This is a genomic window from Acidimicrobiia bacterium (genome assembly GCA_035651955.1).
Lineage (GTDB): Bacteria > Actinomycetota > Acidimicrobiia > IMCC26256 > JAMXLJ01 > JAMXLJ01.
This window is the reverse complement of the sequence record DASRES010000024.1, coordinates 55549-113219: the sequence shown is the minus strand read 5'-3', so window position 1 is coordinate 113219 and position 57671 is coordinate 55549. Positions and strand designations below refer to the sequence as shown.

The following is a 57671-nucleotide window of genomic DNA, read 5'->3' as shown; positions in this document are numbered from 1 at the left end:
CGGCGCGCCACGGCGGCCGCGTCGTTGGCGTCGCGACCGGCTGGACGGGTCTCGGCGTCGGATACCTGTCGGAGCTCGTCGTCGCGGACGACGCCCGCGGGCACGGCATCGGGTCGCACCTGCTCGCGTCGTTCGAGTCGCTCGCGGCGCGCCGCGGCTGTACCCGGCTCGCGCTGCGGACGGACGCCGGATCGCGGGCGGTCGGGTTCTACGAGCAGCGCGGCTGGCGGGTCGAGGCGACGTTCACCGAGTGGCTCGCAGGCGCCGAGTTCGTCCAGATGCGCCGCGACCTCCGCTGAGCGAACGGAGGCGCGGGCGACGCGAGAATTTGGAACGGCGCGGGCGGCCGGTGCATCTGGACGGGTGTGACCGCGCCGCCCGAGCCCGGTGGGCCGTCCGCGTTCTCGGGTGACCCCTTCCCATCGCCCGCGCTCGCGTCCGGAGGCGCGCCGTGGCCGGTCGCCGTGCCGGCCCGGGACGACGTCGACCTCGACGGCCTTGCCGAGTGCGTTCCCGACAGCGCCTCGCGCGCACGCGACGCCGGATCGTTCGCGCAGGTCTTCGACGAGCACTACGTCGGACTCGTCCGGCTCGCGCTCGCTCATTGTGGCGACCGCGCGCTGGCCGAGGACGCCGTCGCAGAGGCGTACGCACGCGTCTGGCCCAGGTTCTCGCGCGGCACGGTCGCCGACGTCGATGCGTACCTGCGCCGGGCGGTCCTGAACGAGATCCGAGGCCGGTTCCGCCGCCGGGTCGTCGAGGCGCGCGAGGAGCAACGACGGCGTGTCGACTGGCGCGCTGGCATCTCGGACGAACGCAATGTGGACGATCGCGCGCAGCTCCTTGCCGCCATACGCGCGCTGCCGGCGAAGCAACGCGACGTCATCGTCCTGCGGTTCTACGAGGACCTCAGCGAGGAGGAGACCGCGCGGACGCTCGGCATACGGATCGGGACCGTGAAGTCACGTTGCTCGCGCGCACTCGAGCGACTGCGCCACGAGGTGGGTTCCGAGCGATGAGGACGACGACCGACCGCACGCTGGAGGCCCGCATCCGGGGGGCGTTGCACTCGGCCGTCGACGACTACGTTCCGTCGCCCGGCCTCGCGTCCCGTGCTGGTGAGCGAGCCCGAGTACGGGCGCGTCAGCGGACGGTCGGACGCGTGATCTCTGTCGCCGCGGCCGTGGTGTGCGCGACCTTCACGGTGCTCGTGTTGCGTGCGGATGTGCCGTCGCCCGCCCGTCTCACAACGGTGCCCTCCTCTCCGCGCCCGCTGACGCAGCCATCGCTCGTCCCGTCGATCCCACCCTCATCGCTCGGCACGACGCCGACCACGTGGCCCGGCGGTCCTTCGCCCACCACCGCGCCCGTGCCGCAGCCGCCGCCGTTGCCGGCACCAGGACGGCAGCCCGTCGACCCGGCGGGAGCACGCGCGGCCGTCGGTGCCGCATTCGCAACGACGTTCCAACCGAACAGCCCGCCCGCAGTGCGCGCGACGGCCGTCGAGCGCGGCGCGGTGCTGATCCCCCTCTTCCAGCAGGCGTTGCAGAAGCAGGGCGACATCGTGAGCGGTACGAGCGCGATCGTCGACGCGATCGTCTTCACGGACCCGGCCCATGCCGCCGTCCGCTACGAGCTCGTCGTCCCGTCGATCGGATCGTTTCCCTACGACGGGTCGGCCGTGCACGTCGACGGTGGCTGGAAGGTGTCGCACGCGACCGCGTGCGACGCGCTGGGACTCGCGCTCGGCGCCGTGACGTGCCCGCCGTGATCGGCTGACCGGTCGATCAGTGGATCGGGCAGCCCGGCGTGCGGACGTGGGCGTCGAAGAGGATCGTGGAGCACGTGCGGCGGCTCGTCTCCATCGTCGAGCGGTAGTGCACGGCGCCCACCATGACCCCGACCATCAGCGCGAGCACGGCGAGCTTCGCCGCCGCGCCCCGCGCCTTCGCCACCCCGAGCACGGCACCGGCCGCGCCGAGGCCCACCACCACCGCTGTGATCCAACGCAGCGTCGAGAAGTCGAGCCACGCCGGCAACGTCGTCCCGAGCATCGTGCCGTCCCAGTCCCACCACGAACCAGGTCGAGGACTATGCCCGATTTGTCCGATTGACGCAAGCGGTGGGCGCGAAATCAGTCGAACTTCAACGCGCTGTACCGCATGAGCTTCTGCCAGCGGTGGGTCGCGTCGATCCGGCGGATCGTGCCGGACTTCGAGCGCATCACGAGGGTCTGCGTCCGGGCGCCGTGCCCGAAGTAGCGGACGCCGCGCAGGAGCTCGCCGTCGGTGATGCCGGTCGCGGAGAAGAACACGTCCTCACCCGCGACCAGGTCGTCCGTGGTCAGGACGCGGTCGAGGTCGTACCCCCGGTCGATCGCTTCCTGGCGCTCGGCGTCGTTGCGGGGCCAGAGCTTGCCCTGGATCGCGCCGCCGAGGCACTTGAGCGCGCACGCGGCGATGACGCCCTCCGGCGTGCCGCCGATGCCGAACAGCACGTTCGCGCCGCTGTCCGCCCACGCCGTCGAGATCGCGCCGGCGACGTCGCCGTCCGGGATGAGGCGGATGCGCGCGCCCGCCTCACGGCACTCCTTGATGATGTCCTCGTGACGCGGCCGGTCGAGGATGACGGCCGTGACGTCGTCGACGTCCAGCCCGAGAGCCTTGGCCACCGCGTTGAGGTTGTCGGTGACCGACGCCTCGACGTTGATCACGTCGGCGGCCTCGGGCCCCGCCGCGACCTTCTCCATGTACACGCACGGACCGGGGTCGAACATCGTCCCGCGCTCGGCGAGCGCGATCACGGCGATCGCGTTCGGGCGGCCGAGCGACGTCAACGTCGTGCCGTCGATCGGGTCGACCGCGATGTCGCAGGCGGGCCCGCCGCTGCCGATCTGCTCGCCGTTGAACAGCATGGGCGCCTCGTCCTTCTCGCCCTCGCCGATCACGACGACCCCGTCCATCGACACGCTGTTGAGCACGAGACGCATCGCGTCGACGGCCGCGCCGTCGGCCGAGTTCTTGTCGCCCCTGCCCATCCACCGCCCGGCCGCCAGCGCCGCCGCCTCCGTGACGCGGGCGAGCTCGAGGGCGAGGTTGCGATCTGGGGTCGGGCGCTCGTCCATGCCGGTCGCTCCTGACGTGGCGGGAGGGGGGGTCCCGCAGCCTACCGACACCGGACGACCGGGTCAGCGGGGCGTCGGTGCCGTCCAGGCCGCGCGATCATGCGGGCGAAGCACGCCCGTCATGGCGCGGCCGAGGGAGCTATGGAGACCAACCGGGGACGCGAGGCGTGGGACCATGCGTTCGCGGCGTCGACGCGCCGCGACGCCGACTTCACCACGCACTCGGGCATCCCGGTCGAACCCGTCTACGGGCCGGAGGACGGCCTGTTCCCGGGGCAGTGGCCGTACACGCGCGGGCCGTACGCCTCGATGTATCGCTCGAAGCTGTGGACGATGCGGATGTTCGCGGGGTTCGGGACCGCCCCGGACACGAACCGCCGGTTCCGCGAGCTGCTCGAGGCGGGCGGTGACGGGCTCTCGACGGCCTTCGACCTGCCGACGCTGATGGGCCGCGACTCGGACGACGTGCTCTCGCTCGGCGAGGTCGGCAAGTGCGGCGTGGCGGTCGACACGCTGGCGGACGTCGAGGACCTGTTCCGAGGGATCGACCTCGGCGCGGTGACGACGTCGATGACGATCAACTCCCCGGCCGCGGTGCTGCTGGCGATGTACGTCGCGACCGCCGAGGCGGCGGGCACGCCGCGCGCCGACCTCGGCGGGACGCTGCAGAACGACATCCTGAAGGAGTACCAGGCCCAGAAGGAGTACGTGTTCCCGCCCCGTCCGTCGATGCGGCTCGTCGCGGACACGATCGCGTTCTGCGCGGCGGAGATGCCGCGGTGGCACGCAGTATCGGTGTCGGGGTACCACATCCGCGAGGCCGGCTCGACCGCGGTGCAGGAGCTCGCGTTCACGCTCGCGAACGGGTTCGCGTACGTGGAGTCGGGGCTCGCGCGGGGGCTCGACGTCGACGAGTTCGTGCCCCGGTTGAGCTTCTTCTTCAACGCGCACGTCGACTTCTTCGAGGAGATCGCGAAGTACCGCGCCGCGCGTCGCATCTGGGCGCGGTGGTTGCGCGACCGGTACGGCGCGCGTGCGGAGCGGTCGATGCAGCTCCGGTTCCACACGCAGACCGCGGGGGTGTCGCTGACCGCGCAGCAGCCGGAGGTCAACCTCGTGCGGACGGCCATCGAGGCCCTGGCCGGGGTGCTCGGTGGGACGCAGAGCCTGCACACGAACTCGATGGACGAGGTGCTGGCGCTGCCGACCGAGAAGGCCGCGCGCCTCGCGTTGCGCACCCAGCAGGTGATCGCCCACGAGACGCGCGTCGCCAACGTCGCGGACCCCTTGGGCGGATCGTGGTTCGTCGAGGAGCTCACCGACGACGTCGAGCGCCGTGCCGAGGAGGTGTTCGCCCACCTCGACGACCTCGGTGACGGCTCGATCCTCGAAGGCGTCCTGCGCGGGATCGAGCAGGGCTGGTTCCAGCACGAGATCGCGGATGCCGCGTACGAGCTCGAACGCAAGCTGAACGATGGCCGTCATGTCGTCGTCGGCGTCAACGCGTTCACGGAGGGCAACGACGACGCGCCGCCCGAGATCCTCCACATCGGGCCCGAGGCCGAGGAGCTCCAGCTCAAGCGGCTCGACGCGGTGAAGCAGTCGCGCGACTCCGACGGCGTCGCACGCGCGCTCGAGGCGGTGACCGACGCCGCCGCCGAGCCGACGACGAACGTCGTGCCGAGCCTGCTCGACGCCGTGCGGGCCTACGCGACCGTCGGCGAGGTCATGGACGCGCTCGCGCAAGTGTTCGGCCGTCACCGCGAGCACCCGGTCATCTGACGGTGCCGCGCACGATCGACGACGGACTGCTCGACGTCGCGCGCGCCGCGAAGGGCTTCATGCCCGACGGCGAGGGCCTCGCGCTGCACGAGGCGGGGATCGCGGCGGCGCGCGTCGGCCCGCTGCTCGAGATCGGGACGTATTGCGGCAAGTCCGCCGTCTACCTCGGCGCGGCCGCGCGCGCGGGTGGGACGGTGCTGTTCACCGTCGACCACCACCGGGGCTCGGAGGAGAACCAGGCCGGGTGGGAGCACCACGATCGCGACGTCGTCGATCCCGCCACCGGGAGGATGGACACGTTGCCGTTCTTCCGGCGGACGATCGAGCGGGCCGGCCTCGAGGACGTCGTGATCGCGGTGGTCGGGGAGTCGGCGACGGTGGCGCGTCACTGGTCGACGCCGGTCGGGCTGCTGTTCGTCGACGGTGGTCACGCCGAGGACGTCGCGATGCGCGACTACGCGAGCTGGGCGCGACACGTCGCGCGTGGTGGACTCCTCGCGATCCACGACGTGTTCGAGGACCCGGCGGACGGCGGACAGGCGCCGTTCCACGTGTGGCAGCGCGCGGTGGCCGACGGCTTCGAACCCGTCACGACGACGGGCAGCCTGCGCGTCCTGCGACGGGAGTGACGACGATGGCGCAGTACCTCGCACCCGACTGGTTCACGAAGACGGTCGCCAACCCGATCGTCCGTGCGCTCGGTCTCGCGACCACGTTGACGGTGCGCGGCCGGACCACAGGTGCGCCGCACTCCGTACCGGTGAACGTGTTGACGTACGAGGGCTCGCGGTACCTCGTCGCACCACGCGGGGACACGCAGTGGGTGCGCAACCTGCGCGCCGCGGGCGACGGCGAGCTGTCGCGGCGGGGCAAGCGGGAGCGGGTCCGTGCGACGGAGGTCGACGACGGCGCGAAGCCGCCGATCATCGACGCCTACCTGCAACGTTGGGGCCGGCAGGTCCGTTCGCAGTTCGCGCAGCTGCCCGATCCGCACGACCACCCCGTGTTCCGGCTCGAGCCGGCCTCCTGACGGCGAGGGAGTGTCGATGGGACAGCTCGGGGTCGTGGAGTTCGTGACCCTCGACGGCGTCGTGCAGGGGTTCGCCTCGCCCGGCGACGACCGCGACCGTGGGTTCGAGCGCGGCGGCTGGGGCGCGCCGTACCGTCATCCCGTCGAGTCCGAGTCGGCCGTCGCCGGCTTCGTCGAGCGCTCCGCGTACCTCTTCGGCCGGCGGACCTACGAGGGCATGATCCGGTTCTGGCCCGACCAGCCCGACGAGAACCGGATGGCCGCGCACCTCAACCGCGCGCCGAAGTACGTCGCGACGCGGACATTGACCGAGCTGAGCTGGAACAACGCGCACGTCCTGGAGGGCGACCTCGCGGACGCCGTCGCGCGCCTGAAGGCGATGTACGACTCGGTCGTCGTGCTCGGCAGCGGCGTGCTCGTCGAGCAGCTCGTCGCGCAGGATCTCGTCGACACGTACCGCCTCTTCCTGCACCCGTTGCTGCTCGGCACGGGTCAGCGGTTGTTCGGCGCGTTCTCCTCGCCGCAGCCGTTGCGACTGCTCGACGCGACGCCCACTCCGACGGGCGTGGTGATGCTGAGCTACGAGCGGGACCGCTGACGTGTCACTCGACCATGCCGCGCCGGCGGCGGGAGACGACCTCGAGCTCGGCGAGGAGCGCTTCCCGGTCGAGGCCGGCCGGCAGGCCTTCGCCGCGGAAGAAGCCTGCGGTCAACCCCGATCCGCCGAGCGCGTGCGCGGCGAGCACGACGACGCCCGAGTTCCACGTCGGCTGCTCGACGGGGTACAGCTGGCCGTCGACGTGGAAGCGGCCGCCGTCGAAGTTCGCGCCCGTCCAGTAGCCGCCGCCGTCGGCGCGGAGGAACTGCACCGCGGCGAACAGCTCGAGCGCGCGTTCACGCTCGCCGATCGCGTCGAGTGCGAGAACGAGCTCGCACGTCTCCGCGGCGGTGATCCACGGCCGGTCGGACACGCAGCGGACGCCACGACCGTCGACGACGAACGTGTCCCAGCCCTGCGCGATGCGCTCCTGCGCCGCGTCGCCGCGCAGCACGCCGCCGAGAACCGGGTAGTACCAGTCCATCGCCCAACGCGACTTGTCCAGGAACGCGTCCTCGCGGTGCTCGACCGCGTGCGCGAGCGATCCGAGCGACAGCTCCCAGTCGGGACGCTCGCGACCGAGGTGCTCCGCGAGCACGACCGCGCAACGGAGGCTCGCGTGGATGCTGGACGACCCGGTGAGCAGCGCACCGTCGCCGGGATCGTCACCGCGCCACGCGATCTCGCCCGTCTCGCGCTGGTGCGACAGCGCGAAGTCGATGGCGCGCTCGACCACGGGCCAGAAGCGCGCGAGGAAGAGGTCGTCGCCGGTCGACAGGTAGTGGTGCAGCACGCCGTTCGCGACGTAGCACGTGACGTTCGTGTCGAGGGCGACGTCCTTCACGCCGTTGCCCTGGTAGTACGCGTGCCACGCGCCGTCGGCGCGTTGCATGCCGCGGAGCCACTCGTACGCGGCCTCGGCCTGCACGTGACGCCCGCCGACGTCGAGTGCCATCGCAGCCTCGACGAGGTTCCACGGGTCGGTGTGGCCGCCCGCGAACCACGGGATGTTGCCGTCCGCGAGCTGCACCGACGCGATCGCGTCGACCGTCTCCGCGATCTCGGCCGGCGTGATCACGCCGTCGACCGCGGGGAGGGTCACGACGCCGCCCCGGCAGGAACGCGACTGGCCGAGTGCGTGTGGTCGTCGCGCTCCGCCGGCGCGGGAGCGCCCTTCTTGCCGTACACGACGACGCTCTTGCCGAGCACCGGGTTCAGGGTGCGGTCGAGCGCCTGCGTCCAGCGCGGCCGGTGGGTCAGCTCCCACACGAGGAAGCGGTGGTAGCGGCGGGCCAGGAACCGGTCGGGACGGTCCACGCCGCCCGCGCACCGGATCCACCAGTACGGCGAGTGCAGCGCGTGCGCGCGATGGGAGCCGTTGACGGCGACGCCGGCGCGCTCGAGCTTGGCGACGAGGTCGGGCTGCCGGTAGATCCGGATGTGGCCGCCCGGCGTGTCGTGGTAGTCACGGTCGAGCGCCCAGCAGATGCGCTCGGGTCCGCGGGCCGGGACGGTCACCGCGATCGTCCCGCCGGGACGCAGGACGCGGACGAGCTCGCGCATCGCGGGTTCGTCCTCCCAGATGTGCTCGAGCACCTCGGACGCGATGACCCGGTCGAACGAGCCGTCCGGGAACGGCAGCGCGAGCGCGTCGCCCTGGACCGCGCCGCCCGGCGCGCCACCGGGCAGCTCCCCGGCGTCGAGCATCCCGCCGACGACGGCGCGCACGTCACGCAGCTCGGGCGCGCTCGCGTCGAGCGCGACGACGATCGCGCCGGCGCGCCACGCGGCGAACGCGTGCCGGCCGCCGCCGCAGCCCATGTCGAGCACGCGCATGCCGGGGCGGAGGTCGAGGCGGTCGAAGTCGACGGTCAGCATCAGCGCGCCCCCGCGTCCGCGGGCGGCAGGAGACCGGCGCGGGCGCGTTCCTCGAGCAGCGCGCGCCAGTTGTCGACGGTCCCCTGCGCGGTGGCGCGCCACGTGAACCGGTCGAGGACACGCCGGCGGCCGGCGTCGCCGATGCGTGCACGGAGATCCGCGTCGCCGAGCAGCACGAGGATGCGTGACGCGAGGGCGGACGGGTCGCCGGGGGGAACGGTCAGCGCGGTCTCGCCGTCGGTGCCGACGACCTCGGGCAGCGCGCCGCCGGTCGTTGCCACGAGCGGCACCCCGCACGCCATGGCCTCGATCGCGGGCAGCGAGAAGCCTTCGTAGAGCGACGGCACGACGGCGAGCTCGGCCTCGGCGTACAGCTCGACGATCCGCTCCTGCGGGACCTTCGACACGAACGTGACCGCGCGTTCGACACCGAGCTGCTCGATGAGCGCGGGGATGCGGCTGCGCTCCTTCGGGCGCCCGATGACGACGAGATGGGCGTCGTCCCGCTCGACGCGGACCTTCGCGAGCGCCTCGAGCAACGGCGTCAGGCCCTTCATCGGCACGTCCGCGCTCGCGGTCGTCATGATGCGGCCCTTCACGCGCGCGACACCCGGCATCGGACGGAAGATCGCCGGGTCCACACCGACCGGCACGATGTGCAACCGGTCCTCGGGGACGCCCATCTGCTGGACGATGTCGCGCTTCGAGGACGCCGACACGGTGACGAGGCGCGGGATCTGCCGCGCGACGCGCATCTGCATCTCGAGGAAGCCGTACCAACGCCGCATCGTGAGCCGGCGCCACGGGTTCGTGGTGTGTGCGAGGTCGAGATCGCGGTCGACCGTGATCGGGTGGTGGAGCGTGGCCGCGAGCGGCCAGCCGTCGCGCATGGCGCCCAGGAGCCCCGACCCCAGGCACTGGTTGTCGTGGACGAGGTCGAAGTCGTGCCGGCGCTCGCGCAGCATGCGGCGGACGCGCAGGCTGAAGGTGTACGGCTCGGGGAAGCCCGCGCCGCACATGATCGCGACCTCGCGCAGGTCGACGGTCGTGCGCAGCTCGTGCGGCCACGGCACCCGGAACGGGTTGTCGGCCCGGTACAGGTCGAGGCTGGGAACCGGGACGAGCTGCGACGGGTCGTCGAGGTCGGGGTAGGGCGGGCCCGAGAAGACCTCGACGTGATGGCCGAGCTCGGTCAGCTCACGCGCGAGATAGCGCGTGTAGACGCCCTGGCCACCGCAGTGGGGGTTTCCCCGGTAGACGAGCCACGCGACGCGAAGGGGACGCTCCGGGGACATGACCGACAAGCCTGCCGAGGATCCGGGTCCTCGGGCAAATGTTGCCAACCGGTCAGGACGCTGCGTGACCGGCTCTCGCCCGGCGCGGCGGGAGCGGCCGCACCTAGCCTGCGCGGCCGTGATCGACGCCGTGTCGGCCGCGATGGTCGCCCGCTCCCGGGTCGTGACGGAGCCCCGGTGGTCGCCCGACGGCCGGCTGCTCGCGTGGGTCGAGTCGTTCGCGGCCCGGACGGACCTCGTCGTCGCGCCGTTCGACCGGTCGTGGCCGCCGGTCGTCGTCACCGCGGACGTGCCCGCCGCGCCGGTTGGCGCGTACGGCGGGGGCGTGTTCTGCTGGGCGGGGAGCGGTCACCTCGTCTACGCCGCGCACGACGGGCGGCTGCTGCGCATCCCGTCGTCGGGCGGTTCACCGGTCGTGCTGCACGAGGGCGCTCGCGTCGCGGCGCCGAGCGCGTCGGCCGACGGCACGCAGATCGCGTTCGTCGCCGAGCGTGAGGACTCCTGCGACGTCGCGGTGGTGCCCGGCGACGCGTCGCAGTGGGCCCGTCGGGTGTCGACGGGCGCGGACTACTGCTTCGACCCGTCGTGGTCGCCCGACGGCTGCCGTCTCGCGTGGCACGAGTGGGACCTGCCGAACATGCCGTGGGACGGATCGCGCATCGCGGTGTGCGACCTCGACACGTCGGACGTGTCGGTCGTCGCGGGTGGCGACGGCGTCGCGACCGGGCAGCCACGCTTCTCACCCGACGGCACGCACCTCGCGTACACGTCGGACGCGACCGGGTGGACGAACGTGTGGCTGGCGCGCGCCGACGGATCGGACGCGCGTCCCGTGCTCGACGAGCAGGCGGAGCACGCGGAGCCGACGTGGGGCCCGGGGCAACACTCGTACGCGTGGTCGCCCGACTCACGTGCGATCGCGTCGTGCCGCAACGAGCGAGGCTTCGGCCGGCTCGTCGTCGCGGACGTGAGTGGGCGCGCGGCGGCGCGCGACGTCGCGAAGGGTTGGCACCACTCGCTCGACTGGTCGGGCGCGGGGCTCGTGTGCGTGCGATCGGGCGCACGGACGCCGCCGGAGGTCACGGTCGTCGATCCCGACGGCGCCGGGGCGCGCGTCCCGCTGGCGCGGGGCGCGGTGGGCGGGTTCCCGCTCGACGCGATGCCCGAGCCGCAACCGGTCACGTGGCGCCACGATGATGCCGGTGTCGACGTGCACGGCCTGCTGTGGCGCCCGTGGGGCGGCGCCCGTTCGTCGGGCGCGCCCGACGTACGGCCGCCCCTCCTCGTCATGGTGCACGGCGGACCACACGGTCAATCGGTCGCGGGCTGGGCGCCGCGTGCGTTCTTCTACCTGTCGCGCGGCTGGGCGGTGCTGATGCCCAACGCGCGCGGCTCGACCGGATACGGGCGTGCGTACGCGCAGGCGTTGACCGGCGAGTGGGGCGAGAGCGACCTCGCTGACGTCGCGGCCGGCATCCGTCACGCGAAGCACGCCGGCTGGTGCGATCCCGAGCGTGTCGCGGTGATCGGCGGCAGCGCGGGCGGGTTCACGGTGCTCCAGCTGTGCACGCGCCATCCCGAGCTCGTGCGTGCGGGGGTGAGCCTGTACGGCGTGACTGATCTGTTCGACCTCGCGTCGACGACGCACCGCTTCGAGTCGCGCTATCTCGACCGCATCGTCGGCGAGCTCCCGGAACACGCGTCGCGCTATCGCGAGCGTTCGCCGGTGACGTACGCGCGCGAGACGTCGGTACCCGTGCTCGTCCTGCAGGGCGACGCCGATCGCGTCGTCCCGAAGGCGCAGGCCGATCTCATGGTCGACGCGATGCGCGCCGGCGGCGCGACCGTCGAGTACCACGTGTACGAGGGCGAAGGGCACGGATGGGCGCGCCCGGAGACGGTCGAGGACGAGCTGACGCGCACCGAGCGCTTCCTGACCAACTGGGTGCTGCGGCGGTGACGCGGTGACGCAGTTGCAGTTCGAGTTGCAGGGTCGCGTGCGGGGCGCCGACCGTGCCGTCCTGCTCGCGCACGGCGCCGGTGCGGACATGCACGCGGCGGCGCTCGTCGCGGTCGCGGACGCGCTGGCGGACGCGCGCATCCCGTCGTTGCGCTTCGACTTCCCGTACCGCAGCGCAGGACGGCGCGCGCCCGACCGTCCGGCCGTCCTCGAGGCCGCGGTCCGTGAGGCGGCCGCCGAGCTGGCCCGGCGCACGAGGCTGCCGACCGCGCGGCTCGTCGTCGGCGGACGGTCGATGGGCGGACGGTACGGGTCGATGGTCGCCGCGGATGCCGACGAACCGCTCGCCGTCCTCGGCCTGCTGCTGCTCGGCTACCCGTTGCACCCGGCCGGCAAGCCGCAGCAGCTGCGCGTCGACCACTTCCCGCGCGTGCGGGTGCCGTGCCTGTTCGTCAGCGGGACGCGCGACAACCTTGCAGGTCGCGACGAGCTGACCGCGGCGACGCGCGCGATCCGTGGCAGGGTGACGTGTCACTGGCTGGAGTCCGCCGACCACGGGTTCCGGCCGCTCAAGGCGAGTGGGCGGTCGAGCGCGGAGATCCTCGACGAGGTCGCGCGCGTGACCGTCGAGTGGGTCGCGTCGCTTCCAGACTGAAAGTGTTCGCGGGGCGCGTGCCGCACCGGGCAGACTTGTCGCGTGCGCGTGCACCGGACGTTCGCCTTCGTCGACTTGAGCGGCTTCACCGCGTTCACCGAGGCGCAGGGTGACGACGAGGCGAGCCGCCTGCTGGCGGGCTTCCGGGCGTGTGTCCGCGACGTCGCCTCGACGCACGGTGTGCGGGTCGCGAAGTGGCTCGGCGACGGCGCGATGCTCGTCGGTGTCGATGGCCGCGGTCTCGTCTGCGGTGTCGTCGACCTCGCGAGCCGCGTCGACTCGAGCGATCTCCCGTTGCCGGTCCGCGCCGGCGTGTCGGGCGGCGCGGTGATCATCTTCGAGGGCGACGACTACATCGGTGGTGCCGTCAACCTCGCCGCGCGGCTGTGCTCCGTCGCGCAGCCGGGCGAGGTGCTCGCGACGACGGATGTCGCGAAGCTCGCGCCCGACGACTGCGAGGCGGCGCGCGTCGGTGCGCGGGCGATCCCCGGTCTGGCGACGCCGGTGCCGCTCGTGCGGCTGATCCCGCTCGTCGGCGAGGCAACGCTCGCATCCGAGCAGCAGTAGCGTCTCCGGTTCGTGGAGACACTGCGCCTGGACCGCGACGGGCCCGTCGGCTGGCTGCGACTCGCCCGGCCCGACAAGCTCAACTCGTTCACGATCGAGATGTGGCGCGAGCTCGGCGAGCTCGGTCAGGAGCTGCGGGAGGATCCCGAGCTGCGCGCGCTCGTGGTGATCGGCGAGGGCCGGGCGTTCTCGAGCGGCATCGACACGTCGGTGTTCACGACGGGCCAGACGGACAGCGCGCTCCGCGACGGGGCGTCGCCACGGCACGAGGATCCCGTCGCGGCCGCGGTCCTGCGCACGCAGGACTCGTACACGTGGCTCGAGGAGGCGCCGTTCGCGACGATCGCCGCGGTGCGCGGGTACGCGCTCGGGGCCGGACTGCAGCTCGCGCTGGCGTGCGACATCCGGGTCTTCGCGGAGGGCACGACGGTCGGGTTGCTCGAGCTGAAGTACGGGATCATCCCCGACCTCGGCGGCACGCAACGGCTGCCGCGGCTCGTCGGTCCCGGGAAGGCGAAGGAGCTCATCCTCACCGGGGCGAAGATCGACGCCGCCGAGGCGCATCGCATCGGCATCGCGGAGCGTGTCGTCGCCGACGCCGACCTGGAGCGCGAGGCCGGCGACCTGGCGGCGCTGATCGCGGCCCAGCCGCCACTCGCCGTGCGCGGCGCCAAGCGTGCCGTCGACGCGTCGTCGTCCACGACGGTGCGTGACGGTCTCGTCGTTGAGGCGGAGTCCCAGGCCGTCTGCCTGAAGTCCGACGACATGAAGGAAGCGATCACCGCCTTCGTGGAGCAGCGCCCACCGCGTTACGCGGCGCGGTAGATCGCGCCGCGTACCATTCCCGCCGTGGGGACCGAGCGAGCCGACGACACCGGCATGGGCGCGCCCGGCGCTCGGGGCGACGCGCTCGTCGTGCATCCGGGCAGGCCGCTCTCGGGTGTCGTGCGCGTGTCCGGCGCGACGAAGAACTCGGGCTGCAAGCAGCTCGCGGCGTCGTTGCTCGCGCCGGGCATCACCGTGCTGCGCAACATGCCGCCCGTCGCGGACCTCGACGTGATGGTCGCGGTGATGCGCGCGCTCGGGGCGAAGGTCGAGACGACCGGAGATGGCGAGCTGACCGTCGACGCGTCCGGTCCGCTCGACGGCGAGGCGCCGTACGAGCTCGTGACCCGCATGCGCGCGTCGGTGAACGTGCTCGGTCCGCTGCTCGCGCGTTGTGGCAGCGCGAAGGTCGCGATGCCGGGCGGCGACAACATCGGGAACCGCAAGCTCGACATGCACTTCCGCGGCTTCGAGGCGATGGGCGCGGAGCTGTCGGTCGTGCACGGCTTCATCGAGGCGCACTGCAGCCGCCTGTGCGGGGCGCGCATCGTCCTCGACTTCCCGAGCGTGGGCGCGACCGAGAACCTGTTGACGGCCGCCGTGCTCGCGAAGGGCTCGACCGTCATCGAGAACGCGGCGCGCGAGCCGGAGATCACCGACCTCACGGCGTTCCTGAACCGCATGGGCGCGCAGGTCATCGGCGCGGGTACGTCGACGATCGAGATCGAGGGTGTCGAGGAGCTGCTCCCCGTCGACACCGAGATCATGGGCGATCGCATCGAAGCGGGGACGCTGTTGATGGCGTGCGGGATCGCGGGCGGCGAGATCGAGCTGCACGGCGTACGCCTCGAGCACCTCGAGATGGTGGTGATGAAGCTCGGCGAGATGGGCATGCGCGTCTCGCCGACGCCCGACGGCATCTGGGCCCGCGCGACGGAGCGCCTGCGCGCGATCGACATCGCGACGTTGCCCTATCCCGGGTTCGCGACCGACTTCATGCCGATGGCCGTCGCGCTCTTGTCGGTCGCGGAGGGCACGGGCATCGTCACGGAGAACGTGTTCGACGCGCGCTTCGGCTTCGTGGACGAGCTCAACCGGATGGGTGCCGACATCCGCACCGAGGGGCGTCATGCGGTCGTGCGGGGCGTGCCGCGCCTGTCGGGCGCGCCGGTGCGCGCGGCCGACGTCCGGGCGGGTGCCGCGCTCGTGCTCGCGGGACTCGCGGCCGACGGCGAGACCGTCGTGCTCGACCGCCGTCACGTCGACCGTGGCTACGCGGACCTGGCCGGGAAGCTGCGCGCCTTGGGCGCCGACGTGCGCTGACGACGGGCGGTCGTCGTGATCACCGCGATCGTGCTCATGGAGGTCGAGCCTCCGTTCATCCTCGACACCGCGCAGAGCCTCGCCGACCTGCAGCACGTCAGCGAGGTGTACTCGGTGACGGGAGAGTTCGACCTCGTCGCGATCGTGCGCGTGCGCCAGCACGACGAGCTCGCGGACGTCGTCACCGGCGAGATCGCGAAGGTCGACGGGATCGTGCGGACGGAGACGCTCGTCGCGTTCCGCGCGTACTCGCGTCACGACCTCGACGCGATGTTCTCCCTGGGCGGCTGAGCCGCCGCGAACATGCGGCACTCACGAACGCTTTGCGTACGTCAGTGCCGCATCTTGTCCGCGGTCGCGCGCGGCGTACGACGTGTCGTGCCCGGCGGGCGGCGGATCCGGGCGTCGCCCGTCGACCTCTGGGATGCGAGCGGTTCCCTGTACCACTGGACTCCCAGAGTTGCGGTGGGCGGTCCCGCGGGACCGCCCATGCGGAGGCCGCGCGGGTGCTGATGCGATACTCGGAGCCGTCGGTTCCGTCTCCCGGAGGATCGCACGCATGCCCACGAGCGTCGTCGAAGCCGGCGTGGCCGCCGCGATCGACGCGATCCGCCCGGCGCTGCACGCCGACGGTGGTGACATCGTCCTCAACCGCGTCGCCGACGGTGGCGTGGTGCACGTGAGTCTCGTCGGTGCGTGCGGCACCTGCCCGGTGTCGACGATGACGTTGAAGGCCGGTGTCGAGCGGATCCTCAAGGACCGCGTGCCGGCCGTGACGGAAGTCGTCGCCGACGACTGACCGGCGGTCGACGATGGCGAACGATCCCTCCGAGCTCGTCGAGCGCGCGCTGCGCGCCGACCGCGGCGCGGTGGCGAAGCTCATCTCGCTCGTGGAAAGTGGCGGCGCGGCGGCGGACGGCGCGGTCGCGAAGCTCTATCCGCACACCGGGCGCGCGTACACGATCGGCATCACGGGCGCGCCGGGTTCGGGGAAGTCGACGCTCACCGACAAGCTGATCGGCCGCATCCGGCGCGACGGCGACGAGGTCGGGGTGCTGGCGATCGACCCGACGAGCCCGTTCAGCGGCGGCGCGATCCTCGGCGACCGGGTCCGCATGCAGGACCACGCGACCGATCCCGGCGTCTACATCCGCTCGATGGCGACGCGCGGTCACCTCGGCGGCCTCGCGCTCGCGACGCCGCAGGCGGTCCGCGTGCTCGACGCCGCGGGCAAGCCGTGGGTGCTGCTCGAGACGGTCGGGGTCGGCCAGGTCGAGGTCGAGATCGCGGGCGCGGCGGACACGACGGTCGTCGTCGTCAACCCCGGCTGGGGTGACGCCGTGCAGGCGAACAAGGCCGGGCTGATGGAGATCGCCGACGTGTTCGTCGTCAACAAGGCGGACCGCGACGGAGCGAAGGAGACGGTGCGCGACCTCAAGGCCATGCTCGACATGTCGGCCGAGCAGGAGTGGCGGCCGCCGGTCCTCGAGACCGTCGCGACCGACGGATCCGGCATCGAGGAGCTCTGGGACGCGATCGGGGAGCACCGGGCGTTCCTCGACGGCGAACGGTTGCAGGCGCGGCGCGACGCGCGGCTGCGCGACGAGCTGCGCGGCATCGTGCGGGCGCGCCTCGAGCAACAGGTCGCCGACCACGCGACCGGTGACCAGTTCGAGAAGCTCCTCGCACGCGTCAGCGCTCGCGAGCTCGACCCGTACGCGGCGGCCGACGAGCTCCTCGCCGGCTGACGTCCCGTTCCACTGATCCATGAACGGCATGGGCGGTGCTCGGATAGCCTCCGGCGATGGCCGAGTTCGTCTCCTCGAGCGTTCGCGACGACGGGGTCGCGCTCCTTCGCATCGAGCGTCCACCGATGAACGCGCTGTCGCTCGCGCTCCTCGGTGAGCTCACCGACGCGGGTCGCGCGCTCGCGACCGACCCGGACGTCAAAGCAGTCGTCGTCGCGGGAGGCGAGCGCGCGTTCGCAGCCGGGTTCGAGATCGGCGAGTTCGGCGACGCCGAACGCGCACGGCTCATCACCGACACGTTCCGAGTCGCGTTCGACGCGCTCGTCGCGATCCCGCGCCCCGTCATCGCCGCCGTCAGCGGGTTCGCGCTCGGAGGTGGGCTGGAGCTCGCGATGGCCTGCGACCTCCGCATCGCTGCCGACAACGCACAGGTCGGTCAACCGGAGATCCAGCTCGGCCTCATCCCGGGCGCGGGCGGGACGCAACGGCTCCCGCGCCTCGTCGGGTCGGCGCGTGCGAAGGAGCTCGTGTGGAGCGGCCGCCGTGTTCGGGCGGACGAGGCGGAACGGATCGGGCTCGTCGACCGCGTCGTCCCCGCCGACGAGCTCCTCGACCGCGCCCTCGAGTGGGCGGCGAGCTTCGCGACGGGCGCGGTCGTCGCCATGGGCCTGGCCAAGCGCGCGATCGATCGCGGCCTCGACCTGCCGCTCGACGAGGCGCTCGACGTCGAGGGCGACGCCTTCGTCGAGGTCTTCTCGACGGAGGACGCCGGGATCGGCGTGCGGAGCTTCCTCGAGCAGGGGCCCGGGAAGGCGCGGTTCGTGGGCCGCTGATCGGCCGTCGAGCCGACTCCCGCGCGGGCGCGCGTCAGGCCTCGCGCAGCTCCGCGGCCGCCTGCTCCGGCGGAACCGTCGCCACGAGCACGCCCGTCCCGAGCTCGAACCCGGCCTGCAGCGACAGTCGGGGTGACACCTCGACCCACCAGTGGAACACCGTGTCTCCGGCGTCGCGGCCGGGTGCCGAATGGACCACGACGTTGTACGCAGGGTCGCCCGCGACGCGTGCCACGCGCGCGAGGACCGTCTGCAACGTGCGCGTCACGACGCGCAGCTCGTCGTCCGATGCGTCGGCGAAGCTCGCGCTCGCGTCCCGATGCGCGAGCGCGGTCTCGTACGGCGCGGACGGCGCGTAGGGGCACCATGCGTCGACGTCGCCGCTGCCGTCGAGCACGACGCGCCCGCCCTCGCGCGCGCTCGACGCGGCGTCGGCGACGAGGTCGCTGCCCGCGTCCCGGTACCGCGCCAGCGAGGCGACGACCGCGGGCGGCACGAAGTCGAGCGCGACCACCTGCGCGTGCGGGTGCTCGATCGACGCACCGGCGGCGCGGCCATGGTTGACGAACGCCTGGACGTACGCGTGCCCGTCGTCCGTGTGGACCCGGACGCGGTCGCGTACGACCCGCATGACGTCGAGCGCCTGATCCGCGTCGAGCTGCGCGAACGTCCTGCGGTGGTCGGGTGACAGGACGACGACCTCGTGCGCGCCCGTCGCGCCCGGACGCGCGTCCTCGCCTCCCACGATCGGGTAGAGGTTCGGCACGACGCGGACGTGCCATCCCGGCGTCTCCGGCGCGCCCGGGCCCGAGCGGCACACCTCCGGGGGCGTCATGTGCTCGTGGCCCGGGCAGAACGGGCACTCGTCGGGCGCGCGTCCCCGCTCGCTCGCGCGTGCCCCGCTGAAGACCTTGGGGCGCGCGGCACGGGTCGTCGCCACGATCACCGTGCGGTCGGTGAGGCGCTCGTAGCGCAGCTCGGGCACCGGCAGAAGGTACCGGGCAGGTGAACGGGGACGGTGGTTCCGTGCCCTAGCCTGGAACCCGTGCCCGTCCGTGTCGTCATCGTGGGTGGAGGCCCTGCCGGCAACACCGCTGCCACCGTCGCCGCCACGCTCGGTGCCGAGGTGACGCTGGTCGAGCGCGACGTCGTCGGCGGTGCCGCGCACCTGCGCGACTGCATCCCGTCGAAGGCGATGATCGCCACCGGCGGCGCGCTCGCCGAGCTCACGCGCGCCGAGGCGATGGGGCTGTCGGCCGAGGGCCGCCTGGATCTCGACGCCCTGCGCGACCGGGTCTCGTCGATCGAGTCGCGACTCCAGGCGTCGGTGTGCCGGCTGCTCGAGTCGCAGGGCGTACGCATGGTGCACGGATCCGGGCGCCTGAAGGGTCCGCACACCGTCGCCGCCGAGACGAACGACGGCATCGAGGAGCTCGACGCCGACTTCGTCGTCCTCGCCACGGGATCACGCCCCCGCATCCCGGAGTTCGTCCACGTCGACGGGGAACGCGTCCTCACGACGCGCCAGGCGTACCCGCCGCCCGAGATCCCCGAGCACCTCGTCGTCGTCGGGTCCGGTGTGACGGGCGTGGAGTTCACCCACATGTTCAGCGCGCTCGGCTCGAAGGTGACGCTGATCGTGTCGCGCCAGCAGGTCCTGCCCTACAAGGACCCGGAGGTCGCGGCCGTGCTCGAGGACGCGTTCCTCCAGCGTGGGGTGAAGCTGTTGAAGGGCGCGCGCGCGTCCGCGATCGAGCGCACGGATGACGCCGTGCGCGTCGAGTGCGACGACGGGCGCGTCGTGAACGGATCGCACGTGGTGCTCGCGGTCGGCTCGATCCCGAACAGCGAGTCGCTCGGTCTCGACGACGCCGGTGTCGAGCTCGACCAGCACGGCTACGTCCCGGTCAACCACCACTGCCAGTCGAACGTGCGGCACATCTACGCGGCCGGTGACCTCTCGGGTCGGCTCCCGTTGTCGTCCGTGGCCGCGATGCAGGGGCGCAAGATCGCCGAGCACCTCATGGGTCTGCACACGCGCGAGCACCGCCATCTCGACTACGACAAGGCCGCGTCCGCGATCTTCACCGACCCGGAGATCGCCGACGTCGGGCTGGCCGAGGCGGAGGCGTTCTCCGTGGGCCGGAAGATCCGCGTCACGAAGGTGCCGTTCTCGTCCAACGCGAAGGCGTTGATCGAGGGCGACCCGCGCGGGTTCGTGAAGATCCTGTCCGACCCCGCAACCGGGGTCGTCCTCGGCGGCTCCATCGTCGGGCGCAACGCGGCCGAGCTCATCAGCGTGCTCGCGGTCGCGGTGACGAACGGCCTCAAGGTCGTCGACATCGTCGACTCGCTGCTCGTCCACCCGGCGCTGTCCGAATCCCTCGCCGAAGCCGCCTCCTGAACGTTTCCGCGCCTGGTCGGCGGGATACATGGACGTCGTGAGCACGATCACGGTGACTGGTGCGCGCGTCTCGAACGTCGGCGACGCCTTGAACGAGGTGGACGCCGTCGTCGAGGCGCTGAAGGAACGGGCGGACGTCGTGCTGCGGATGCTCGGGCACGAGGCCGGCCTGGGCGGCAGCGGCGAGACGCCGTCCGGTGGCGACGACGGTGGGCTCTCGGCCGTCGCGAAGGGAGCGGGCGTGATGTTGGCCGGCAAGGCGACGAAGGCCGCGGCCGGGACGGCCGCGGAGCACCTGGCGAACAAGGCGAAGCGCCGTACGAGGCGCGCCGCGCGGCGCTCGAAGGCGACACCGGTCGCGCTCGGTGAGGTCGTGAAGGGCAAGGCCGCGGAGCTCGCCGGCACGACGACCGGTGCGGTGAAGGAGCTCGCGGGCTCCACGAGCGGCACCGTGGACGCCATGAAGGGTCTCGCGGCCGAGATCGGGGGCACGACGGCCGGCAAGGCCGCCGAGCTCAGCGGCGTCGCGAAGGGGAAGGCGGCCGAGCTCGTCGGCGCGGCGAAGGGCACGTCGAAGCGCGCGCCGAAGCGGCGCGTCTGGCCGTGGGCTCTCGGGCTCGGCGCGGTCGTCGCGCTCGCGGTCGTCTGGTGGCGCATGCGCGGTCGTGTGCAGGAGCTCGCCGCGGTCGACGACACCGCACCCGACGAGTTCGGCGCGGTCGTCGAGCGGGCCGAGCTCGCAGGCTCGCTGCCACCCCAGCGCTAGCCGGAGCCGACCTCTACAACAGCTCGCCGCGCAGCACGGTCACCGCGCTCCCGGAGAGCTCGACGCGCGTGCCGTCGACGCGCACGCGGACGACGCCGCCGCGTGCGGACACCTGGTGGCCGACGAGCTCGATCTTGCCGAGCCGCTCCGCCCACCACGGTCCGAGCATGCAGTGCGCGGCACCGGTGACGGGGTCCTCCGGGATGCCGACGCGCGGCGCGAAGTAGCGCGACACGAAGTCGAAGCGGTCGTCGTCCGCACGCGCGGTGACGATGACGCCGTTCGCGTCGAGCTTCGCGAGCACGTCGAGGTTCGGTCGCAACCCGCGCACGGTCGCTTCGTCGTCCAGCTCGACGAGGTAGTGGTTCGTCCCGCGCACGACGTCACGGGCGGTGCCGCGCAGCGCGTCGTCGAGGCGGACGGGCGTCACCGTCGCGACCTCGGGAACTGGCGTCTCCGCCGGGAAGTCCATCGCGATCCGCTCGTCGTCGCGACGGCAGCGCAACGCGCCGCTCAACGTGCTGAACGTCGCGTCCTCGTCGGCCGCGATCCGGTCCGTCTCCCACAGCACGTGCGCGGTCGCGAGCGTCGCATGCCCGCAGAGCGGGACCTCCGTGGTCGGTGTGAACCAGCGGAGCGTGAGCACATCGTCGAGCGGGAGGACGAACGCGGTCTCGGCCAGGTTCATCTCCGCGGCGACCGACTGCATCCACGCCGCGGTGACGGGGCGGTCGAGGAGGCACACCGCCGCGGGGTTGCCGCGGAACCGCTCGTCGGTGAACGCGTCGACCTGGAACAGCGGGAACGACACGCGGACCGGTTACTGGATCACGACGAGGACGTCACCGGTGCCGACGGTGTCGCCGGCCGCGACGCGCACCTCGGCCACCTTGCCGTTGCGCTCCGCGTTGATGTGGTTCTCCATCTTCATCGCCTCGAGGACGAGCACGGCCTGCCCGGCGGTGACGTCGTCACCCTCCGCCACGAGCACCTTGACGATCGTGCCCTGCATCGGTGCCGCGATCGTGCCGTCGCCGGCCCCGCTCCCGGCCGACGTCGCGCCACGCGGCTTCGCCGAGCGGGCCCGGCCCCCGGCCCCGCCGCCACCGGCGGCGGCAACCGTCGGCGCGGGCGGCAGCCACACCCGGACGTCGAAGCGCTTCCCGTTCACCTCGACCGGAACCGCGCGCTCGACGAGCTCCTCGACCTCGCCGTTGGTCGACGCGGCGGTGGCCGTGGCGGGCGCCGGCTCGGTGGCGGGCGCCGTGAAGATCGACTGGTCGACCTCGTTCTCGAGCCACACCGTCGAGTGCCGCCCCGCGGCGAAGTCCGGGTGCGCGAGCAACGCCTGGTGCGCGGGGATCGTCGTGCGGATGCCGCCGATCTCGAACTCTTCGAGCGCGCGCAGCATCCGCGTGCGTGCCCGTTCCCGGTCGGGTGCCCACACGATCAGCTTGCCGACCAGGTTGTCGTAGTACTGCGAGACGGTGTCGCCTTCCTGGTACCCGCCGTCCCACCGCACGCCCGGTCCGCTCGGCGCGCGCATGCGCGTGATCGTCCCCGGCGACGGGAGGAATCCCTTCGCGGGGTCCTCGGCGTTGATGCGGCACTCGATCGCGTGCCCGTGCGGGTGGATCGAGTCCTGGGTGAAGCTGAGCGGCTCGCCGGACGCGACGCGGATCTGCTCCTGGACGAGGTCGAGCTGGGTGACCATCTCGGTCACGCAGTGCTCGACCTGGAGCCGCGTGTTCATCTCGAGGAAGTAGAAGTCGCCGTCCTGGTACAGGCACTCGACGGTGCCCGCGTTCACGTACCCGCACGCGAGCGCGACGCGCACGGCGGCGTCGCCCATCGCGGCGCGGATCTCGGGCTCCAGCCCCGCCGCGGGCGTCTCCTCGATGAGCTTCTGGTGACGGCGCTGCGTGGAGCAGTCACGCTCGCCGAGCCACACGCCGTTGCCGTGCGTGTCGCAGAAGACCTGGATCTCGATGTGGCGCGGACGAGTGAGGTACCGCTCGAGGTACGCCTCGGGACGGCCGAAGTACGCCTGCGCCTCGCGTGCGGCCGACTCGAGCTGGCGCGCCGCTTCGTCGGGCCCGCTCACGACCTTCAGCCCCTTGCCGCCGCCGCCATACGCGGCCTTGATCGCGACGGGCCAGCCGTGCTGCTCGCCGAACGCGACGACCTCGGCCGCGTCGCGGATCGGCTCGAGCGTGCCCGGGACGGCCTCGACGCCTGCGCGCGCCGCAGCCTTCCGGGACGAGATCTTGTCGCCCATCACCTCGATCGCGTCGGGAGGCGGGCCGATCCACGCGACGCCGTCGAGCCCGATCACGGCCCGGGCGAAGTCGGCGTTCTCCGAGAAGAACCCGTAGCCGGGGTGCACGCCGTCGGCCCCGCTGCGGCGGATGACGTCGAGGATGGCGTCGGTGTTGAGGTAGCTCTCGGCTGCGGTCTGTCCGCCCAGCGCGTACGCCTCGTCGGCGTAGCGGGTGTGCATCGCGTCGCGATCCAGGTCGGAGTACACCGCGACCGTCGCGATGCCGAGCTCCCGGCACGTCCGCATGACCCGTACCGCGATCTCCCCGCGGTTGGCGACCAGAATCTTGGACAGCACGTTCGACGGCTCCGTTCGGGTGGGCGCGAGGGCGGGTCCTCCGCGGCCCGTATCCTACGGGTGATGACCTCGGACGCCGCCACATGGGCGACCGTCCGCGCGCGCCTGTCGGGTACCCGCTTCACCGCGTTGCGCGTCCTCGACGAGGTCGACTCCACCAACCGTGTCGTGCTCGACGACGCGCGTGCAGGCATACCCGAAGGCCTCGTCGTCCTCGCCGAGCACCAGACCGCCGGACGCGGGAGGCTCGGCCGCGCGTGGGTCGCACCGCGGGGCGCCTCGCTGCTCGTGTCGGTGCTGCTCCGCCCGGCGCTGGGCATCGAGCGGGTCCATCTCGTGACGATGGCGGCCGGCGTCGCGCTCGTCGACGCCGTGCGCGAGATCGCACGCATCGATGCCACGCTCAAGTGGCCGAACGACGCGCTCGTCGGTGATCGCAAGCTGGCGGGGATGCTCACCGAGGCGGACCTCGGCGCGGACGGGTCGGTGCGGGCCGTGGTGCTCGGTGTCGGGGTCAACGTGAACTGGGGTGCGGTGCCCGACGAGCTGGCCGGCATCGCGACTGCGTGCGACGTCGAAGCGGGTCACTCGGTCGAGCGTGCCGCGTTGCTCGGCGCGTTCCTCGCCGGTCTGGACGGCCAGCTACGCGCGCTCGACCGGGTGCCGCTCGAGTACCGGCGGCGACTCGCGACGATCGGTCGCCGCGTGCGTGTGGACCTGAGCGACGGTCCGTTGCTCGGCCGCGCGGTCGACGTGGATCAGTCGGGCAGGCTGCTCGTCGAGGTGGACACCGGCTGCATCGTGGAGGTCGCGGCCGGCGACGTCGTGCACCTGCGCGACGCGTGACTCACGGATCGAGATCGGACGCCACCAGCTTCGTGAACGCGTCGGCGAGCGTCCGCGTCAGCTCACCGGGCGCGCTCGCGAGCGGTGCGCCGTCGACCGCGCTGATCGCCTGCACCTCGCGCGTCGTCGACGTGAGGAACGCCTCGCGTGCCGCGCGAAGTGCGTCGACCGTGACGTCACGCTCCGCGCACCGGATCCCGAGGCGCGCACAGAGCTCGATCGTCAGCGCGCGCGTGACCCCGAGGAGACAGCCGGCCTCGGCTGGCGGCGTGACGAGCACGTCGTCGTCGTCGAGGAAGAAGACGTTCGATCCGGTTGCCTCGCACAGGTTGCCCCGCGTGTTCGCGAAGACGGCCTCGTCGGCGCCGCGTGAACGCGCGTGTGCGAGCGCGCGCACGTTCTCCGCGTACGAGATCGTCTTCAACCCGGTGGTCGCGCCGCGCTCGTTGCGCGCCCACGGGACGATCACGACGGAGACCGCTTCGGGCGGCGGACCGCACGCGGTCGCCGCGACGATGACCGTCGGCGCCGTCTCACCGCGCTCGGAGCCGAGCGGCGCGGGCCCACCGGTCACCGTGATGCGCAGGCGCGCCTCGTCGACGCCGTTCGCGGCGAGCACCTCGTCGGCCGCGTGCCGGAGGTCGTCACGGTCGGGGAGCGGCAGACCGAGCCCGCTCGCCGAGCGCGCCAGCCGGTCGAGGTGCCGCGTCCACGCGAACGGCACGCCGCCGTAGACGCGCAGCGTCTCGAACACGCCGTCGCCGACGAGCAGCCCGTGGTCGAACGGCGACAGGCGCGCCTCGCCGGGAGCGACGAGCGCGCCGTTCACCCAGACCCTCGGCCCGTCGCTCGCCGGCCCGTCGCTCGTCGGCCCGTCGCGCATGCGGCGACGGTACCCGCCGCGGGCGAAACCGCAGGTCACACGGCGTTCGGTAGAGTGGCGCCTCCGTGGCTGCTTCCCCGTCGTCCCCGCTGCGCGCCTGGTGGCACCGCTACGTGATGGCGTTCGGGCTCGTCACGGTCCTCATCGCGACCGGGATCGTCGGCGCCAACGTCGTCACGGACCAGAAGATCGCCGCGATCCACCGGGTGAAGAACCTCCGTCTGTCGGACCAGAGCCATCCGGCGCGCGCCGGCAACTACCTGATCATCGGGTCGGACTCGCGCGCGTTCGTGGACAACGCCCAGCAGGCGCAGGAGTTCGGCACGCCCCAGCAGGAGGGCGGTCAGCGCTCCGACACGATGATGATCGTCCACGTCGAGCCGAAGTCGAAGCAGAGCCTGCTCGTCTCGATCCCGCGCGATCTCTGGGTGCAGATCCCCGGGCACGGCTACTCGAAGATCAACGCGGCCTTCAACTACGGCTCGACGCCCGAGCAGCACGTGCAGAGCGTGATCGACACGATCAAGCTGAACTTCGACGTCGGCATCGACCACTACCTCCAGGTCGACTTCGCGACGTTCCAGGGGATCGTCGACGCGATCGGACACGTCGCCGTGTACTTCCCGTCACGCGCGCGCGACACGTTCACCGGCCTCAATGTGCCGAATCCAGGGTGCTACTCGATGGGCGGCGCGCAGGCGCTCGCGTACGTGCGGTCGCGGCACCTGCAGTACTTCGTCGACGGGCGGTGGCAGGACGCCGACGGGATGGGCGACATCGGCCGCATCAACCGTCAGCAGAACTTCATCCGCCACCTCGCCGACGTCGCCGTGCGCGCCGGGCTGCGGAACCCGCTCACCGCGAACCAGATCGCCGACAAGGTGGTGTCGAAGCTCACGATCGACGACCAGATGAGCAAGGGTGACATCTTCGGGTTGATGAACGCGTTCCGGAAGGTCGACCCGAACAACCCGAACACGCTGCAGATGGTCACGCTCCCGTGGAAGAACGGGCCGGACCAGCAAGGGCAGAGCGTGCTGTACCTGAAGCAGCCCGACGCCGACCAGGTCCTCGCCCAGCTCCGCAGCTTCGGGTCCGCCGGCTCCGCGGGATCCAGCACCGTCAAGCCGGCCGAGGTCAAGGTCCGGGTGCTCAACGGCACCGGGATCAACGGGCAGGCGGCGGCCGCGAGCAGCGCGCTCGTCAACGCGGGCTTCGTCCCCGCGGGCACCGGCAACGGGCAGCACACGTCGACGACGACGGTCCGCTACCTCCCGAGCGAGCAGGAGAAGGCCGCGTTGGTGCAGCAGTACCTCGGCGGCGTCGGGCGGCTCGTCGCCGACAGCTCGATCGTCGACGCGGACGTCGTCGTCGTGCTGGGGCGCGACTTCCAGCACGTCGTCGCGCCCGGTTCCGGGACGACGGCGTCGACCGCGGCCGCGCCGGCCACGCGCGGTCACACCACCACGACGACGGCGGCCAAGTCCGCCGCGCCGGCCTGCTGAGGCCCGCGCGACGGGGAGGACGGCGTGCGTCTGCTCGTCACCGGTGCGGCCGGGTTCATCGGGTCGAACTTCGCCCGCTACTGGGTGCGTGAGCACCCGGACGACCGCGTCGTCGCACTCGACCTCCTGACGTACGCGGGGAACGCGGACAACCTCGCCGACGTCGCCGAGCGCGTGCCGCTCGTCGTCGGCGACATCGGCGACCGCGCGCTCGTCGAGCGTCTCCTGCGCGACGAGTCGATCGACGTCGTGGTCAACTTCGCGGCCGAGTCCCACAACAGCCTCGCGGTGCTCGACCCGGCCCGCTTCGTGCGCACGAACGTGCTCGGGACCCAGATGCTCCTCGAGGCCGCGCGCGCGGTCGGCGTGGGTCGGTTCCACCACGTCTCGACGTGCGAGGTGTACGGCGACCTGCCGCTCGACAGCGAGGACGCGTTCACCGAGTCGTCGCCGTACCGGCCGCGCACGCCCTACAACGCGTCCAAGGCGGCCGCCGATCACCTCGTGCGCGCGTACCACGAGACGTTCGCGGTGCCGATCACGATCTCGAACTGCGCGAACAACTACGGGCCGTACCAGTTCCCCGAGAAGGTGATCCCGCTCTTCACGACGCTCGCGCTCGACGACCGCCCGCTGCCGATGTACGCGTCGACCGACCATCGCCGCGAGTGGTTGCACGTGCTCGACCACTGCCGGGCGGTCGACGACGTGTTGCAGCGCGGCCGCATCGGCGAGACGTACAACGTCGGCAGCCGCGTCGAGGCGAGCATCGAGCAGGTCGCCGATCTCGTGCTCGGCGCGCTCGGCAAGCCGGCGTCGCTGAAGACGATCGTGCCCGACCGTCCGGGTCACGACCGGCGTTACCTGCTCGACGCGACGAAGATCCGGACCGAGTTGGGCTGGTCGCCACGCGTCGAGTTCGAGGACGGCGTGCGCGAGACGGTCGCGTGGTACGCGGCGAACCGGACGTGGTGGGAGCCGCTGCGCGACCGGGCGCCCGTCGTCGAGAGCGACTGGGCGAACGCGGGCGGGGTGACGTGACGCGGGTGCTCGTCACCGGGACCGGCGGTCAGGTCGGCGCGGCGACCGTCCAGGTCCTGGCGCGCACGCCGGCGTACGAGGTGCTCGCCGCCGACCACGCGACGCTCGACCTCGCCGACCGGGACTCGGTGGAGCAGGTCGTCACGGCGTTCCTCCCCGACGCGATCGTCAACTGCGCGGCCGTCACGAACGTGGACCGGTGCGAGCTCGAGCCGGACGCCGCGTTCGCGGCCAACGCGCTCGGCGTTCGCCATCTCGCGGTGGCGGCGGCTCGCGTCGGTGCGCACGTCGTCCACGTGTCGACGGACTACGTGTTCGACGGGCGCGCCGGCCGACCGTACGACGAATGGGACCTCGTGAGCCCGCTGTCGACGTACGCGCGCTCGAAGCTCGGTGGTGAGCTCGAGCTCGCTCGTCACGCGCGCTCGTGGACCGTCGCGCGGACGGCCTGGGTGTTCGGGCGACGGGGGCACGACTTCGTCCAGCTCGTGCTCGACGCGCTCGCCGATCCGGACGGGCCGGTCCGCTTCGTCGACGACCAGACCGGCTCGCCGACGTACGCGCCCGACCTCGCAGAGATGCTGGTCCGCCTGGCGGTGGAGCGCCGCCCGGGGCTGTTCCACGTCGTCAACGCGGGGCACTGCACTCGCTACCGGCTGGCGTGCGACGTCGCCGAGATCCGCGGCGCCGACCCGTCGGTCCTGCGCACCGTGACGACCGCGGAGCTCGGCCGGCCGGCGCCGCGGCCGGTCTTCAGCGCGCTCGACACGGCCGCGCTCCGGCTCTCGGGCCTGGGGCCGCTGCGCCACTACCGTGAGGCGCTCGCCGAGTACGTCGGCGAACCGGACACTGCCAGGGCGGTGCAATCGTGAGAGTCTCGGTTGTTGGTGCCGGGTACGTCGGGCTGACGACGGCCGCGTGCTTCGCGCACCTCGGTCACGAGGTGACGTGCGCCGACATCGACGAGGAGCGGGTCGCCAAGCTGCGCAAGGGCGAGGTCTCGATCCTCGAGGAGGGCCTGCCCGAGCTCGTCGCGGAGGGCCTGCGGTCGGGGCGGCTGCGCTTCGTCGTCGGCGCGTCGAACGCGGTGGCGGACGCCGAGTTCGTGTTCCTGTGCGTGCCGACGCCCCAGGGCGACGACGGCGCGGCCGATCTCTCGTTCGTCGAGTCCGTCGTCCGCGAGCTCGCGCCGGTGCTGCGCCCCGCGACCGTCGTCGTGAACAAGTCCACGATGCCGGTCGGTTCGACGCGCGTCGTCGGTCAACTCCTGGCGTCCAACCGGGCCCGGCTCGACGACATCCGGGTCGCGTCGAATCCCGAGTTCCTGCGCGAGGGGACCGCGGTCCACGACTTCCTGCATCCGGCGCGCGTCGTCATCGGATGTGACGACACCGCGACGGCAGTGCGTGTCTCCGAGCTCTACCGCGACGTGCAGGCGCCCATCGTCGTCACGGACGCCGCGTCCGCAGAGATGGTCAAGTACGCGTCGAACGCCTTCCTCGCCACGAAGATCTCGTTCGTCAACGCGATCGCGAACCTGTGCGAGGCCGTCGACGCGGACGTCCGCGACGTCACCCTCGGGATGGGGTACGACCCGCGCATCGGGTTCGAGTTCCTCAATCCCGGTCCGGGCTACGGCGGGTCGTGCTTCCCGAAGGACACCGCGGCGCTGCTCCACACCGCGTCGACGAACGGGTACGACTTCAGCCTGCTGTCGGGCGTCGTCGACGTGAACCGGCGCCAGCACGCGCGGATGGTCGACAAGGTGCGCGAGCTCGCGGGCGGCAGCCTCGACGGCGTTCGCGTCGGCGTGTGGGGCCTGACGTTCAAGGCCGACACCGACGACCTGCGGGACTCGCCCGCGATCGCGATCGCGAGCGACCTCCTCGCGCGCGGTGCGGTCGTGCGCGCCTACGACCCCGCGGCGGGGGAGCGCGTCGCGGAGCTCGTCCCCGGTCTGGACGTCGTGACGGACGCGTACGAGGCGTGCCGCGACGCGCGCGTGCTCGCGCTCCTCACCGAGTGGGACGAGTTCCGCTGGCTCGACTTCGCGCGCGTCCGCGAGCTGCTCGAGACGCCTGCGCTCCTCGACGCGCGCAACGTGCTCGATCCTGTCGCGATGCGGCGTCGGGGTTTCGTGTACCAGGGCGTGGGCCGCTGATGACGCGCGCGGTGGTGACCGGCGGCGCGGGGTTCATCGGCTCGCACGTGTGCGACGCGCTCGTCGCGCGCGGGTGGGACGTCGTCGCCGTCGACAACTTCCTGACCGGGCGGCGCGAGAACGTCGCCGACGCCGAGCGCGCCGCGGGCTTCACGCTCGTCGAGCAGGACGTGTCGCGCGCGCTGGACGTCGACGGACGCGTCGACGCCGTGCTGCACCTCGCCAGTCCCGCGAGCCCGCCCGAGTACCTCCGGTACCCGATCGAGACGCTCGACGTCGGTTCCGCGGGCACGCGCAACGCGCTCGATCTCGCCGAGCGCACCGGCGCGCGCTTCCTGCTTGCGTCGACGAGCGAGGTGTACGGCGACCCGGAGCAGCACCCGCAGCCCGAGACGTACTGGGGCAACGTCAACCCGATCGGGCCCCGCAGCGTCTACGACGAGTCGAAGCGCTTCGCGGAGGCGCTGACGTTCGCGTACCACCGGACCTACGACGTCGACGTCGCCGTCGTCCGCATCTTCAACACGTACGGCCCCCGATTGCGGCCGTCGGACGGGCGCGTCGTGTCGAACCTCCTCGTGCAGGCGATGGAGGGTCGTCCGCTGACCGTCTACGGCGACGGCAGCCAGACCCGGTCGTTCTGCTACGTCGACGACGAGGTGCGGGGGATCCTCGCGCTCCTCGACTCGGAGCACGCGGGGCCGGTGAACATCGGCAACACGACCGAGTGCTCGATGCTCGAGCTGGCCCGGACGGTCCTCGACGTCACCGGATCACGGTCCGAGATCGTGTTCGAGCCGCTGCCGGCCGACGACCCGGCCCGTCGGCGTCCCGACATCACCCGTGCGCGCGACCTCCTCGGGTGGGAGCCGAAGGTGGAGCTCGCCGACGGCCTCGCTCGCACGTACGAGTGGTACCGGCAGGAGCGCGACCGTGGCTGACACGACGCCGGCGGTCCCGTCGCGCCCCGCCTACCGCAAGCTGTCGGTGATCGTCCCGATCTACAACGAGCGCAACACGGTCGGGGAGATCGTCCGGCGCATGCGCATGGTCGAGCTGCCCGTCGACCTCGAGGTCGTGCTCGTCGACGACGGGAGTGACGACGGCACCCGCGCGCTGCTCCCGCAGCTCGCGGACAGCACGGTGCGGACCGTCACCCACGACACCAACCGGGGGAAGGGCGCGGCCGTGCGCACCGGGCTGCAGCACGCGACCGGCGATCTCGTCCTCATCCAGGACGCCGACCTCGAGTACGACCCCGACGAGTGGCCGCGCCTCCTCGCGCCGATGATGAAGGGACGCGCGCGCGTCGTGTACGGCTCGCGCTTCACCGGCGAGCGGCGCAACATGCAGCTGTCGTCGTGGCTCGGCAACCGGCTGCTCGTGGGCGTCGCGAACGTGCTCTTCAACACGACGCTGTCCGACCTCGAGACCGGCTACAAGCTGTTCGACCGTCAGCTCCTCGAGAGCCTCCACGTCACGGCCGACCGATTCGACTTCGAGGCCGAGGTCACCGCACGCGTGCTGTCCGCGGGGGAGCGGATCTACGAGGTGCCGATCAGCTACACCGCACGCGAGCGCGAAGAGGGCAAGAAGATCACGTGGCGCGACGGCGCGACCGAGCTGTGGGTCCTGCTGCGGTGCCGGTTCGCGAGATGAGCACGGTGCCCGTCGACCGCGCGCGGGCCGGGAGCGCGCCCGCCGAGCCCGAGGGCCGCACGGGCGGGTGGTCGGCGGTCGTCGTGAACTTCAACGCCGGGCCGCTGCTCACCCGGTGCGTCCGCTCGCTCGTCGCCGACACGAGCGCGGGTGCCGCGCCGGAGGTCGTCGTCGTCGACAACGGGTCGGAGGACGGATCGGTCGACGAGCTGCTCGACGCGTGCCCCGGGACGCGTGTCGTCCGCCCGGGCGCGAACCTCGGGTACGCACGCGCCGCGAACCTCGGCATCGCGGCCGCGGGTCACGACGTCGTCGCGGTGCTCAACGCCGACGTCGACGTACACCCGGGTACCGGCGCAGCGATGCTCGGCCGGTTCGCGCGTGAGCCGAGACTCGGTGCGCTCGGTCCGCACATCGTCGAGGCGAGCGGCGCGACGTATCCGTCGGTGCGCCGCATCCCGACGATGGTCGAGTCTGCCGGTCACGCGGTGCTCGCGCCGGTGTGGCCGGGGAACCCGTTCACCCGCCGGTACCGCCAGGAGGACGAGGACCCCGCGCAGGTCCGCGACGCCGACTGGGTGTCGGGCGCCGCGATCTGGCTCCGGCGCGCCGCGCTCGACGAGATCGGCGGCTGGGACGAGCGCTTCTTCCTCTTCATGGAGGACGTCGACGTGTGCTGGCGGCTGCGCGGCGCGGGGTGGCGCGTCTCGTACGAGCCGGGCGGCGAGGTGCTCCACGTCGAGGGCGTGAGCCGGGCGCGCCACCCGTACCGGTCGATCGTCGCCCACCATCGCTCCGCGCTCCGGTTCGCGGCCAAGCGTTGGCGCGGCGTGCGTCGCCTGGCGCTCGGACCGGCCGCGGTCGTGTTCGCGCTGCGCGCCGCGGCGCTGTGTGCACGGCAGGGACTCCACGACGTGACGAGGTCGCGCGGGCGGTAGCGCGCGGCGGGCCGCCGTCGAGGCGCGGCTAGCCTCTCACAACCATGGCGAAACCGAACCGGGGCAAGAAGTACCAGCGTGGCCGGGCCCGGGCCCGCGCCCGCCGGCCGCCCCGGCGGACCGGGTCGAGCTTCTGGATCGTCGCGGTCGCGGCCGTCGTCGTGCTCGGCGTCGGTGCGGTCGTCGCGCAGGTCGCGTCGAACAAGGGCGCGAACGGGGGCGGCGGCGCGGGCCTGAAGATCGGGGACCACTGGCACGCCGCCCTGGGCGTGAACGTGTGCGGCACGTGGCTGCCGAACCCGCCGGAGACGCCACGCGACTCGCAGGGCCTGATCGTGCGGCACGGCACCGACGTCTACGCCGGCATCCACACCCACGGTGACGGGCTCATCCACTTCGAGCCGCAGACGTCCGACGACGCCGGCGCGAGCGCGACCGTCGGGCGCTTCTTCAAGTACAACGGCTGGAGCCTGTCCGAGACGAGCTTCACGTTCGACAAGGGCGTGAAGAAGTCGAACGGCGACACGTGCCCCGCGGCGAACGGCAAGCCGGCCGCGAAGGGGACCGTCCAGTGGGCCGTCAACGGGAAGGCGCGCACCGGCAACCCGGCCAGCTACACCCCGCACAACAACGACCGGATCGTGATCGCGTTCCTCCCGCCGGGCATCTCCATCACCTCGCTCGGTGACCCGCCGTCGACGTCGAACCTGCCGGCCGCGAACAACATCGAGAGCCCGAACCAGATCCCGGCGGGCACCGCGACGGTGCCGTCGAGCACACCGGCCGCGAGCACACCGGCCGCGAGCACGCCCACCACCGCGCCGGCGACGACCGCGAAGCCGTGAAGGCGATCGTCCTCGTCGGTGGGGAGGGGACGCGGCTCCGGCCGCTGACGTACCACACGCCGAAGCCGCTCCTGCCGATCGTCAACGTCCCGTTCCTGGAGCGCCAGCTGTCCTGGCTGGCCGGGCACGGCGTCGACGAGGTCGTGCTGTCGCTCGGCTACCTGCCCGAGGCGTTCGAGCGTCACTTCGCGTCCGGTCGCTTCGGCGCCATGCGGGTCCGGTGGGTCGTCGAGCGTGAGCCGCTCGGCACCGCGGGCGGCATCCGGTTCGCGGCCGACGGCATCGACGAGCGCGTGGTCGTCTGCAACGGCGACGTGCTCACCGACCTCGACCTCACCGCGCTCGTCCGCTTCCACGACGAGCGCGCGGCCGAGGCGACGATCGCGCTGACGCGCGTCGACGACCCGTCCGCGTTCGGCGTCGTGCCGACGCGCGACGACGGCGAGGTGGTCGCGTTCGTCGAGAAGCCGCCGCCCGGCAAGGCCCCGACGAACTGGATCAACGCCGGCACCTACGTGCTCGAGCCGAGCGTGCTCGCGCGCATCCCGTCGCGGCTGACGGTGTCGATCGAGCGCGAGACGTTCCCGCGCATGCTCGACATGCCGCGCCGGCTGTTCGCGCAGCACAGCGACGCGTACTGGATCGACATCGGCACGCCACGCAAGTACTTCGAGGCCCATGCCGACGTGCTCGCAGGGCGTGTCGGCCTGCCGCCCGCGCCGGGCGCGGTCGAGCGCGCGGCGGCCGTCTGGGTGCAGGGCGACGCGGCCCTCGACCGCGACGCGCGCGTGCGCGGCCCGGTGCTCGTCGGCGACGGCGCGTCGATCGGCGCGGGTGCCGATGTCGCCGAGTCGGTGCTCGGCCCGCGAGCGGTCGTGGAGCCGGGCGCGCGCGTGCTGCGCTCCGTCTTGCTCGACGGCGCGCGGGTGGAGCGCGACGAGAAGATCGTCGACACGGTCGTCGGACGCGACGCCCGGCTCGACTGCGCCTGACACCATCCGGCCCACCGAGCGTGTCGACGCGCCCGCGGGTCGTGCCCGGGACGGGTCGCGTGCGCAAGTAGTGTCGCCGCCCGTGCCGAACGAGAGAGGATGGCCACGATGAGGACGCTCGTCACCGGCGGCGCGGGGTTCATCGGCTCCACCCTGGTCGACCGGCTGCTCGCAGAGGGCCACGAGGTCGACGTCGTCGACGACCTCTCGACCGGCAACCTCGCGAACCTCGCGGACGCGCGTGCCGACCGCAACCGGCGGTTCTCGTTCCATCGGCTCGACATCCGCTCGCCCGCGGTCACCGAACTCGTCGAGATGCGACAGCCCGAGGTCGTGTTCCACCTCGCGGCGCAGGCCGACGTGCGCGTGTCCGTCGCGAAGCCCGCGTTCGACGCCGAGGTGAACATCATCGGGTCGCTCAACGTCTTCCAGGGCGCGATCGCCGCGAAGACCCGCAAGGTGGTGTTCGCGGGCTCGGGCGGCACGCTGTACGGCACGCCCGAGGAGATCCCGGTCAAGGAGGGACATCCGCAGCGTCCCGAGTCACCGTACGGCGTGTCGAAGAAGGCTGGGGGCGACTACCTCCACTACTACCGGGAGATCCACGGCCTCGAGTTCACGGTGTGTGCGCTCGCGAACGTGTACGGGCCGCGCCAGGACCCGCACGGCGAGGCGGGCGTGGTGTCGATCTTCGCGGGGAAGCTCCTCGAGAAGGAGCGTCCCGTCATCTTCGGCGACGGTCGGCAGACGCGTGACTTCGTCTTCGTCGACGACGTCGTCGACGCGTTCGTGCGCGCCGCCGACAAGGGCGGCGGCCTGATCCTGAACGTCGGGACCGGGGTCGAGACGAGCGTGCAGCAGCTCTACGACACGATGGCCCGGGCGACCGGGTACAAGGAGCCCGCGCAGTACATGCCCGCACGTGCGGGCGAGCTCCAGCGCAGCGCGCTCGACCCCACGCGTGCGGGCATCCACCTCGGGTGGAAGCCGTGGACGACGCTCGACGAAGGCGTCGGGCGCACGCTGGACTACTTCCGCGACAAGTCGCGCCGCTGATCGTTCGACGGACGCGAGCGTCCGTCAGCGGAACAGGTCCTCCGACGGGTGGCGGACGAGCTCGCGCACGGACGAGTCCCGCAACCACGAGGGGTCGAGGCCGCGCACGACCGCGGCCGCGACACGACTCGCCTTTCCCATGACGAGCTCGGCCGCGCCTGCGATCTCGTCCGCGACCGCGACCTCCGTGACGTGGAGCTCCCGCCCGTTCGCGTCGCGCGCGCCGCGCAGGTCCATGACCGCCGCGATGCCCGCGACGCCGATCGCGACGTCCGTCAGCCCGGTTCGCCACGCGCGGCCGAACGTGTCGGACACGACGACCGCGACGTCCACGCCGGCACGCGCCCGCACGCCGTCGCGGATGCGTCGCGCGGACCGGTCGGCGTCCGCAGGCAGGAGCGCCGCGAACCCGTCGGCGACGTTCGACAGGTCGACGCCCGCGTTCGCGCAGACGAACCCGTGCGGCGTCTCGCTGATGATGAGGTCACCGCGCCGGCGCAGGACGCGCACCGACTCGGACTCGACGAGCGCGCGCCGAGCGACGAGGTCGTCGGGGTCGAGCGGGACGATCCGGCCCTCCGCCTTCGACACCACCTTCTGCGTCACGACGACGCAGTCGCCGTCGTGCAGCGGCGTCTCCTGCGCGGCCGCGGCGTCGACGAGCAGCGCCGACAGCGTGTCGCCCGCCGTGACCTCGGGCATCCCCTCGACGGGGATGATCGTGAGTGGGCGCACGACGCCGGGCGCGGGAGCGGTCAGGCGACCGCGTCGAGCGCGTCGCGCGCGAGCGCGGCGGCGACGCGCGCGTCCGTCATCAGCGTGTCGGCGACGACGGCGCGGACGTCGAGCGCGTCGACCTCGCCCGCGCGCTGCGCGTCACCGGAGTCGATCACCAACGTCGCGCAGAAGTCCGCGTAGGCGCGCGCGACGCCGACGCACGAGACCTCGATCCCGAGCGGGTCCATGAGCCGGTCGGCCGGGCCCTTGACCGGTGCACCCGCAATGATCGGGCTGACGCCGACGACCCGGTCGCGTCGCGCCTGCAGCGCGTCGCGCACGCCCGGCACGGCGAGGATCGGCCCGATCGAGATGACCGGGTTCGACGGGCACACGAGCACGGTCTCCGCCCGTGCGATCGCGTCGAGCACACCGGGCGCGGGACGGCAGACGTCGGCGCCCTCGAAGCGGACCGCGACGACCGGCGGCTCGGCGCGCTCGCGCACGAACCACTCCTGCATCCGCAGCTCGCGGGTCGATCCGTCGTCGGTCCGGACAGTGATGCGCGTGGAGACCGCGTCGTCGGTCATCGGGACGAGCCGAGGACCGACCCCCCATGCACGCGCGATCTCCGCGGTGACGGTGCTCAACGTCGCGCCCGCGTGCAGTCGCTCCGTCCGGTACAGGTGCGTCGCGAGGTCGCGGTCGCCGAGCCGGAACCACGTCGGCGCGCCGTAGCGGCCGAGCGCGTCGATGCACGCGAACGTCTCGCCCGCGAGGCCCCAGCCCTGCTCGGGGTGCTCCGCGCCCGCCAGCGTGTACGTGACGCTGTCGAGATCGGGGCTCACGTGCAGGCCGTGGAACGTGTCGTCGTCGGCGGTGTTGACGACCACGACGACGTCCTCAGGGGCGACGACCCGCACGAGGCCCCGCAGGAACCGGGCCGCGCCCACTCCACCCGCCAGTGCCACGAGCATCCGCCGAGCGTAGCGATCGGCGTTCGCACGCGTTCGTGCCGACGGGTCGCCGGCTCGCGACTCGGACGCTCGCCGCTCGGGCGCGACGATGCCGCCCGGGGGGACGGGCGGCATCGACGTCGGTGTTGCGGTCTGTCAGTTCGCGGACGCGCTCGCGCGCTGGAACCGGTACGCGCCCTGCTGGACGACGCGGACGACGCGGTCGGGCAGCGTCTGCAGCTGGCCGGCCCACGGCTCGACGCGGTTGCGCAGCTCGCTCACGACCGGCTCGAACTGACCGGCGAGCGGCTCGACCCGCTGGCGGAGCTCGGTGACGACCGGCTCGACGAGCTGGACGACGTCCGCGCCCGCGCTCGCGGCCCGGTCACGCGCGTCGCGTGCCTGCGCCTCGACGAACCGGCGCGCGTCGCGTGCCTGCCCCTCGACCGCACGACGGGCTTCGCGCGCCTGGCTCTCGATGCGCGCGGTCGTCTCGCGCCGGCGGACCTGCGCCTGCTGGAACGTGACGACCCCGATCCCGACGGTGACGTACGCGGCGTCCTGGAGCGTCTTGCGGATGTCCATGGCGACCTCCCTAGGTCCCGGAACGCCGGGCGCGGCAGCGGTGCCGCGAGCATTCCCGGGCATTCGGTGCTAACAACTGTACGCGCAGGCGTATAACAGTTGCAAGCACTCGTGACAGCTGTCACGAGCAGCACCCCTGTATGCTTCCCCTCCGAGCCGATGTCGCGCGCCCAGCCTCCCGCCGACGGGCCCACGCTCCTCGCCCCCGCCGGGCCGGTCGAGCCGGTTCCCGTGCCGCCGCCCGTCGTGGCGGTCGTCGTCACCCACGACCCCGGTCCCTGGCTCGAGGAGACGCTGCGGACCCTGGTCGCCTCCGACTACCCGAGCCTGGCGATCTTCGTGGTCGACGCCGGCTCGAGTCGGGACCCGACGCCGCGCATCGCGGCCGTCGCCCCCCGGGCCTTCGTCCGCCGGCTCCCCGAGCCGGTGAGCTTCGCCGCCGCCGCCAACGAGGCGCTGGCCGCCGTCGAGGGCGCGACGTTCCTGCTGGTGTGCCACGACGACGTCGTGCTCGACCGCCCGGCGGTCCGCGTCATGGTCGAGGAGGCGTTCCGGTCGAACGCCGCGATCGTCGGTCCCAAGCTCGTGCGCGACGACGACCCCGAGATCCTCCTCGAGGTCGGTCTGCTCGTGGACCGCTTCGGGGTCTCGTTCTCCGGGATCGAGCCGGGCGAGGTCGACCAGGAGCAGCACGACACGGTGCGGGACGTCTTCTACGTGCCCAGTGCCGCGATGCTCGTGCGCGCCGACTTGTTCCACGAGCTCGGCGGGTTCGACGCCGCGTCGTCGCCCGGAGGGGAGGACCTCGACCTGTGCTGGCGCGCACTGCTCGTCGGCGCGCGCGTCATGGTCGCACCCGACGCGCGTGTCCGGCATCGCCGCACCGCGAACGAGCAGGAGGAGACGCCCCGCGCCGGCGGACGGCTGCGCGCGAGGCATCGCGTCCGCACCGTGCTGAAGTGCTACTCGCGGCTCACGCTCGCGTGGGTCGTGCCGCTCGGCGTCGTGCTCGCGCTCCTCGAAGGCGTGCTGCTGGCGCTCAGCGGGCGCGCCGATCGCGCGCGCGCCGGCGTCGGCGCGTGGTCCTGGAACCTGTGTCGCCTCCGTGACGTGCGACGCGCGCGTCGTGTCGTGCAGGCGACGAGAACGGTGCCCGACTCCGACCTGCGCTCGCTGCAGGTGCGGGGGAGCGCGCAACTTCGCCGCGCGGTGACCGGACGAGTCAACGCGGAGGACACGCTGCGCTCGCTCGGCGAGACGGGTCGCAACGTCGTCGGGGTCGCGCGCACGAGCATGCGTCAGCCGCTCGCAATCGGCGTCCTCGCGTTCCTGTTCCTCGTGCTGGTCGGCTCCCGCTCGTTCCTCGCGCACGGTGTGCCCGGCGTCGGGTCGTTCCTGCGCTGGCCGGGCCTCGGCAACCTGTCGCGCGCGTACGGCACGGCGTGGCGGTCCGTCGGGCTCGGGTCGCCTGCGCCCGCGTCGCCTGCTCTGGCGATGATGGCCGCGCTCGGGACCGTGCTCGTCGGCGCGACGGGCCTCGCGCACACCGTGCTCGTCGTAGGTGCGCTGCCCCTCGGGGCCCTCGGCGCCGCGCGACTGACGCGTCGCTTCACGGACGACCCGCTCGCGCGGTTTGCCGCCGCGGTCGCGTACGGCGTGAACCCCGTCGTCCGGAACGATCTCGCCACCGGCCGGCTCGGTCCGCTCGTGGTGTTCGCGCTCGCGCCGTTCGTCGTCGGCGTGATCGTGCGGCTCGGCTGGGACGACCGTCCGCGTCGCGCGACGATCCGCGCGCTCGTCGGCGTCTCGATGCTCGTGGCGGTCGTCACCGCCTTCTTCCCCGCCGGGCTCGCGTTCCCGATCGCAGTCGGTGTCGCGCTCCTGGCCGCCTCGCCGCTCGTCGGCGGGGCACGATCTGCGGCACGCGCGCTCGGCTACGCGTGTGTCGCGACCGCGGGTGCGCTCGTGCTCCTCGTGCCGTGGTCGGTCTCGCAGCTCGCGTCGCGCGACGGTGTCGCGTGGGGCGCGCAGTTCCGGCCCGTCCTCACGTTGGCCGACGTGCTCGCGTTCCGGACCGGGCCCGCCGGCGCCGGCGTCGGCGGATGGGCACTACTCGTCGCGGCGTCGCTCGCGCTCGTCGCCGGGACGGGCGAGCGACTCGCCTGGGCCGCGCGCGCGTGGGTGCTCGCGATGCTCGGCTTCGCGCTCGTCTGGATCCCGTCACGGTTCGCGACCGGGACCCACGTCCCCGCGCCCGAAGGCGCGCTCGTGCTCGCCGCGGTCGGCATCTCCCTGGCGATCGGGCTCGCGGTCGCGGCGTTCTCGCACGACCTGCACACGTTCCGGTTCGGGTGGCGACAGGTCGCGAGCGTCGTCGGCACGGTCGCGCTCGCGCTCCCCGTCCTCGGGTTCGTGGCCGACGCGGGCAGCGGTTCGTGGCACGCGCCGACGAGCGACTGGGCTGCGTCGCTGTCGTGGATGTCCGCCGACAGCGGCGGCGGCTTCCGTCTGCTCGTGATCGGGGACGCGAGCGTGCTGCCAGGCGACGCCGTCCCGCACGGCGAGACCGCGTACACGCTCGTCGGTGACGGTGTCATGGACGCGCGCGAGCTCTGGCCGCCGGCGCCGCGGTCGGGCCGTCTCGTCGGCGACGCCGTGGGCCTGGCCGCGGCGGACCGCACGAGCCGGCTCGGTCACCTGCTCGCGCCCATGGGCGTCCGCTACATCGCGGTCGTCGACCGGCCCGGTCCGTCGTCGGGCCGGCGTGTCCCGGTTCCCGGCGCCGTGGTACACGGGCTCGACGCGCAGCTCGACCTCGCGCGTCTCCGCGACGAAGGCACCGTTAGGCTGTACGAGAACGCGGCGTGGTTCCCGGTGCAGGCGTCGGCGGGTGGCACGACGACGGCCGCGCTCCGCGCATCGGATCCCGTCCAGGCCGGCCTGCGCGTCGAGCTGCAGGGCGCGCGCGCCGCCGCCGACGGCACCCGTGTCGAGCCGGGCGCGCTGCTTCTCGCGCAGACGTACGACGCGCGCTGGAAGGCGACGGCCGGCGGTCGCGCGCTGCCGCACCGCGAGACGTTCGGTTGGGCGAACGGCTGGGACGTCGCACATCCGGGCCGCGTCGACACCCACTTCACCGGTCAAGCGGTCCGCGACCTCCAGATCGCGCTCGAGGTGCTGCTGTGGAGCGGGGCGGTCGTCGCGCTGTGGATGCTGCGTGGCGACCGCCGCCGCGGCGCACGACGCCGAGCCGTGACGGTCACGGTCGAAGGGGCGTCCGTGGAGCCCGAGGTCGTGGTGCCGGCATGACGCGGCACGAGCACCGTGTCTCGCGCGTGCCGATCCTCGTCCTCGTCGTCGTCCTGCTCGTCGTGGCGGCCGCGTTCGGTTCGGCACACCGCGGGACGTCGACGACCGACGCGCGCGCCCGGGAGCTCCAGCTCGCCGCGACGTCGATGCCGGCGCCGAGCTCGCTGTCCGCGGCGTGGTACTGCGCGGCGGGCACCGTCGCGGCCGCGACGGCCGAGGACGAGACGATCGTCGTGTCCGACGTCGGGACCGCGCCCGTGCACGCCGAGGTCGAGGTGATGAGCGGCGGCCCGGGCCTCGCCGGGACGTCCGCGTTCGACGTCCAACCGGGCCAGGAGCGGCGCGTCCTCGTCAGCTCGATCGCGGCGGTGGCGAGCCCGGGAGTCGTGGTGGAGGTCTTCGGCGGCGACGCCGCGGTCGAGCACATCGTCGTGCGCGGGACGTACGCCGCGATCACACCATGTGCGCGGTCCGCCTCCTCGACGTGGTACCTGCCGGCCGGGACGACGGCCGGTGCGCAGCAGTGGCTGTCGCTGTTCGACCCGTTCGGCGACGACGCGATCGTCGACGTCACGTTCCTCACCGACGGTGGTCCACAGGCGCCCGACCCGTTGCAGGGTCTGGTCGTGCCGCGCCGCTCGAAGCTCCTCGTGCCGGTGCACGACGACGTCGCGAAGCAGAACCTCGTGGCCACCATCGTCCACGCGCGAACCGGGCGCGTCGTGGCCGAGCAGTCGCTCCTCTTCGACGGGAGCGCGAACCGCGCCGGTCTCACGCTCGCGCTCGGCGCGCCGGCCGTCGCGACGCGCTGGACGTTCCCGGAGGGCACGCCGGCAGGAGCGCGCGGCTCGCTCGTCGTCGCGAACCCGGGCGCGTCGGGAGCACACGTCCGGATCGCGGTCGACCTCGACGGCCAGGCGAAGCTGTCGCCCGAGACGATCACGGTCGGCGCGCAGTCCGTCGTGAGCGTCGACCTGCTCGCGCACGTCCCGTCCGGTACGGGGTTCTCCGTCCGGGTCCAGTCCGACGTTCCGGTCAGCGTAGGGCAGCTCGCGTTCGGTGCCGCGAACAGCGCGACCACCGTGACGCCGTCCGCGGTCACCGCCGACCGGTGGGTCTTCGCCGTCGGTCGCGTGAACGACGGGTGGGCCGACGTGCTGTCGGTCGTGAACCCGTCGAACCGCACGCTGCACGTCCGTGTGCTCGCGCCCGGCCCGGGTGGCGTGACGTCGGTGACCGGCGACCCGGTCGCCGTGCCGGCCGGCGCGCGCGTCACCGTCAACCTGGGCGCGCGTGGTGTCGCGCTGCGTGCTCCGCTGACGGTCGAGGGTGACGTCCCGTTCGTGGCCGAGCGCGTCGACGCGCACGCGCCCGCGCTCACCGCCTCGCTCGGGATCCCGGATCTGTCGTGAGCGCACGTCCCGGTACGCTCGGGCAGCGATGACCGTCCGCATCGTCGTCGCGGTCGTGCTGCTCGCCGCGGCGTGCGCGATCGCGTGGCACCTCAACCGGCGCCGTCCCGCCCCGCCGACGCGTGACGCGTACCCGATCCCACGTCAGCTCGACCGCGCCGACTTCCCGCGTCCCGATGCGGCGTGGCTGGTCGTGCTGTTCTCGTCGGCGACGTGCGAGAGCTGCGCGCGGATGGCGCCGAAGGTCGCGGTGCTCGAGTCGGACGCAGTCGCGACGTGCGACATCGAGTACGGCGCGCACACGGACCTCCACGCGCGCTACGAGATCTCGGGCGTGCCGATGGTGCTCGTCGTGGACCACGCGGGGGTCGTGCACCACGGCTTCGTCGGACCGACGAGCGCGACCGACCTGTGGGCCGCGGTCGCCGAGGCGCGCGAGCCGGGGTCGACGCCCGAACCGGATCTCGGCGTCCTGTAGAGCGCCGGCGCGGCCGGGCCCCCCCTACTCGCCGGTGCGGGAGCGGGCCGGCGGCAGCGGCGCGACGACGTCGCCGCCGTTGCCCGTCCCGTCGACACGCGGCGTGCTCTCCGGCGGCGGAGGCACCTCGACCTCCTCGCCCTCCGCGGTCGTCGTGACGCGCGGGCCCCCGGCCTTGCGGCCCGCGGCCTCGTCCACCAGCCGCCCGACCTCCGCGCCGTCGAGCGTCTCCTTCTCGAGCAACGCGCGCGCGACGGCCTCGAGCCCTTCGCGGTGCTCCGCGAGCACCTTGCGGGCGCGGTCCTCCTCCTCGCGCAGGATGCGCTCGACCTCCTCGTCGATCACGCGCGCGGTCTCGTCGGAGTAGTCGCGGGTGTGGACGAGGTCCTCACCGAGGAACACCGCGCCTTGCGAGCCCCACGCCATCGGGCCGATGCGGTCCGACATGCCCCACTCACGCACCATCTTGCGGGCGAGCTCCGTGCAGCCGACGAGGTCGTTCTGCGCGCCCGTCGACAGGTGCCCGTAGACGATCTCCTCGGCGATGCGCCCACCGAGGCGCACGACGAGCGAGTCGGTGATGTACTCCTTCTTGTAGATGTGGCGCTCCTCGATCGGCAGCTGCTGCGTCACACCGAGCGCCATGCCGGTCGGGAGGATCGTCACCTTGTGCACGGGGTCCGCGTGCTCGAGCACGTACGCCAGCACCGCGTGACCGCCCTCGTGGTAGGAGACGACCTCCTTCTCCTCGTCGGTCAGCGCCATCGACTCGCGCTTGAGGCCCATGATCACGCGGTCACGCGCGGCCTCGAAGTCCTCCGCGTAGATCTCCTTCGCGCCGCGCCGTACGGCGAACAGCGCGGCCTCGTTCACGAGGTTGGCGAGATCCGCGCCGCTCATGCCCGGCGTGCCGCGCGCCACGATGTCGATGTCGACGTCGGGCGCGATCCGCTTGTCGCGGAAGTGCACCTTCAGGATGTCGACGCGCTCCTCCTGCGTCGGCAGGGGCACCATGATCTGGCGGTCGAAGCGGCCCGGCCGCAGCAACGCGGGGTCGAGCACGTCGGGGCGGTTGGTCGCCGCCATCATGACGATGCCCTCCGACGCCTCGAACCCGTCCATCTCGGCGAGCATCTGGTTCAGCGTCTGCTCGCGCTCGTCGTGGCCGCCGCCGAGCCCCGCGCCGCGCTTGCGGCCGATCGAGTCGATCTCGTCGACGAAGATGATCGCGGGGGACTGCTTGCGCGCGGTCTGGAAGAGGTCGCGCACGCGTGCCGCGCCGACACCGACGAACATCTCCATGAAGTCGGAGCCGGTGACCGACACGAACGGCACGCCCGCCTCACCGGCGACCGCGCGCGCGATGAGCGTCTTGCCGGTACCGGGCGGACCGACGAGCAGGACGCCCTTCGGGATGCGCGCGCCGATCTCCTTGAACTTCCCCGGGTTCTTGAGGAAGTCGACGACCTCGGCGATCTCCTCCTTCACCGCGGTGTAGCCGGCGACGTCCTGGAACGTCGTCTTCGGCTTCTCGGTGGAGTAGACCTTCGCCCGGCTCCGGCCGATGTTCATGATCGCGCCCATCTGTCCCTGGGCCCTCCGGTTCATCCACACGAAGAGCAGGATCAGGAGACCGATCGGCAGCAGGTAGATCGCCAGCGTCGCCAGGATGTTCGAGCCCTGGTGGACGTACTTGACGGTCCCGCCGCCGTCCTTGATCGCGCTGACCACGCTGTCGGGCAGGCCCGTGTCCGGACCGTCCGTCGTGAACTCGGTCTTGCCGTCCTGCGGGGTCTTGAACGTCCCCGTGATGTTGCCGTTCGACTTGTCGACCTGGACGCTCTTGACGTTGCCTGCCTGCGCCGCGGTCGTGAACTCCGTGTAGTTGAGGCTCGCCTTGCTCGTGCCCGACGTGCGGAGGTTGCTGAACGCGAGCACCGCGATGACGGCCGCGATCACGAGCCAGGGGAGCCACCGCGTCCACTGCTGCGAGCCGTTCGGCGGCGTGCCCGACGGCCGCGGCGTGCGACGTGGCTGCAGCGGATCGTTCGGGCGGCGGCTCATGGGGGCGGGACGGCCTCCTCGGGTGGGAACGGGCGGGCCCCGTCGCACCCATGGTAGGGCGGACCCGGTACCCGGCTGGTCCCGCGCACCACGCCCACGACGGAGGACGCGAACTGGAGTCGCCGCGTCCAACGACCGTCCGTGCACGATTTGTTCCCCGCCGCTCGGTCCGCGACGCACGACGCGGTCGGTCTCGAGGTCCCCGTGCCGGCGCGCGTCGCGCACTATGTTCCCGCGCCGTGCCGATCCGGTCCGCCACGACCCGCTTGTGCGCGCGGCCGGAGTGCGCCCGCGCCGCCAGCGCGTCGCTCACGTACCACTACGCCTCGAGCTCCGTCTGGGTCGAGGAGCTCGCGGCCGAGCGCGACCCGTCGCGTTACGACCTGTGCGACCTGCACAGCGCGCGCGTGCAGGTTCCGCACGGCTGGCACCTCGTCGACCGCCGACTTCCCTGAGCGAATCCCGCGACGGGTTCGCCGCGACGTTCGTCGGTACCCTCGGCGTCCGTGGCCGTCGACCGCCGCCCGCCGCCTCCCGTCCCCGGCGGGACGGTCCTGCGCTGGGGCATCCCGGACTTCGGCATCGCGTGGATCGCGGGCGTCATCGTGGGTGCGATCGCGGCCGCGCCGTTCGCACCGGCGGCCGGCGCGCCGAAGCGTGACGACGTCGCGTCGACGGTCGTCGCGCTGTTCGTCCAGTCGTTCGTGTCGCTCGGCGTCGCGTGGTGGATCAGCAACGCGAAGGGCCGGCGGTCCCTCACGACGGACTTCGGGTTCCGCTGGGACTGGCGCGACTCGGGCTGGGTCGTCGGCGGCGTCGTCCTCGCGTACCTCGCGGCCGCCGCGCTGTACCCGTTGAACCAGCTCCTGCCGTCGAACAGCGGGCAGGCCGTCGTCGACACCTTCAAGGCGAGCACCGGTGGCGAGACGGCCTTGTTCGTGATCGGCGTGCTGCTGGTCGCGCCGACGGTCGAGGAGCTCCTCTTCCGCGGGATGCTCCTGCGCGGGCTGCTGCGTCGCATCCCGCCCGGTTCGGCAGTCACGGTGTCCGCCCTCGTGTTCGCGGTCGTGCACCCGTTGCTCGACCCGTCGCTCGGGACGGTCGTCGCCGTCCCGGCGCTCTTCGCGCTCGGGCTGCTCTCGGGCTACGAGGCAGTCCGGACCGGCGGCCTCTCGCGGTCGATCGCGCTGCACGCCGGCTTCAACCTGCTGACCGTCGTCTCGGTCCTGACGAGCCGCTGACCTGCACCGTTCGCGTGGTCGCGCTCGCTGCTCGCCGGGATACCCGGCTCGCGGCCGCTCGCCGCTCCGGCGCCCAAATCATCCCCGGATCATCCTCAAGCCGCGAGCCGGCGACCGCCGATCCCCGGTGTGGGACGGACGACGGGGAGGTCGACGCGATGCGTTGCGCGAGGTGTGCGAAGGGGAGCCTGGTCGAGATCCGGATGCGGGTCGGCGAGGCGGATCTGGTGTTCCGCCGCTGCGGCAAGTGCGAGGCCCAGGGTTGGGAGAGCGCCGAGGGGCACGTCTCCCTCCAGCGGGTCCTCGACCTCGCGCGAGTCCCTCGCTGAGAGACGGCGCGAGTCCCTCGCTGAGCCCGCGAGTCCCTCGCCGACGCCGGCACGGCCGGTGCGCTCGTCCCCCCGGATGCATCGGCGACGACGTGTCCTGGAGCCACCGTCCGCGGTGGCGACGGGTGGCCCACAAGACCGGCCACCCGGTCTCGCGACCAGGAGACGCCAACGCCGGCACGGCGACGGCATCCAGGAGGTGCGGTCCGACGGGGCCGCACCTCCTGTCGCGTCCGGCTCCGCGCGCGTGCGCGTTCCTGCAGCCGGAACGCGCAGGCGGGCTGCAAGGATGGCGGGTGTGAGCCCCCCGCCGGCGTCCTCCGAGCCGGAGGCGGACGCAGAGCCCGCACCGCATCCTGTCGCGCCCGCGACCGCCGCGCCCGCGGCCGCCGCCGGGGAGCTGGACGCCCGCGAGCCGGAATCCGAGCGCGCCCGGACGCTCCGGCTGGTCGAGCGGATCCTGACGTTCGCGATCGTCGCCGCATGCGTCGTGTACGTGCTGTGGCAGCAGCGGCCCGACCTGCTGCTGCGCAACACGACGCCGAACGGCGGCGACATGGGCGCGCACGTGTGGTGGCCGGCGTACGTCCGCGACAACCTGCTGCCGCACCTCCGCGTCGCCGGCTGGGCGCCCGACTGGTACGCGGGCTTCCCGGTCGGTCAGTTCTACTTCCCGCTGCCCGCGCTGGCGATCATCGTCCTGAACGTCGTCCTGCCGTACAACGTCGCGTTCAAGCTCGTGACGGCGCTCGGGCCCGTCCTGCTGCCCGTCGCCGCGTACGCGTTCGTCCGCTCGATCCGTGCGCCTCGCATCGCGGCGCCACTGGCATCGGTTGCGAGCGTCGTCCTCATCTTCTTCAAAGGCGATCCGCGGCTGCACCCGGCGAGCAAGACGGCCGCGTTCGACCAGCACATCATGGGGCTCACGCTGGCGAGCAACCTCGCGGGCGAGTTCTCGTTCGGCATCGCCGTTGCGCTCGGGCTGTTCGCGCTCGCCGCGCTCGCACGCGCGCTCGACAATCGGATCGGACGGAACGGCAAGCGCGCCAACTTCGCCCTGCCCGCGGCGCTCATCGCCGCGACCGTGCTCAGCCACCTCGTCGTGGGCATCTTCGTCGCGGTCGGCGCGCTGATCGTCTGGCTCGCATACCGACCGGCGGTCAACCTGCGCGTCATGGTCGCGATCGCCGGCGTCGCCGGTGCGCTGACCGCGTTCTGGTCGCTGCCGCTCGTCGCGACCCTGCGCTACACGACGAACATGAACTACGAGCGGCTCGACCAGTACGCGCTCTTCCTCTTCCCGCGCTACTTCTGGTGGGTCTTCGCGCTCGGCGTCGTCGCGATCGTCATCGGCGTCGTGCGGATGCGCCGGTCCACGTTCATCGTGCTGGCGATGACGGTCGCGTTCGGTCTGGTCTTCCGGTTCTGGCCCCAGTCGCACGCCTGGAACCTGCGGTTCCTGCCCTTCTGGTACCTGGGCCTGTTCCTCCTCGCGGCGCTCGGCGCAGCAGAGATCCTCCTCGCGCTCGCGACGTTCGCGACCCGGGCGATCGCGCCGCCGCGCCCGCGCATCACGCCGATCGTCGCCGTTGGCCTCGTCGCGGTGACCGCGCTCGCCGCGCTCGTGCGGGTGCAGCAGACGCGCGGGTTCCTGCCGTTCTGGGCCGAGTGGAACTACACGGGCTACCAGCAGACGACGGGGAAGGCGGGCAAGGCGTACCCCGAGTTCCGGAAGCTGGTCGACACGATGGACGCGCTGCCGCCCGGGCGTGCGACGTGGGAGGGCGGGAGCGCGATCGACCGCTACGGCACCCCGCTCGCGCTCGAGCTGCTGCCGTACTTCACGCACGGGCGCATCGACTCGATGGAGGGCCTCTACTTCGAGTCGTCCGCGACGACGCCGTACCACTTCGTCGCCGTCTCCGCGCTGTCCGGTCCGGGCAACGCGTCGAACCCGGTGCGCGGGCTCGAGTACAAGTCGATCGCCGACTTCCGCCTCGGGGTGCAGTACCTGCGCGTCCTGGGCGTCCGCTACTACATGGCGTACTCCACCGAGGCGAAGGCGGCCGCCGACGCCGACACGACGGACCTCCGGCGGGTCGCGACGGTCCCCGATCTCGACAACAGGCTGCCGCTCGGCTGGAGCATCTACGAGGTGCGCGACGCGCCGCTCGTCCAGGGGCTCGCGTACCAGCCCGTCGTCGCGACGAACCCCAAGCGGGGGACGACCGCGCAGTGCTACGGGACTGCGCCGCAGGCCGGCACCCCGGCAGTGCACCTCGACCCGTGGGAGTGCCTCGCGGCGGGCTGGTTCGACCAGGCGACGAACCTCGACCGCCCGCTCGCCGCGGACGGGCCGTCGTCGTGGCGGCGGGCGCCCGCGGCCGTCGCCGACACCACCGCGCTCGGCCGGCCGCTCCCGCACGTCACGGTCACGAACGTCCGCACGACGAACAGCTCCGTGCACTTCCACGTCTCGCGCACGGGCGTACCGGTCGTCGTGAAGGTCTCCTACTTCCCCAACTGGAAGGCGACCGGCGCGTCGGGTCCGTGGCGGCTCACACCGAACCTCATGGTGGTCGTCCCGACGAGCCACGACGTCTCGCTGCACTACACGCGCACGGGCGTCGAGTGGGTGGGGATCGTCGTCACGCTCCTCGGGCTCGCCGCCCTCGCGCTCCTGGCCCGCTGGCACCCGGAGCCCGTCGTCCCGGTGTTCGTCGCCCGCCTGCGCCGTCGCCGGAGTGGCGACGGCGGCGGCGCCGACGGCCCCGGCGAACTGCGCGAAAGCGGCGAAACCCCTTCGACAGGGTGGGTACATTGATGGGTCCCCACGCACAGGAGCGTGCCGTGCCCTCCGACCTCGACGCGATCTTCAAGGCCTACGACGTCCGGGGCGTCTACCCCGACCAGCTCGACGAGCAGGTCGCCCGCCGGGTCGGGAACGCCTTCGTCCGGTTCACCGGCGCGGCCCGCGTGATCGTCGGCCGCGACATGCGGCCCTCGTCGGAGCCGCTCAGCGCCGCGTTCGTCGAAGGGGCGACGATGGCCGGCGCGGACGTGACCGATCTCGGCCTCGCGTCGACCGACATGTGCTACTTCGCGGCGGGCCGGCTCGACGCTCCCGCCGCGATGTTCACCGCGAGCCACAACCCGGCCCGCTACAACGGCATCAAGCTCTGCCGCGCTGGCGCGGCGCCGATCGGCCAGGACACGGGGCTCGGGCAGATCAAGGCCGCGGTCGAGGGCGGCCTGCTCGAGCGGGCCGAGGAGGTCGGGCGGGCGGAGCAGGTCGACATGCTGGACGACTTCGCCCAGCACGTCCGGTCCTTCGTGGACGTCGATGCCCTGCGCCCGCTCGTCGTCGTCGCCGACACCGCGAACGGGATGGGCGGCCTCGTCGTCCCCGCGGTGTTCGACGGTCTGCCCTTCGACCTGACCGTCCTGTACCCCGAGCTCGACGGCACGTTCCCGAACCACCCCGCCGACCCGATCCAGCCGGAGAACCTGAAGGACCTGCAGCGCGCGGTCCTCGATCGCGGTGCGGACGTCGGCCTCGCGTTCGACGGCGACGCCGACCGCGTCTTCCTCGTCGACGACCGCGGGCAGCCCGTCTCAGGTTCGACGACCACGGCGATCGTCGCCAAGGCCATCCTCGAGCGGCACCCGGGCGAGACGATCGTGCACAACCTGATCGTGTCGAAGGCGGTGCCGGAGCTCGTCGAGAAGATGGGTGGCACACCCGTGCGGACGCGCGTCGGCCACTCGTTCATCAAGCAGGTGATGGCCGAGACCGGCGCGATCTTCGGCGGCGAGCACTCCGCGCACTACTACTTCCGCGACAACTGGCGGGCGGACTCCGGATCGATCGCCGCGCTGATGGTGCTCGAGCAGCTCTCCCGCGCGGACCGGCCGCTGTCGGAGCTGCGCAAGCCGTTCGAGCCGTACGCGCAGTCGGGCGAGATCAACACGGAGGTCCCCGACCCGAACGGGGTGATCGACGAGGTCGCGTCGGCGTACGCGGGTGCGCGCCAGGACCGCCTCGACGGCTTGACGGTCGACCTCGGCGACTGGTGGTTCAACCTGCGGCCGAGCAACACCGAGCCGTTGCTGCGACTCAACCTCGAGGCGCCCGACCAGCGGGCCGTCGAGCAGCACACGGCCGAGGTGCTCGCCCACATCCGCCGCGCCTGACCTCGACCCACCCCGACGAGCTTTGGTGGATCGGACACCGCACGGGTGTCGAATCCACCAGGGCTCGCCCGCGATGCGTAGTCTGCGCGACCGCCCCGCCTCGTCGACGTCCTCGAAGGAGCCGTGATGGCGCTCGACCCGCAGTTGCTCGACATCCTCGCCTGCCCCGAGGACAAGGGGCCGTTGCTCTACTTCGAGGACGAGTCGGCGCTGTACAACCCGCGGCTCAAGCGCCGGTACGCGGTGCGCGACGACATCCCGATCATGCTGATCGACGAGGCCGAGACGGTCGACGACGCCGAGCACCAGCGGCTCATGGCCAAGGCCGAGTCCGAGGGGATCAAGCCGACGTTCGAGGCATAGTCCGTGGCTGTCACGGGCGACTCGCTCGACTTCCTCGGGTCGGTCGCCGGCCTCCCCGAGCAGCTCGAGGCCGCGCACCGCGCCGCGGGGGCCATCGACGTCGAACGGTTCCCGAGCGCGGACGGGCTGACCAACGTCGTCGTCCTCGGCATGGGCGGGTCCGGCATCGCGGGTGACGTCCTCGCCGCGAGCGCGAACGCCGCGCTGTCGTACCCCGTGACGGTGCTCAAGCAGATCCGCACCCCGCGCTTCGTCGGGCCGTCGACACTCGCGTTCGCGCTGTCGTACTCGGGCGGCACGGAGGAGACGCTGTCGATGGCGCGCGGTGCGCTCGACGCGGGCGCGCGCCTCGTCGCGGTGTCGGCCGGCGGCGCGCTCGCGCAGCTCGCGAGCGACGCGGGCGCGCTCCACATCGCCTGTCCCGAGGGCCTGATGCCGCGTGCCGCGCTGGGCGCGCTCGTCGCCCCGGTCTTCGTCACCCTGTTCCGCATGGGGCTGCTGCCCGACGCGCATCGGTGGCTCGTCGCCGCGCAGGACCAGCTCGCCGCGCGTCGCGACACGTGCGTCCCATCGGTGGAAGGTTCCGCGAACGTCGCGCGCGAGCTCGCACGCAGGATCGACCGCACGATCCCGATCGTGTACGGCGGCGGTGCCCTCGGCGGCGTCGCGGCGATGCGGTGGAAGGCCGACGTCAACGAGAACGCGAAGGCGCCCGCGTTCTGGAACGCGTACCCGGAGCTCGACCACAACGAGATCTGCGCGTGGGGTCAGCACGGCGACATCACGCGCCAGCTGTTCACGCTCGTCGAGCTGCGCCACGGCTTCGAGCACGAGCAGCTGTCGCGTCGGTTCGAGGTGACCCGCGCGATCGTCGAGGAGGCCGTGCACCAGGTGCTCGAGGTGCGCGCGGCAGGGGAGGGGCGTCTCGCGCAGCTCCTCGACCTGATGTACGTCGGCGACTGGACCAGCTGCTACCTCGCGCTACGCAACGACGTCGACCCCGGCCCGATCGACACGATCAGCCAGCTGAAGGCCGAGCTCGCGCGGTAGCAGGCGACGTCCGTGGCCGGGCTCGCCCGGCGCTACACTCGGCGGCCGGTCGGGCCGTCCAAGCGGCTGTCATCCAGTGATCTGGGCCGACTCCACCCGCAGGTCGAGCGCGTGATCGCTGCCCACGCGCCCGCATACCGAAGGAGTCCCCGATGACGACGACCCAGCCCCGCACGGACGTGCTCGGCGACTTCAAGGTCGCCGACCTCTCGCTCGCCGGGTTCGGCCGCAAGGAGATCGAGCTCGCCGAGCACGAGATGCCCGGCCTCATGGCGATCCGCGAGGAGTACGGACCGAAGAAGCCGCTCGCGGGCGCGCGCATCACCGGCTCGCTGCACATGACCGTGCAGACCGCGGTGCTCATCGAGACGCTCGTGGAGCTCGGCGCGGACGTCCGCTGGTGCTCGTGCAACATCTTCTCGACCCAGGACCACGCGGCCGCCGCGATCGTCGTCGGTCGCGACGGCACGGTCGACGCGCCGAAGGGCGTCCCCGTGTTCGCGTGGAAGGGCGAGACGCTCGAGGAGTACTGGTGGTGCACCGAGCAGGCGCTGCGGTGGCGCAACAGCGACAGCGGCGGCCCGAACATGATCCTCGACGACGGCGGTGACGCGACGCTCGTCGTGCACAAGGGCGTCGAGTTCGAGCGCGCCGGCAAGGTGCCCGACCCGTCCACCGCCGACAACGAGGAGATGGCCGTCGTCCTGGCGATGCTCGGCCGGCTCCACACCGAGGACGACCGGCTGTGGCACCGCCTCGCCGAGGGGATCAAGGGCGTCACCGAGGAGACGACCACGGGCGTCCACCGGCTGTACCAGATGCAGGACACCGGCACGCTGCTGTTTCCCGCGATCAACGTCAACGACTCCGTCACGAAGTCGAAGTTCGACAACCTCTACGGCTGCCGCCACTCGCTCGTCGACGGGATCTGCCGCGCCACCGACGTCATGCTCGCCGGGAAGGTCGCGGTCGTGTGCGGGTACGGCGACGTCGGCAAGGGGTGCGCGCAGTCACTGCGCGGCCAGGGCGCGCGCGTCGTGATCACGGAGATCGACCCGATCTGCGCGCTGCAGGCGGCGATGGAGGGCTACGAGGTCACGACCGTCGACGACGTCGTCGAGACGGCCGACCTGTTCGTCACCGCGACCGGCAACATGGGTGTCATCACCGCCGACCACATGAGCCGGATGAAGCACAACGCGATCGTCGGCAACATCGGGCACTTCGACACCGAGATCGACATGGCCGGCCTCGCGAGGTGGCCGGGCATCGAGCGCGTGAACGTCAAGCCGCAGGTCGACGAGTGGGTCTTCCCCGCGTCGAAAGGCCGTGACGCGCACTCCGTCATCGTCCTCGCCGAGGGCCGGCTGCTGAACCTCGGCTGCGCCACCGGGCACCCGAGCTTCGTCATGTCGAACAGCTTCAGCAACCAGGTGATCGCGCAGGTCGAGCTGTTCACCCACACCGACTTCTACGAGCGCAAGGTGTACACGCTGCCCAAGCACCTCGACGAGCAGGTCGCGCGGTTGCACCTCGGGAAGCTCGGCGTGAAGCTGACGACGCTCACGGAGGAGCAGGCGACCTACCTCGGCGTCCCGCAAGAGGGGCCGTTCAAGCCCGACTACTACAGGTACTGATGCGAGCCGGCTGAGCGGGTTCGGCAGAGGCGGCGAGCGAAGGCCGGAGGCCGGAGTGAGCTCGCAGGAGCGGCGAGCGTCTGCGGGCCGGGTATCCCGGCCCGCAGCGAGCGCGACCAGCAGGCATGCCATTCCACCAACGGTGGAATGGCGGAACGGCCGCGTCCGCCTCATCGACCAGCGCGCGCTCCCGGCACGGTTGACGTTCGTCGAGTGCTCGACGGTGCGCGAGGTGTGCGACGCGATCACGTCGATGGCCGTACGCGGCGCGCCCGCGCTCGGCGCGACGGGCGCGTACGGCGTCGCGCTCGCGGCGCGGCGGTCGGCGCGACGTGCGGACGTCCGGCGGGCCGCGTCGCGTCTCGTCGCGACGCGGCCGACGGCCGTCAACCTCGCGTGGGGCGTCGGCCGCGCGCTCGACGCGTACGAGCGCGGGGGAGCGGGCGCCGCGCTCGACGCGGCCCGCCGCATCGCGGACGAGGATGTCGCCGCGAACCGCGCGATCGGCCGCCACGGCGCCGATCTGCTCGACGACGGCGCGCGCGTGCTGACGCACTGCAACGCGGGCGCGCTCGCGTGCGTCGGGTACGGGACGGCCGTCGGCGTGATCCGCGCGGCTGCCGAGGCCGGGAAGGCGCCGCGCGTGTGGGTCGACGAGACGAGGCCGGTCCTCCAGGGCGCGCGCCTCACCGCGTGGGAGCTCGGACGGCTCGGGATCGACGCCACGCTCGTCGCCGACACGATGGCCGGCTCCCTGATGGCCGGCGGCGACGTCGACGCGGTCGTCGTCGGCGCGGACCGGATCGCCGCGAACGGCGACGTCGCGAACAAGGTCGGGACGTACTCCCTCGCGGTGCTGGCCCGCCATCACGGCGTGCCGTTCTACGTCGCCGCGCCGACCACGACGGTGGATCTCGACACGCCGGACGGGTCGGGGATCGTCGTCGAGGAGCGCGACCCGCGCGAGGTGCTCGAGGTGGGTTCGAACCGCGTCGCACCGCCGCGTGCCCGCGCGCTCAACCGCGCGTTCGACGTCACGCCGGCGCGCCTCGTCAGCGCGATCGTCACCGAGCAGGGCGTCGCCCGCCGGCCGTATGGTCGCTCGCTCGCGCGCGCCGTCCGCCTGGCACGCGGGTAGTCGACCCGCACTTGTGCGTCGTTCGTTGTCGCATGACGGCGCTCAGCGACGCACGAGCGATCGCTGACACACCCCGTGGATACCGTCGACGGCGTGTTGCACGATCTGGTCGCGACGCTGTTCCCGATGCGCTGTCCGGGGTGCGGCGCGCGCGCCGAACCCGTGTGCGCGTCCTGCGCGGCGACCATGCGTCCGCCGCCTCCGGTCGCGCCGCCGGTCGGCGTCGATGCGTGGTACGCGCCCTTCGCGTACGACGGTGTGGCGCGCGAGCTCGTCGCGCGCGTGAAGTACCGGCGCGCGCACGGCGCCGTCGCGTGGCTCGCAGCTGCGATGGCCGATTCGCTCACTGAGTGCGCCGTCGACGTCGTCACCTGGGGGCCGACCACCACCGCCCGGCGCCGTGAGCGCGGCTTCGACCATGCCGAGCTCCTGGCACGCGCGGTCGCGCGCCGGCTGCGCGTCCCTGTACGCGCGTTGCTGACGCGCGCGGCAGGCTCGACCGCGCAGACGGGTCTGTCGTCGGCCGATCGGCGCGGCGGCCCGTCGCGCTTCGACGCGCGTGTGCGCGTACCGCGCGCCACGGTGCTCGTGGTCGACGACGTCGCGACCACCGGCACGACGCTGCGCGACGCGGCCATCGCCCTGCGCTCCCGGGGTGCGCACAGGGTCGTCGCGCTGACCGCGGCGCGCACCCCACCTCCCGGAGCACGTCGCGCGGGATTGCCGGCACGCAGCGTGCGCCGACCATCCACCAACTGGCGGAGATGACGCGCGACGCTGTCAGGCGACCGCAGAAAGCGGCATTCGACGGGGCGGGAGTCAGGGGCGACGAAGGGATGAGGACCAGCAGGGTCGAGCACCACGGTGGGCGGCGCGGTCGGTCGAGCGACGCGAACCGCCGGCCGCCCGCGCCGGCCAGCGCGCCGGACGCCGAGCGGATCCCGCCGGCGCCGGCCACCGCGAACGATCCGGTCGACGAGGTCGTCGACGAGCTGCGCGCGGCACGGATCCGCCGGATCCGCGAGCAGGTCGCCACCGGGACCTACGACCCGCCCGCCGACGCGGTCGCGGAACGCCTCGCCGCGTTCTTCGCCGGGACGGCGGTGGTGCGCTTCCCCCGCCGGAGCTGACCACGCGGCCCGCCGTCGCCGGGCCCGGCCGTCCGTATACTCCGCGTTCCAACGACGGTGAGACGCCGAGGTCGGACCTCCGTCCGGCCGCGCGGAGGTGCCGATGCAGATCGTCGTCCGCGGCAAGAACGTCCCGGTCCCGGCACGGCTGAAGGCCCTCACCGAGGAGAAGCTCACGAAGCTCAGCCGGCTCGCCGCGGACGTCGGGCGCGTCGAGGTCGACTACTCGGAGATCCGCAACCCGAGGGTCTCCGCGAACCAGCTCTGCGAGGTGACGGTCCATCTCAAGCGTCACTTCGTGAAGGCGCACGCGTCGGCCACCGAGCTCGCGGCGGCACTCGACCTCGTGCTCGACAAGGTGTCGCACCAGGTGGCGCGGGTGAAGGACAAGCGCGTGCACCGGTCTCATCCGCGCCGCCGGCGGATCGGCGCGGGCGCCGCGCCGCTCGTCGAGGACGCGTCCGGGCTCGTCGACGAGGACGAGGCCGAGGAGGACGGCGCCGCGCTCATCGTGAAGAACAAGCAGTTCACGATCAAGCCGATGGCACCCGAGGAGGCCGCGCTGCAGATGGACCTGCTCGGCCACGACTTCTACTTCTTCACGAACGCGGAGTCGGGCCAGGCCGCCGTCATCTACCGCCGCCGCGACGGCCACCTCGGTTTGATAGAGGCGGTCGGGTAGCCCAGCGAGCGCGTCAGGGGCCGGGGAGGCCGCCGGTAGAGTGGGTTCCCCATGAGCGTCTTCCAGAAGATCCTCCACGCGGGCGAGGGGCGGAAGCTCAAGCTGCTCGAGCGCATCGTGCCGGAGGTGGCGGAGCTCGAGCCCGAGATGCAGGCCCGCTCCGACGACGAGCTGCGCGCGCTCACCGCGATCTTCCGCGAGCGCCTCGCGGACGGCGAGGACCTCGACGACCTGCTGCCCGAGGCGTTCGCCGCAGTGCGCGAGGCCGGCGTGCGGGTCCTCGGCCAGCGGCACTTCGACGTCCAGATCATGGGCGGTGCCGCCCTGCACTTCGGCTGGGTCGCCGAGATGAAGACGGGCGAGGGCAAGACCCTCGTCGCGACCTTGCCCGCCTACCTCAACGCGCTCGAGGGCAAGGGCGTCCACCTCGTCACGGTGAACGACTACCTCGCCAAGCGTGACGCCGAATGGATGGGGCGCATCTACAACTTCCTCGGTCTCGAGGTGGGTGTCGTCCTCCCCGAGATCGACGACCCGGTCGCCAAGCGGGCCGCGTACGCGGCCGACATCACGTACGGCACCAACAACGAGTTCGGCTTCGACTACCTGCGCGACAACATGGCCGACAGCCGCGAGGACCAGGTCCAGCGCGGCCACAACTATGCGATCGTCGACGAGGTCGACTCGATCCTCATCGACGAGGCTCGCACCCCGCTGATCATCTCGGGCCGCGCCGACGACGCGCACGACCTCTACTACCAGTTCGCTCGCGTCGTGAAGACGCTCCAGCGCGACCGCGACTACGAGGTCGACGAGGCGAAGCGCACCGTCGTCCCCACCGAGGAGGGCATCGGCCGCGTCGAGAAGGCACTCGGCGTCACGAACCTCTACGAGCACGTCAACCAGAACTTCGTCCACCAGCTCCAGGCCGCGCTGCGCGCCAAGGAGCTGTTCAAGCGCGATGTCGACTACGTCGTGCAGCAGGGCGAGGTGAAGATCGTCGACGAGTTCACCGGCCGCATCCTCGAGGGACGCCGCTGGAGCGAAGGTCTGCA

The 57671-nt window shown here is 72.5% G+C and carries 57 protein-coding genes (2 of these 57 only partly in view); 44 read left to right on the top strand and 13 right to left on the bottom strand.

The window, feature by feature from the left end; genetic code table 11:
* From VFC33_06655 to VFC33_06645, 3 genes are all read left to right on the top strand, one after another.
* On the top strand, positions 1–299 hold the 3' portion of the coding sequence (locus tag VFC33_06655; protein HZR12917.1) for a GNAT family N-acetyltransferase. It extends 670 nt beyond the left edge of the window; only the last 299 of its 969 coding nucleotides appear in the window; its start codon lies beyond the left edge, outside the window; the stop codon is at positions 297–299.
* Between the two features lie 66 nt (positions 300–365).
* Positions 366–1019, top strand: coding sequence for a SigE family RNA polymerase sigma factor (locus VFC33_06650; GenBank protein ID HZR12916.1), 654 nt, complete (start codon positions 366–368; stop codon positions 1017–1019).
* A gap of 350 nt (positions 1020–1369) precedes the next feature.
* Positions 1370–1771 carry a hypothetical protein gene (locus VFC33_06645; GenBank protein HZR12915.1) on the top strand — a complete coding sequence of 134 codons (402 nt, stop codon included), beginning with the start codon at positions 1370–1372 and terminating at the stop codon, positions 1769–1771.
* Between the two features lie 16 nt (positions 1772–1787).
* Here the strand turns inward: VFC33_06645 and VFC33_06640 are convergent, their stop codons facing one another.
* Positions 1788–2054, bottom strand: coding sequence for a hypothetical protein (locus VFC33_06640; protein HZR12914.1), 267 nt, complete (start codon positions 2052–2054; stop codon positions 1788–1790).
* A gap of 80 nt (positions 2055–2134) precedes the next feature.
* Positions 2135–3124, bottom strand: coding sequence for a class II fructose-bisphosphatase (gene glpX / locus VFC33_06635; GenBank protein ID HZR12913.1), 990 nt, complete (start codon positions 3122–3124; stop codon positions 2135–2137).
* A gap of 141 nt (positions 3125–3265) precedes the next feature.
* Between glpX and VFC33_06630 the strand changes: the two genes are divergently transcribed.
* From VFC33_06630 to VFC33_06615, 4 genes are read left to right on the top strand one after another with little or no spacing between them, the layout of a single operon-like run.
* Positions 3266–4906 (top strand): methylmalonyl-CoA mutase family protein, encoded by a 1641-nt coding sequence (locus VFC33_06630; GenBank protein ID HZR12912.1) that lies wholly within the window; start codon positions 3266–3268, stop codon positions 4904–4906.
* Positions 4907–4965: 59 nt separating this feature from the next.
* The gene (locus VFC33_06625; GenBank protein HZR12911.1) at positions 4966–5535 is read left to right on the top strand and encodes a class I SAM-dependent methyltransferase; all 570 of its coding nucleotides are present in this window, start codon (positions 4966–4968) and stop codon (positions 5533–5535) included.
* Positions 5536–5540: 5 nt separating this feature from the next.
* On the top strand, positions 5541–5936 hold the full coding sequence (locus tag VFC33_06620; GenBank protein HZR12910.1) for a nitroreductase family deazaflavin-dependent oxidoreductase: 396 nt from the start codon (positions 5541–5543) through the stop codon (positions 5934–5936).
* Between the two features lie 16 nt (positions 5937–5952).
* Positions 5953–6534 (top strand): dihydrofolate reductase family protein, encoded by a 582-nt coding sequence (locus VFC33_06615; GenBank protein HZR12909.1) that lies wholly within the window; start codon positions 5953–5955, stop codon positions 6532–6534.
* 4 nt (positions 6535–6538) lie between these two features.
* Here the strand turns inward: VFC33_06615 and VFC33_06610 are convergent, their stop codons facing one another.
* The 3 genes from VFC33_06610 to VFC33_06600 are packed head-to-tail and all read right to left on the bottom strand — an operon-like array spanning position 6539 to position 9707.
* Positions 6539–7636: a prenyltransferase gene (locus VFC33_06610; protein HZR12908.1), complete on the bottom strand. Its 1098-nt coding sequence runs from the start codon at positions 7634–7636 to the stop codon at positions 6539–6541.
* Positions 7633–8412, bottom strand: a complete 780-nt coding sequence (locus VFC33_06605) for a class I SAM-dependent methyltransferase (protein ID HZR12907.1) — start codon at positions 8410–8412, stop codon at positions 7633–7635. The genes VFC33_06610 and VFC33_06605 overlap by 4 nt, the downstream gene beginning before the upstream one ends.
* Positions 8412–9707: a glycosyltransferase family 4 protein gene (locus VFC33_06600; protein HZR12906.1), complete on the bottom strand. Its 1296-nt coding sequence runs from the start codon at positions 9705–9707 to the stop codon at positions 8412–8414. Before VFC33_06600 ends, VFC33_06605 begins: the two co-directional genes overlap by 1 nt.
* A 118-nt stretch (positions 9708–9825) precedes the next feature.
* Here VFC33_06600 and VFC33_06595 point away from each other — a divergent pair, with 118 nt between their 5' ends.
* The 9 genes from VFC33_06595 to VFC33_06555 all read left to right on the top strand — a co-directional run bounded on the left by VFC33_06595 (position 9826) and on the right by VFC33_06555 (position 17618).
* On the top strand, positions 9826–11667 hold the full coding sequence (locus VFC33_06595) for a S9 family peptidase (protein HZR12905.1): 1842 nt from the start codon (positions 9826–9828) through the stop codon (positions 11665–11667).
* Positions 11668–11671: 4 nt separating this feature from the next.
* Entirely contained in the window at positions 11672–12322 is a 651-nt protein-coding gene (locus tag VFC33_06590) for an alpha/beta family hydrolase (GenBank protein HZR12904.1), read from the top strand.
* A gap of 42 nt (positions 12323–12364) precedes the next feature.
* Entirely contained in the window at positions 12365–12889 is a 525-nt protein-coding gene (locus VFC33_06585; GenBank protein HZR12903.1) for an adenylate/guanylate cyclase domain-containing protein, read from the top strand.
* Between the two features lie 12 nt (positions 12890–12901).
* Positions 12902–13714, top strand: a complete 813-nt coding sequence (locus VFC33_06580; GenBank protein ID HZR12902.1) for an enoyl-CoA hydratase/isomerase family protein — start codon at positions 12902–12904, stop codon at positions 13712–13714.
* Positions 13715–13738: 24 nt separating this feature from the next.
* Positions 13739–15037 (top strand): UDP-N-acetylglucosamine 1-carboxyvinyltransferase, encoded by a 1299-nt coding sequence (gene murA / locus VFC33_06575; protein ID HZR12901.1) that lies wholly within the window; start codon positions 13739–13741, stop codon positions 15035–15037.
* 15 nt (positions 15038–15052) lie between these two features.
* Complete coding sequence (locus tag VFC33_06570; GenBank protein ID HZR12900.1) at positions 15053–15328, top strand: Lrp/AsnC ligand binding domain-containing protein; 276 nt, start codon at positions 15053–15055, stop codon at positions 15326–15328.
* A 268-nt stretch (positions 15329–15596) separates the two neighbouring features.
* Positions 15597–15836: a NifU family protein gene (locus tag VFC33_06565; GenBank protein HZR12899.1), complete on the top strand. Its 240-nt coding sequence runs from the start codon at positions 15597–15599 to the stop codon at positions 15834–15836.
* Between the two features lie 13 nt (positions 15837–15849).
* Entirely contained in the window at positions 15850–16785 is a 936-nt protein-coding gene (gene meaB / locus VFC33_06560; protein ID HZR12898.1) for a methylmalonyl Co-A mutase-associated GTPase MeaB, read from the top strand.
* A gap of 56 nt (positions 16786–16841) precedes the next feature.
* Positions 16842–17618 carry an enoyl-CoA hydratase-related protein gene (locus VFC33_06555; GenBank protein HZR12897.1) on the top strand — a complete coding sequence of 259 codons (777 nt, stop codon included), beginning with the start codon at positions 16842–16844 and terminating at the stop codon, positions 17616–17618.
* Positions 17619–17652: 34 nt separating this feature from the next.
* Here the strand turns inward: VFC33_06555 and VFC33_06550 are convergent, their stop codons facing one another.
* Entirely contained in the window at positions 17653–18603 is a 951-nt protein-coding gene (locus tag VFC33_06550) for a hypothetical protein (protein ID HZR12896.1), read from the bottom strand.
* 60 nt (positions 18604–18663) lie between these two features.
* On the opposite strand from VFC33_06550, the gene VFC33_06545 reads away from it, so the two are divergent.
* Entirely contained in the window at positions 18664–20022 is a 1359-nt protein-coding gene (locus VFC33_06545; protein ID HZR12895.1) for an FAD-dependent oxidoreductase, read from the top strand.
* A 37-nt stretch (positions 20023–20059) separates the two neighbouring features.
* A complete protein-coding gene (locus VFC33_06540) occupies positions 20060–20788 on the top strand; it encodes a hypothetical protein (GenBank protein HZR12894.1) in 729 nt (242 codons plus the stop codon).
* Positions 20789–20801: 13 nt separating this feature from the next.
* Here the strand turns inward: VFC33_06540 and VFC33_06535 are convergent, their stop codons facing one another.
* Positions 20802–21599, bottom strand: a complete 798-nt coding sequence (locus tag VFC33_06535; protein HZR12893.1) for a PhzF family phenazine biosynthesis protein — start codon at positions 21597–21599, stop codon at positions 20802–20804.
* Positions 21600–21608: 9 nt separating this feature from the next.
* Positions 21609–23405, bottom strand: coding sequence for an acetyl-CoA carboxylase biotin carboxylase subunit (locus VFC33_06530; GenBank protein HZR12892.1), 1797 nt, complete (start codon positions 23403–23405; stop codon positions 21609–21611).
* Positions 23406–23468: 63 nt separating this feature from the next.
* Between VFC33_06530 and VFC33_06525 the strand changes: the two genes are divergently transcribed.
* Complete coding sequence (locus tag VFC33_06525) at positions 23469–24251, top strand: biotin--[acetyl-CoA-carboxylase] ligase (GenBank protein HZR12891.1); 783 nt, start codon at positions 23469–23471, stop codon at positions 24249–24251.
* 1 nt (position 24252) lies between these two features.
* On the opposite strand, the gene VFC33_06520 is transcribed toward VFC33_06525, so the two are convergent.
* A complete protein-coding gene (locus tag VFC33_06520; protein HZR12890.1) occupies positions 24253–25134 on the bottom strand; it encodes an aminotransferase class IV in 882 nt (293 codons plus the stop codon).
* Positions 25135–25199: 65 nt separating this feature from the next.
* Between VFC33_06520 and VFC33_06515 the strand changes: the two genes are divergently transcribed.
* The 10 genes from VFC33_06515 (at position 25200) to VFC33_06470 (ending at position 35331) form a co-directional block, all read left to right on the top strand.
* Entirely contained in the window at positions 25200–26639 is a 1440-nt protein-coding gene (locus VFC33_06515) for an LCP family protein (protein HZR12889.1), read from the top strand.
* A gap of 24 nt (positions 26640–26663) precedes the next feature.
* Positions 26664–27680 (top strand): dTDP-glucose 4,6-dehydratase, encoded by a 1017-nt coding sequence (gene rfbB, locus VFC33_06510; GenBank protein HZR12888.1) that lies wholly within the window; start codon positions 26664–26666, stop codon positions 27678–27680.
* On the top strand, positions 27677–28552 hold the full coding sequence (gene rfbD / locus VFC33_06505; GenBank protein HZR12887.1) for a dTDP-4-dehydrorhamnose reductase: 876 nt from the start codon (positions 27677–27679) through the stop codon (positions 28550–28552). Before rfbB ends, rfbD begins: the two co-directional genes overlap by 4 nt.
* Positions 28549–29841, top strand: coding sequence for a UDP-glucose/GDP-mannose dehydrogenase family protein (locus VFC33_06500; GenBank protein HZR12886.1), 1293 nt, complete (start codon positions 28549–28551; stop codon positions 29839–29841). Before rfbD ends, VFC33_06500 begins: the two co-directional genes overlap by 4 nt.
* Entirely contained in the window at positions 29841–30782 is a 942-nt protein-coding gene (locus VFC33_06495) for a UDP-glucuronic acid decarboxylase family protein (protein ID HZR12885.1), read from the top strand. Before VFC33_06500 ends, VFC33_06495 begins: the two co-directional genes overlap by 1 nt.
* Positions 30775–31500: a glycosyltransferase family 2 protein gene (locus VFC33_06490; protein HZR12884.1), complete on the top strand. Its 726-nt coding sequence runs from the start codon at positions 30775–30777 to the stop codon at positions 31498–31500. Before VFC33_06495 ends, VFC33_06490 begins: the two co-directional genes overlap by 8 nt.
* Positions 31497–32438, top strand: coding sequence for a glycosyltransferase family 2 protein (locus tag VFC33_06485; protein ID HZR12883.1), 942 nt, complete (start codon positions 31497–31499; stop codon positions 32436–32438). Before VFC33_06490 ends, VFC33_06485 begins: the two co-directional genes overlap by 4 nt.
* Positions 32439–32482: 44 nt before the next feature.
* On the top strand, positions 32483–33283 hold the full coding sequence (locus VFC33_06480; protein HZR12882.1) for a hypothetical protein: 801 nt from the start codon (positions 32483–32485) through the stop codon (positions 33281–33283).
* Positions 33280–34275, top strand: a complete 996-nt coding sequence (locus tag VFC33_06475) for an NDP-sugar synthase (GenBank protein HZR12881.1) — start codon at positions 33280–33282, stop codon at positions 34273–34275. Before VFC33_06480 ends, VFC33_06475 begins: the two co-directional genes overlap by 4 nt.
* A 108-nt stretch (positions 34276–34383) precedes the next feature.
* Positions 34384–35331, top strand: coding sequence for a GDP-mannose 4,6-dehydratase (locus tag VFC33_06470; protein ID HZR12880.1), 948 nt, complete (start codon positions 34384–34386; stop codon positions 35329–35331).
* 24 nt (positions 35332–35355) lie between these two features.
* Here the strand turns inward: VFC33_06470 and cofE are convergent, their stop codons facing one another.
* The 3 genes from cofE to VFC33_06455 all read right to left on the bottom strand — a co-directional run bounded on the left by cofE (position 35356) and on the right by VFC33_06455 (position 37589).
* Positions 35356–36066, bottom strand: a complete 711-nt coding sequence (cofE, locus tag VFC33_06465) for a coenzyme F420-0:L-glutamate ligase (GenBank protein ID HZR12879.1) — start codon at positions 36064–36066, stop codon at positions 35356–35358.
* Between the two features lie 20 nt (positions 36067–36086).
* Positions 36087–37025, bottom strand: a complete 939-nt coding sequence (cofD, locus tag VFC33_06460; protein ID HZR12878.1) for a 2-phospho-L-lactate transferase — start codon at positions 37023–37025, stop codon at positions 36087–36089.
* A 135-nt stretch (positions 37026–37160) separates the two neighbouring features.
* Positions 37161–37589, bottom strand: coding sequence for a hypothetical protein (locus VFC33_06455; protein HZR12877.1), 429 nt, complete (start codon positions 37587–37589; stop codon positions 37161–37163).
* A gap of 159 nt (positions 37590–37748) precedes the next feature.
* Here VFC33_06455 and VFC33_06450 point away from each other — a divergent pair, with 159 nt between their 5' ends.
* Genes VFC33_06450 through VFC33_06440 form a run of 3 tightly spaced genes read left to right on the top strand, consistent with a single transcriptional unit; the run spans position 37749 to position 42788 of the window.
* Positions 37749–40898 (top strand): glycosyltransferase, encoded by a 3150-nt coding sequence (locus VFC33_06450; protein ID HZR12876.1) that lies wholly within the window; start codon positions 37749–37751, stop codon positions 40896–40898.
* Positions 40895–42310 carry a DUF5719 family protein gene (locus tag VFC33_06445; protein ID HZR12875.1) on the top strand — a complete coding sequence of 472 codons (1416 nt, stop codon included), beginning with the start codon at positions 40895–40897 and terminating at the stop codon, positions 42308–42310. Before VFC33_06450 ends, VFC33_06445 begins: the two co-directional genes overlap by 4 nt.
* 28 nt (positions 42311–42338) lie before the next feature.
* Positions 42339–42788 (top strand): thioredoxin family protein, encoded by a 450-nt coding sequence (locus VFC33_06440; protein ID HZR12874.1) that lies wholly within the window; start codon positions 42339–42341, stop codon positions 42786–42788.
* A 24-nt stretch (positions 42789–42812) separates the two neighbouring features.
* Here the strand turns inward: VFC33_06440 and ftsH are convergent, their stop codons facing one another.
* Positions 42813–44852 (bottom strand): ATP-dependent zinc metalloprotease FtsH, encoded by a 2040-nt coding sequence (ftsH, locus tag VFC33_06435; protein ID HZR12873.1) that lies wholly within the window; start codon positions 44850–44852, stop codon positions 42813–42815.
* Positions 44853–45091: 239 nt separating this feature from the next.
* Between ftsH and VFC33_06430 the strand changes: the two genes are divergently transcribed.
* From VFC33_06430 to secA, 12 genes are all read left to right on the top strand, one after another.
* Positions 45092–45307 (top strand): DUF3499 family protein, encoded by a 216-nt coding sequence (locus VFC33_06430; protein HZR12872.1) that lies wholly within the window; start codon positions 45092–45094, stop codon positions 45305–45307.
* 51 nt (positions 45308–45358) lie between these two features.
* Positions 45359–46093, top strand: a complete 735-nt coding sequence (locus tag VFC33_06425) for a CPBP family intramembrane glutamic endopeptidase (GenBank protein HZR12871.1) — start codon at positions 45359–45361, stop codon at positions 46091–46093.
* A 627-nt stretch (positions 46094–46720) separates the two neighbouring features.
* The gene (locus VFC33_06420; protein ID HZR12870.1) at positions 46721–49246 is read left to right on the top strand and encodes a hypothetical protein; all 2526 of its coding nucleotides are present in this window, start codon (positions 46721–46723) and stop codon (positions 49244–49246) included.
* 26 nt (positions 49247–49272) lie between these two features.
* Positions 49273–50616: a phosphomannomutase/phosphoglucomutase gene (locus VFC33_06415; protein HZR12869.1), complete on the top strand. Its 1344-nt coding sequence runs from the start codon at positions 49273–49275 to the stop codon at positions 50614–50616.
* A 126-nt stretch (positions 50617–50742) separates the two neighbouring features.
* The gene (locus tag VFC33_06410; protein HZR12868.1) at positions 50743–50979 is read left to right on the top strand and encodes a Trm112 family protein; all 237 of its coding nucleotides are present in this window, start codon (positions 50743–50745) and stop codon (positions 50977–50979) included.
* A gap of 3 nt (positions 50980–50982) precedes the next feature.
* Positions 50983–52029: a bifunctional phosphoglucose/phosphomannose isomerase gene (locus VFC33_06405; GenBank protein HZR12867.1), complete on the top strand. Its 1047-nt coding sequence runs from the start codon at positions 50983–50985 to the stop codon at positions 52027–52029.
* A gap of 152 nt (positions 52030–52181) precedes the next feature.
* A complete protein-coding gene (ahcY, locus tag VFC33_06400; GenBank protein ID HZR12866.1) occupies positions 52182–53666 on the top strand; it encodes an adenosylhomocysteinase in 1485 nt (494 codons plus the stop codon).
* A 142-nt stretch (positions 53667–53808) separates the two neighbouring features.
* Complete coding sequence (gene mtnA, locus VFC33_06395) at positions 53809–54804, top strand: S-methyl-5-thioribose-1-phosphate isomerase (protein ID HZR12865.1); 996 nt, start codon at positions 53809–53811, stop codon at positions 54802–54804.
* A gap of 93 nt (positions 54805–54897) precedes the next feature.
* Positions 54898–55572 (top strand): phosphoribosyltransferase family protein, encoded by a 675-nt coding sequence (locus tag VFC33_06390; protein HZR12864.1) that lies wholly within the window; start codon positions 54898–54900, stop codon positions 55570–55572.
* Between the two features lie 68 nt (positions 55573–55640).
* Entirely contained in the window at positions 55641–55934 is a 294-nt protein-coding gene (locus tag VFC33_06385; protein HZR12863.1) for a flagellar biosynthesis anti-sigma factor FlgM, read from the top strand.
* 103 nt (positions 55935–56037) lie between these two features.
* A complete protein-coding gene (gene raiA / locus VFC33_06380) occupies positions 56038–56616 on the top strand; it encodes a ribosome-associated translation inhibitor RaiA (GenBank protein ID HZR12862.1) in 579 nt (192 codons plus the stop codon).
* Positions 56617–56667: 51 nt separating this feature from the next.
* Positions 56668–57671: the 5' end (the start) of a preprotein translocase subunit SecA gene (gene secA / locus VFC33_06375; GenBank protein HZR12861.1), read on the top strand. 1738 nt of this gene lie beyond the right edge of the window; only the first 1004 of its 2742 coding nucleotides appear in the window; it begins with the start codon at positions 56668–56670; the stop codon falls past the right edge of the window.

Bases quoted from the DNA above. Each gene is read 5' to 3' on its own strand.
- VFC33_06445 (HZR12875.1), top strand. From the start codon at position 40,895: ATGACGCGGCACGAGCACCGTGTCTCGCGCGTGCCGATCCTCGTCCTC.
- VFC33_06605 (HZR12907.1), bottom strand. From the start codon at position 8,412: ATGCTGACCGTCGACTTCGACCGCCTCGACCTCCGCCCCGGCATGCGC.
- VFC33_06620 (HZR12910.1), top strand. From the start codon at position 5,541: ATGGCGCAGTACCTCGCACCCGACTGGTTCACGAAGACGGTCGCCAAC.
- VFC33_06455 (HZR12877.1), bottom strand. From the start codon at position 37,589: ATGGACATCCGCAAGACGCTCCAGGACGCCGCGTACGTCACCGTCGGG.
- VFC33_06525 (HZR12891.1), top strand. From the start codon at position 23,469: ATGACCTCGGACGCCGCCACATGGGCGACCGTCCGCGCGCGCCTGTCG.
- VFC33_06440 (HZR12874.1), top strand. From the start codon at position 42,339: ATGACCGTCCGCATCGTCGTCGCGGTCGTGCTGCTCGCCGCGGCGTGC.
- VFC33_06565 (HZR12899.1), top strand. From the start codon at position 15,597: ATGCCCACGAGCGTCGTCGAAGCCGGCGTGGCCGCCGCGATCGACGCG.
- ahcY (HZR12866.1), top strand. From the start codon at position 52,182: ATGACGACGACCCAGCCCCGCACGGACGTGCTCGGCGACTTCAAGGTC.
- VFC33_06520 (HZR12890.1), bottom strand. From the start codon at position 25,134: ATGCGCGACGGGCCGACGAGCGACGGGCCGGCGAGCGACGGGCCGAGG.
- VFC33_06615 (HZR12909.1), top strand. From the start codon at position 5,953: ATGGGACAGCTCGGGGTCGTGGAGTTCGTGACCCTCGACGGCGTCGTG.
- VFC33_06470 (HZR12880.1), top strand. From the start codon at position 34,384: ATGAGGACGCTCGTCACCGGCGGCGCGGGGTTCATCGGCTCCACCCTG.
- VFC33_06600 (HZR12906.1), bottom strand. From the start codon at position 9,707: ATGTCCCCGGAGCGTCCCCTTCGCGTCGCGTGGCTCGTCTACCGGGGA.
- VFC33_06630 (HZR12912.1), top strand. From the start codon at position 3,266: ATGGAGACCAACCGGGGACGCGAGGCGTGGGACCATGCGTTCGCGGCG.
- VFC33_06495 (HZR12885.1), top strand. From the start codon at position 29,841: ATGACGCGCGCGGTGGTGACCGGCGGCGCGGGGTTCATCGGCTCGCAC.
- VFC33_06385 (HZR12863.1), top strand. From the start codon at position 55,641: ATGAGGACCAGCAGGGTCGAGCACCACGGTGGGCGGCGCGGTCGGTCG.
- VFC33_06555 (HZR12897.1), top strand. From the start codon at position 16,842: ATGGCCGAGTTCGTCTCCTCGAGCGTTCGCGACGACGGGGTCGCGCTC.
- raiA (HZR12862.1), top strand. From the start codon at position 56,038: ATGCAGATCGTCGTCCGCGGCAAGAACGTCCCGGTCCCGGCACGGCTG.
- VFC33_06410 (HZR12868.1), top strand. From the start codon at position 50,743: ATGGCGCTCGACCCGCAGTTGCTCGACATCCTCGCCTGCCCCGAGGAC.
- VFC33_06625 (HZR12911.1), top strand. From the start codon at position 4,966: ATGCCCGACGGCGAGGGCCTCGCGCTGCACGAGGCGGGGATCGCGGCG.
- VFC33_06485 (HZR12883.1), top strand. From the start codon at position 31,497: ATGAGCACGGTGCCCGTCGACCGCGCGCGGGCCGGGAGCGCGCCCGCC.
- VFC33_06640 (HZR12914.1), bottom strand. From the start codon at position 2,054: ATGCTCGGGACGACGTTGCCGGCGTGGCTCGACTTCTCGACGCTGCGT.
- cofD (HZR12878.1), bottom strand. From the start codon at position 37,025: ATGCTCGTGGCACTGGCGGGTGGAGTGGGCGCGGCCCGGTTCCTGCGG.
- meaB (HZR12898.1), top strand. From the start codon at position 15,850: ATGGCGAACGATCCCTCCGAGCTCGTCGAGCGCGCGCTGCGCGCCGAC.
- glpX (HZR12913.1), bottom strand. From the start codon at position 3,124: ATGGACGAGCGCCCGACCCCAGATCGCAACCTCGCCCTCGAGCTCGCC.
- ftsH (HZR12873.1), bottom strand. From the start codon at position 44,852: ATGAGCCGCCGCCCGAACGATCCGCTGCAGCCACGTCGCACGCCGCGG.
- VFC33_06480 (HZR12882.1), top strand. From the start codon at position 32,483: ATGGCGAAACCGAACCGGGGCAAGAAGTACCAGCGTGGCCGGGCCCGG.
- VFC33_06450 (HZR12876.1), top strand. From the start codon at position 37,749: ATGTCGCGCGCCCAGCCTCCCGCCGACGGGCCCACGCTCCTCGCCCCC.